Source organism: Bifidobacterium vansinderenii, assembly GCF_002234915.1.
In the GTDB taxonomy this organism is placed as follows: Bacteria; Actinomycetota; Actinomycetes; order Actinomycetales; family Bifidobacteriaceae; genus Galliscardovia; species Galliscardovia vansinderenii.
In genome coordinates this window covers 1-47,430 of record NZ_NEWD01000024.1, presented here as the reverse complement: position 1 = coordinate 47,430, position 47,430 = coordinate 1, and the positions used below count along the sequence as shown (strand labels likewise).

General features: G+C 63.3%; 35 protein-coding genes, 3 tRNA genes, 1 other RNA gene and 1 pseudogene. 35 read left to right on the top strand and 5 right to left on the bottom strand.

From position 1 onward, the window contains the following. A partial coding sequence (locus tag Tam10B_RS08805; RefSeq protein ID WP_143248613.1) for a transglycosylase domain-containing protein occupies positions 1-1,611 on the bottom strand: 1,611 nt, incomplete at its 3' end. Positions 1,612-1,864: 253 nt separating this feature from the next. Here Tam10B_RS08805 and Tam10B_RS08800 point away from each other — a divergent pair. The 13 genes and pseudogenes from Tam10B_RS08800 to Tam10B_RS08755 all read left to right on the top strand — a co-directional run bounded on the left by Tam10B_RS08800 (position 1,865) and on the right by Tam10B_RS08755 (position 17,718). Continuing rightward, entirely contained in the window at positions 1,865-4,090 is a 2,226-nt protein-coding gene (locus Tam10B_RS08800) for an LTA synthase family protein (protein ID WP_233133669.1), read from the top strand. A gap of 271 nt (positions 4,091-4,361) precedes the next feature. Next, positions 4,362-4,520: pseudogene (locus Tam10B_RS13845) on the top strand (double zinc ribbon domain-containing protein); the annotation flags it as partial. 102 nt (positions 4,521-4,622) lie between these two features. Then, positions 4,623-6,053, top strand: a complete 1,431-nt coding sequence (locus Tam10B_RS08795) for a prolipoprotein diacylglyceryl transferase (protein WP_233133668.1) — start codon at positions 4,623-4,625, stop codon at positions 6,051-6,053. A 66-nt stretch (positions 6,054-6,119) separates the two neighbouring features. Next, complete coding sequence (locus Tam10B_RS08790; protein WP_093960871.1) at positions 6,120-7,493, top strand: SPFH domain-containing protein; 1,374 nt, start codon at positions 6,120-6,122, stop codon at positions 7,491-7,493. A 64-nt stretch (positions 7,494-7,557) separates the two neighbouring features. After that, complete coding sequence (locus tag Tam10B_RS08785; protein WP_093960870.1) at positions 7,558-8,274, top strand: hypothetical protein; 717 nt, start codon at positions 7,558-7,560, stop codon at positions 8,272-8,274. Between the two features lie 13 nt (positions 8,275-8,287). Next, a complete protein-coding gene (locus tag Tam10B_RS13735) occupies positions 8,288-8,410 on the top strand; it encodes a hypothetical protein (protein ID WP_269843590.1) in 123 nt (40 codons plus the stop codon). A gap of 90 nt (positions 8,411-8,500) precedes the next feature. Then, positions 8,501-9,940 carry a hypothetical protein gene (locus Tam10B_RS08780; RefSeq protein WP_093960869.1) on the top strand — a complete coding sequence of 480 codons (1,440 nt, stop codon included), beginning with the start codon at positions 8,501-8,503 and terminating at the stop codon, positions 9,938-9,940. Positions 9,941-10,040: 100 nt separating this feature from the next. Further along, the gene (locus Tam10B_RS08775) at positions 10,041-11,783 is read left to right on the top strand and encodes a hypothetical protein (RefSeq protein ID WP_093960868.1); all 1,743 of its coding nucleotides are present in this window, start codon (positions 10,041-10,043) and stop codon (positions 11,781-11,783) included. Between the two features lie 15 nt (positions 11,784-11,798). Continuing rightward, the gene (locus Tam10B_RS08770; RefSeq protein WP_093960867.1) at positions 11,799-13,400 is read left to right on the top strand and encodes a hypothetical protein; all 1,602 of its coding nucleotides are present in this window, start codon (positions 11,799-11,801) and stop codon (positions 13,398-13,400) included. 81 nt (positions 13,401-13,481) lie between these two features. Then, complete coding sequence (locus Tam10B_RS13280; protein ID WP_158214182.1) at positions 13,482-13,655, top strand: hypothetical protein; 174 nt, start codon at positions 13,482-13,484, stop codon at positions 13,653-13,655. After that, positions 13,652-14,356 carry a hypothetical protein gene (locus Tam10B_RS08765; RefSeq protein ID WP_093960866.1) on the top strand — a complete coding sequence of 235 codons (705 nt, stop codon included), beginning with the start codon at positions 13,652-13,654 and terminating at the stop codon, positions 14,354-14,356. Before Tam10B_RS13280 ends, Tam10B_RS08765 begins: the two co-directional genes overlap by 4 nt. Next, positions 14,353-15,942 (top strand): AAA family ATPase, encoded by a 1,590-nt coding sequence (locus Tam10B_RS08760; protein WP_093960865.1) that lies wholly within the window; start codon positions 14,353-14,355, stop codon positions 15,940-15,942. The genes Tam10B_RS08765 and Tam10B_RS08760 overlap by 4 nt, the downstream gene beginning before the upstream one ends. Before the next feature lie 54 nt (positions 15,943-15,996). Next, entirely contained in the window at positions 15,997-17,718 is a 1,722-nt protein-coding gene (locus tag Tam10B_RS08755) for a hypothetical protein (protein WP_093960864.1), read from the top strand. Positions 17,719-17,890: 172 nt separating this feature from the next. Here the strand turns inward: Tam10B_RS08755 and glf are convergent, their stop codons facing one another. Beyond that, positions 17,891-19,072 (bottom strand): UDP-galactopyranose mutase, encoded by a 1,182-nt coding sequence (gene glf / locus Tam10B_RS08750; protein WP_093960863.1) that lies wholly within the window; start codon positions 19,070-19,072, stop codon positions 17,891-17,893. A gap of 230 nt (positions 19,073-19,302) precedes the next feature. Between glf and ffs the strand changes: the two genes are divergently transcribed. The 4 genes from ffs (at position 19,303) to Tam10B_RS08730 (ending at position 21,663) form a co-directional block, all read left to right on the top strand. Next, an RNA gene (gene ffs / locus Tam10B_RS08745) (signal recognition particle sRNA small type) lies at positions 19,303-19,397 on the top strand. A 337-nt stretch (positions 19,398-19,734) separates the two neighbouring features. Then, a complete protein-coding gene (uriH, locus tag Tam10B_RS08740) occupies positions 19,735-20,685 on the top strand; it encodes a uridine-preferring nucleoside hydrolase UriH (protein WP_093960862.1) in 951 nt (316 codons plus the stop codon). 240 nt (positions 20,686-20,925) lie between these two features. Continuing rightward, positions 20,926-20,999: transfer RNA gene (locus Tam10B_RS08735), tRNA-Arg, on the top strand. 238 nt (positions 21,000-21,237) lie between these two features. After that, positions 21,238-21,663 (top strand): nucleoside 2-deoxyribosyltransferase, encoded by a 426-nt coding sequence (locus Tam10B_RS08730; RefSeq protein ID WP_093960875.1) that lies wholly within the window; start codon positions 21,238-21,240, stop codon positions 21,661-21,663. 340 nt (positions 21,664-22,003) lie between these two features. On the opposite strand, the gene lpdD is transcribed toward Tam10B_RS08730, so the two are convergent. After that, positions 22,004-22,486 carry a prenylated flavin chaperone LpdD gene (gene lpdD / locus Tam10B_RS08725; RefSeq protein ID WP_093960861.1) on the bottom strand — a complete coding sequence of 161 codons (483 nt, stop codon included), beginning with the start codon at positions 22,484-22,486 and terminating at the stop codon, positions 22,004-22,006. 130 nt (positions 22,487-22,616) lie between these two features. Here lpdD and Tam10B_RS08720 point away from each other — a divergent pair, with 130 nt between their 5' ends. From Tam10B_RS08720 to amrS, 16 genes are all read left to right on the top strand, one after another. Further along, positions 22,617-24,098, top strand: a complete 1,482-nt coding sequence (locus Tam10B_RS08720; protein WP_093960860.1) for a UbiD family decarboxylase — start codon at positions 22,617-22,619, stop codon at positions 24,096-24,098. Further along, on the top strand, positions 24,091-24,672 hold the full coding sequence (locus tag Tam10B_RS08715; RefSeq protein ID WP_093960859.1) for a UbiX family flavin prenyltransferase: 582 nt from the start codon (positions 24,091-24,093) through the stop codon (positions 24,670-24,672). The genes Tam10B_RS08720 and Tam10B_RS08715 overlap by 8 nt, the downstream gene beginning before the upstream one ends. A gap of 119 nt (positions 24,673-24,791) precedes the next feature. Beyond that, positions 24,792-26,078 carry a phosphatase PAP2 family protein gene (locus Tam10B_RS08710; protein ID WP_093960858.1) on the top strand — a complete coding sequence of 429 codons (1,287 nt, stop codon included), beginning with the start codon at positions 24,792-24,794 and terminating at the stop codon, positions 26,076-26,078. Between the two features lie 107 nt (positions 26,079-26,185). Continuing rightward, positions 26,186-29,140, top strand: coding sequence for a type I DNA topoisomerase (topA, locus tag Tam10B_RS08705; protein WP_093960857.1), 2,955 nt, complete (start codon positions 26,186-26,188; stop codon positions 29,138-29,140). 220 nt (positions 29,141-29,360) lie between these two features. Continuing rightward, on the top strand, positions 29,361-30,017 hold the full coding sequence (gene tmk, locus Tam10B_RS08700) for a dTMP kinase (protein WP_093960856.1): 657 nt from the start codon (positions 29,361-29,363) through the stop codon (positions 30,015-30,017). Continuing rightward, complete coding sequence (locus Tam10B_RS08695; protein ID WP_093960855.1) at positions 30,014-31,228, top strand: DNA polymerase III subunit delta'; 1,215 nt, start codon at positions 30,014-30,016, stop codon at positions 31,226-31,228. Before tmk ends, Tam10B_RS08695 begins: the two co-directional genes overlap by 4 nt. A 55-nt stretch (positions 31,229-31,283) precedes the next feature. Beyond that, positions 31,284-32,306, top strand: coding sequence for a LacI family DNA-binding transcriptional regulator (locus Tam10B_RS08690; RefSeq protein ID WP_158214181.1), 1,023 nt, complete (start codon positions 31,284-31,286; stop codon positions 32,304-32,306). Positions 32,307-32,588: 282 nt separating this feature from the next. Next, positions 32,589-33,149 carry a YbhB/YbcL family Raf kinase inhibitor-like protein gene (locus tag Tam10B_RS08685; protein ID WP_093960853.1) on the top strand — a complete coding sequence of 187 codons (561 nt, stop codon included), beginning with the start codon at positions 32,589-32,591 and terminating at the stop codon, positions 33,147-33,149. 180 nt (positions 33,150-33,329) lie between these two features. Next, positions 33,330-34,925, top strand: coding sequence for a C69 family dipeptidase (locus Tam10B_RS08680; RefSeq protein ID WP_093960852.1), 1,596 nt, complete (start codon positions 33,330-33,332; stop codon positions 34,923-34,925). A gap of 204 nt (positions 34,926-35,129) precedes the next feature. Beyond that, positions 35,130-36,647: a formate--tetrahydrofolate ligase gene (locus Tam10B_RS08675; protein WP_093960851.1), complete on the top strand. Its 1,518-nt coding sequence runs from the start codon at positions 35,130-35,132 to the stop codon at positions 36,645-36,647. 318 nt (positions 36,648-36,965) lie between these two features. Further along, a tRNA-Lys gene (locus Tam10B_RS08670) sits at positions 36,966-37,039 on the top strand. A 46-nt stretch (positions 37,040-37,085) separates the two neighbouring features. After that, positions 37,086-37,161, top strand: a tRNA-Asn gene (locus Tam10B_RS08665). Between the two features lie 199 nt (positions 37,162-37,360). Beyond that, positions 37,361-38,359 carry an NAD(P)H-dependent glycerol-3-phosphate dehydrogenase gene (locus Tam10B_RS08660; protein ID WP_093960850.1) on the top strand — a complete coding sequence of 333 codons (999 nt, stop codon included), beginning with the start codon at positions 37,361-37,363 and terminating at the stop codon, positions 38,357-38,359. Positions 38,360-38,425: 66 nt separating this feature from the next. Continuing rightward, entirely contained in the window at positions 38,426-39,562 is a 1,137-nt protein-coding gene (locus tag Tam10B_RS08655; protein ID WP_093960849.1) for a D-alanine--D-alanine ligase family protein, read from the top strand. A gap of 143 nt (positions 39,563-39,705) precedes the next feature. Then, a complete protein-coding gene (gene amrB / locus Tam10B_RS08650; protein ID WP_093960848.1) occupies positions 39,706-41,439 on the top strand; it encodes an AmmeMemoRadiSam system protein B in 1,734 nt (577 codons plus the stop codon). A gap of 6 nt (positions 41,440-41,445) precedes the next feature. After that, on the top strand, positions 41,446-42,543 hold the full coding sequence (gene amrS / locus Tam10B_RS08645; RefSeq protein WP_093960847.1) for an AmmeMemoRadiSam system radical SAM enzyme: 1,098 nt from the start codon (positions 41,446-41,448) through the stop codon (positions 42,541-42,543). Between the two features lie 161 nt (positions 42,544-42,704). Here amrS and Tam10B_RS08640 read toward each other — a convergent pair whose 3' ends face one another. Both Tam10B_RS08640 and Tam10B_RS08635 read right to left on the bottom strand, forming a co-directional pair. Beyond that, positions 42,705-43,229: a GNAT family N-acetyltransferase gene (locus tag Tam10B_RS08640; RefSeq protein ID WP_093960846.1), complete on the bottom strand. Its 525-nt coding sequence runs from the start codon at positions 43,227-43,229 to the stop codon at positions 42,705-42,707. 61 nt (positions 43,230-43,290) lie between these two features. Next, positions 43,291-44,085, bottom strand: a complete 795-nt coding sequence (locus Tam10B_RS08635) for a mechanosensitive ion channel family protein (protein ID WP_408606652.1) — start codon at positions 44,083-44,085, stop codon at positions 43,291-43,293. A gap of 268 nt (positions 44,086-44,353) precedes the next feature. Here Tam10B_RS08635 and Tam10B_RS08630 point away from each other — a divergent pair, with 268 nt between their 5' ends. Both Tam10B_RS08630 and Tam10B_RS08625 read left to right on the top strand, forming a co-directional pair. Continuing rightward, entirely contained in the window at positions 44,354-45,964 is a 1,611-nt protein-coding gene (locus tag Tam10B_RS08630; protein ID WP_093960873.1) for an amidohydrolase, read from the top strand. A gap of 228 nt (positions 45,965-46,192) precedes the next feature. Then, on the top strand, positions 46,193-46,735 hold the full coding sequence (locus Tam10B_RS08625) for a nitroreductase family protein (RefSeq protein WP_158214180.1): 543 nt from the start codon (positions 46,193-46,195) through the stop codon (positions 46,733-46,735). The last annotated feature ends 695 nt before the right edge of the window (positions 46,736-47,430 follow it).

Here is a 47,430-nt window from a genome sequence, read left to right as displayed (position 1 = left end):
AGCCATGGAGCCGTAGGGGATGTTCACGCAGGAGTAGAGAATGCCCCAGACGATGTACGTGACGTACATGTACGCGATCTTGACGCCCATCGAGGAGTTGATGGCGAAGGTCTGATACATCAGGAACGAGAAGATGGTGACCGGAGCGGCCATGCGCATCATGATGACGCGGTACTTGATGCCGGCGGTCTTGGCCGTGTCGATGATGGTCTGCGAGCCGAGATGCTGCGCCAGATCCATGTACACGGTGTTCACCGAGTTCGCGGTGGCCTTGTACAGATCAATGTAGCCGTAGCTCACGCCGCCGGCGTTGTTCATGGCCTGGGTGAGGCCGGGGAACGAACGCGGCGAGTTGCCGTTGAACGTGGTGCTCAGGTTCACGCCCTTCTGCACGGTGGCGAGCAGCGCGAACGGCTTCATGGTGGAGCCGATCTCGAACGTGGACTGCGTCACGTTGTTCAGACTGTGCGTGAGGTAGTCCTCGCCCGCGTACAGCGAGATGATCGAACCGTCTTTCGGGTTCACGCTCAGTGCGCCCGCCTCGAGGCCCTCCGGCACGGTCGACGCGTTGGCCGTGGGGCTGACCACGTTGTACATCTCGTCCTGACGGGTCTTGTCGATCGTCGTGATGATCTTGTATCCGCCGGTGTCGATGTCGGTCTCGGTGAACGCCTTGGATGCCACGAGCTCGTCACGCACCATCTTGAGCAGATAGCCCTTGGTGCCCTGATAGATGTTGTCGGTGGACTGCTGCACGGTGTCGGGCAGCTGCGCCTCGCTCTTCTCCTTGGCGGAGATGTAGCCGTCCTCCTTCATGATGTTGAGCACGCGGTTGAATCGTTGCTTCGCCATCTTCGGGTTCACGGCCGGATCCCAGTTGTTTGGCGACGGGATGATGCCGGCGATCGTGGCGGCCTCGGACAGCGTCAGATCCTTCGCGTCCTTGCCGAAGTACGCCTGCGCGGCGGCCTGGATGCCGTACGCGTTGCGTCCCAGATAGATGGTGTTCATGTAGTTGCACAGCACCGTGTCCTTATCCTGGGTCTGTGCGATCTTCAGGGCCAGGAACGCTTCCTTGACCTTGCCCTTGTACGTGGTGGTTTCGCCCAGATAGTAGCGTTCCGCGTACTGCTGGGTGATCGTCGAGCCGCCCTGACGCGTGCCCTTGGTTACGTTGTTGATGAGCGCTCGGCTGATGCCCTTGAGATCGATGCCCTTGTCCGTCCAGAACGTGCGGTTCTCGGAGGCGACGATCGCATTGCCCACATAGTCGGGCAGCACGGAGCAGTCGATGATGTCTCGGTTCTGCTCGGCGAACGTGCCGATCTCGGTGGTGCCGTCGGAATAGTAGACGCGCGTCTTCTCCGCAAGCGCCACGTCTTCCGGGTTGGGCACCTTGGTGGTGGCGTACATGAATGCGAATGCGCCGATTCCCGCCACAATGCACGCGGCGATGAAGATGAGGAATCCCTTGAGAATACGATGCTTCTTCTGCTTCTTCGGCGGACGATGCGAACGATGTCGCTTGGTGGGGCGAACGGTCGATGCCGCTTCGCCGGTCGCGCCCGAAGAGGAGGCGGATCGTATGGATCGAGGAGTCTGAGAAGCCATAAGGGTCAGGCTACCCCCGAAATCTTGCGATTTCATGGCGTATTTTGGGAATGTTCATAGGATTCGTACGTTTTTCGGGCGTTTCCGCGGCGTGTTTTGTCCGATGCCCTTGAGGGGACGGCTGTGGAAGTTCTTGGGGTATTGGCCGTTCCATCGTGGAAACTGACCACTCGGTGGGCTAACGTTGGTGTGTTTAAATTGCCGATTGACTTTGACGTCAACCCGACGACCGCGATTGTAAGGAGTGCCGCGAGTGACTGAGGTGCGCGAACCAGCCGAGATGGAGGAAACCACCGGGGAATCCGCTGCCGATGGCGTGATCGACTCGGCCGACGTGGATATCGCCGACCTCGATCCGCGGACGAAGCATACGAAGCCGTTCGGCTGGCGGTTCTATCTCATCTCGTTCCTCATGGTGGACGTCGTGGCCGTGGGCCTGCTGCAGTGGAGCGTGTGGACGGTCGAGCCGTTGCGCGGATTCGGCGGATTCATCTCCAAGATGTGGACGAGCAACGACTACCAGTTCCTGCTCAACATGCTGATCCTCGCCGTGGCGTATCTGATCCTCGTCGTGCTGATCAACCGGTTCTGGATAGCGTCGGCGGTGTTTCTGTCGATCGTCGGATTCTGTGCCGTGGCCGACCGGTTCAAGGTGATGGTCCGCTACGAGACGATCAAGCCGTCCGATCTGAGTTTCCTGAAAAGCGACGCCGGCAGCATGGTCGGGTTCATTCCCACGGGGTCGTCGCGCGTGTTCATGGACGCGGCCATCTTCTTCCTCGCCATGGTGGTGATCTGCTATTCGCTGCATCAGCGTGACGGCCGGCGTAAGTTCATCGATCTGCACAGTCATGCGAAGAACGCGGCCGTGCGACTGCTGTTCATCGTGTTCCCGGGACTGTTCCTCGGTCTGTTCACCGCGGGTCTCGCCACCACCGGATCGTGGTCGTACAACTTCGCGCAGGCGCTCGGCGATTCGCCGAAGCTGTGGGACTCCGTCACCGATGCGCAGGCCAACGGCACGCTCATCGGATTCCAGCGGTTCGTCAATCCGAAGGTCATGGACGAACCGGCGAACTATTCGGAAAAGACGATGGCGAAGATCGCCAAGCGATACTCGCAGGCGGCCGACGAGATCAATCAGACCCGCGAAAGCAATCTCGAGGACAGCACGGTGATCATGGTGCTGTCGGAATCGTTCTCCGATCCGACGCGCGTGCCCGGTCTGGCGCTCAACAAGGATCCGATGCCGAACATCCGCGCCATCAAATCGCAGACCACATCCGGTCTGATGCTGTCCGCAGGCTACGGCGGCGGCACGGCGAACATGGAGTTCATGGCGCTGACCGGCCTGTCGATGGCGAACTTCGACGCATCGCTCAGCTCGCCCTACCAGCAGCTGATCCCCAAGCTCAGCTGGACGCCCACGTTCAACCAGCTGTGGAACGACGGCAAGGATTCGCAGGCGTTCCACCCGTACGAGTCGTCGATGTACTCGCGTTCGTCGAACTACAAGAAGTTCAAGTTCAGGCATTTCTGGACGCTGAACGAACCCGACGTGATCGCCCACCAGTCGAGGATCGACTCGTCGCCGTACGTGAGGGATTCCGACGCCTACCAGAGCCTGCTGGAGAAGATCGACACGAGCAAGAGCCAGTTCCTGTCCGTGCTCACCATGCAGAACCACATGAGCTACGACGACTGGTATTCGGACAACGAGTTCCAGGCCACGAGCACCACCGACGAGCCGCTGGGCCTCGACGAGACCACGCAGATCCAGACGTATGCGAAGGGCGTGGAATACACGGACGAGGCCACCAAGGCGTTCCTCGACCAGCTTGACAACATCGACAAGCCGATCACCGTGATCTTCTACGGCGACCACCTGCCCGGCGCGTACGCGTCCGCGTCCGACAACACCGACAATTCGGTGGCGCTGCACGAGACCGACTACTTCATCTGGTCGAACAAGGCGTCCGGCTCGCACGGCACCAAGCTGCCCGATTCGACGACCGCGTTCACCTCGCCGAACTATTTCATGGCGCAGACGGCCGAGCACATGAACGCCAAGGTGAGCCCGTACCTGGCATTCCTGACGCGACTACACGACAAGGTGCCCGCGCTCGAACCGCCGGTGGTCAACAAGATCCAGAGCTGGTCGCGCATTCCCGACGGTCAGGCGCTCTACCTCGACAAGGAGGGCAACCGCATCGACATCACGCAGGCGGACAAGGCCACGCAGCAGCTGCTTGAGGACTACAAGCTCATCCAGTACGACATCACCGCCGGCAAGGGGTATCTCAAGGATCTTGACTTCATGGAGCTGCCCAAGACCGAGGCGCTGGAGGAGGCCGAGGAGGCTGCGAAGCTGCCGATGGGCACCAAGAATGCGGGCGAGGTGCCGATGGTGAACGGCAAGCTCGCCGCCGCGGCCGCCAGCCAGCAGGAGGGGCAGGGCGCTCAGTCCGCCGCGCAGTGAGCGTGTTGTATGCGGACTACTGAATTAATTCAGTAATTTGCATGCCACGATTCAGTAGTCCGAACGCGACAATGTGTCCGCTCACATCGCGGAAAACCGTCTCGTTCGGACTACTGAATTGATTTACCGAATGACGTGTGCAGATTCAGTAGTCCGCACGGGACATGGGCGCGATCGACTACCAACCTGATGGCGCGTCTGGGCCTACCATGGGAACAGTGCATGTGGCGCCGCGTTCCGATGCGGTGCCGGAGGGCGAGAGAAAGGTCTCATGGTGGCGAATTGCGTGCGTTGTAATTGGGCACTGGGCCCGAACGACAAGTTCTGCCGACGCTGCGGCACTCCGGTGGCGCCTGCGCCATTCGTCGCGCCGCCCGCCGTCCAACGTGTTTGCCCGTCGTGCGGGGCCCCGGCGAAGGGCAGGTTCTGCGGCAAGTGCGGCACGCGCATCCCCGACGTCATTCAGGCACCCGCTTCGGTGCAGGCGGCTCCCGTTCCTGCGGAGCGCCACTGCTCGAGGTGCGGTGCGGTCGTGCGTGGCAGGTTCTGTGGCAAGTGCGGCACCCCGGTGCCCGATATGACGGCTCCCGCGCCGAATATGCTCGCGGTGCCGTCGCCCATGTCGGGGCGGTCGACTCCGGTGCAGACGGCTCCGATGTCGCCGAGTCCGGTTGGCAAGCCGATCACTCCGGCCCCGTCGGTGAATAAGGTACCGATTGCCGAGCCGCAGCTCGAGCCTTCCAATACCGCGACCGAGCCTGCGATTCCCGCGCCCGGGCCTCAGACTGAATCGCATAAGAAGCTGACCGGTGACGAACTGAATATCGATGCATTGGCGGCAGCGATCGAGGAATTGAATGGTGGGCCGCTGTTCGATGTCTCGAATACGGTGGAAACCGATGCGGATGTGAATGATCGTCGTGCGAAGATCGACGACGGTGAGATCACCGACAACAAGATCGTCGTCGGATCTGTATCGGGATCCAAGGCAGACGATCCTGAGCAGGTCTCCACGGATTCCGAGCCGAAGACCAAGGAATCGCAGTCCGAATCTGAGACGGCGGTTATGACGAAGAATGATGCGGCTGAAACTGAGGCAGTGGCCGAACCGGTACTGGCGGACGAACCTGTGCTGGTACTCGAGGCCAAGGCGGAAGACACCGCGACCAAGACCGAATCAGAAATCGATGCGGCGGCGGAGTCGGCGAGTGGTCGGGAATCGACGCCCGAGGAGTCGGCGACTGAGCCTGAACTCACGAGCGACGACGAATCCGAACCGGGTACGGCGGTTGTTGCGGAACCGGAAGTTCCAACTCGTGAAGCCAAGCTTTCCGAATCTATCGAGCCGGAAACGGACACGCAGGTTGCATCCGGCTCGTCGGCAAGTAAGAAGCTCTCTGAGCCTGAGCCTGAGCCTGAGCCTGAGCCTGAGCCTGAGCCTGAGCCTGAGCCTGAGCCTGAGCCTGAGCCTGCTGTCTCGGAAGTGCATCAGACGCTGCCCGAATCCGCTCCCGCCGTGGTGGCACCCGCCGCATCCTCTCCCATGGAACAGGACGCGGCGAACCAATCTGCGCCGAACCAGCCGATGCCCCAGCAGGTACCGGCTCCGGCTCCTGCACCGGCACCCATGCCGCAGAATCCCAATCCCGGCCAGCCCATGGTGCTTACCGGCCAGGTGCAGACCGAGGGCATCGCCCCCGACCCGCTTACCCCGGAGGATTTCAAGGAACTCGGCGAAGACGAGCAGTCGCAGAGCTTCAAGATCGTAAACATTGTGCTCGCCGTGCTGGCCGGTCTTTCGGTCGTGGCCGCCGGCGTGCTGATCTGGCTGTCGATCGCCCACCCCACGCCGGGCGCCGAGGCCGCGTTCGACACGTTCAATACGGATATGGCAACGATTGAATCCGTGCAATTCGAGCCGTCGGAGACGCCGATTCAGGCATCGTCGAGCGTCATCTTATGATGCTATGTTGAAGCCGTACCGAGACGGGGAGTCTACGTCGATTCCCGGGAAGAGCGAGGAATAGCAATGGCCATTGCCAATGTCATCCAGTTTGAAGGCGATCCGGACGCGCTGGTCTGGAAAAGCCCGATCGAGGATTTCAATACTGCATCCCAGTTGATCGTCGACCCCACCCATGAGGCGATCGTAATCATCGAAGGCCATCCCGAGGTGTACGGCGAGGGCCGCCACACCATCGAGACGCAGAACTACTTCGGTCTCAACGCGATCCAGCGCATGGCCACCGGCGGCGAGACGCCGTTCCCGTGCCAGGTGTACTTCGTGAACAAGGTGCACGCCATGGACATGAAGTGGGGCACCCGCGAGAAGATCGTGGTCCCCGACGTCACATACGGCATCATGCTCAACCTCGGCATCCGCGGCAGCCTGAGCTTCGTGGTCACCGATTCAAGGAAGTTCGTGGAGAAGTTCACCGGATACCGGCGTGAATTCCGCCCCGAAGAGGTGACCGAAAAATTCCGTGGCATCATCTCCACCGAGGTGAAGACCTCCGTCGCGCAGATGATGATCGGCGCGAACATCGACTACGTGCATCTGGCCATGTATCTCAAGGAAATCGGCCAGATCCTGATGCAGCCGCTGTCCCAGTACTTCGAGGACTACGGCATCAAGCTCGTCTTCTTCAACATGGAGACGATCCGCTCCGACGAGGACGACGTCGCCGAGATCAAGGCCGCCCTGTCGGAGGCCTCCGCCATGCGAATCAAGGCGAAGGGTGCCGCGGACTCCCGTGCCATCCAGGGCTACGACTGGGCCTCCGAGAAGAAGGCGGACATCCTCAAGGCGCTTGCCACCAATCAGACCAACACCGTCATCGGCGGCGGTACTGGCGACATCCTCAACGGATTCGTTGGCTTGGTCAACAACGGCATGGGCGTTGGCGTCGCCATGAACGGAGGCAATCCCGCGGCCCCCGCCAATCCGGCGGCCCCCGGTGTCCCGACTCTTGGCGTTCCGGCATCCGCCGCTGCTGGATCCCCGCTGGCCAACATGTTCGGCGCCCAGCCTGGCATGCCCACCCAGCAGCAGCCCGTGCCGACCACTCCCGCCGCCGGCCACGTCTGCCCCAACCCGAACTGCGGCCAGCCCGTGCAGGACGGCTGGAAGGTCTGCCCGGCGTGCGGCACGTCACTGAGCAAGCCGAAGTGCCCGAACTGTGGTCAGGGCGTTCAGGATGGCTGGAAGGTCTGCCCGGCGTGCGGTACGCCGTTGAACAAGCCGGCGACCTGCCCGAACTGCAACCAGCCCGTGCAGGATGGTTGGAAGGTCTGCCCGGCATGCGGCACCGCGTTGAACCAGCCGAAGCCGACGTGCCCGAACTGCAGTCAGGAGGTGCAGCCCGGCTGGGCTGCCTGCCCGAACTGCGGCACCAAGCTGTGACGGCCGGTCCTGCCTTCCACACGCATTCTTTTCCGTATTCCGTAACCCAATCCGAGGTGACATTGTGAAGAACATCGGCGGTAAAACCAACAACATCATCTGCATCATCGGCTTCCTGCTGTTCATCGTGTACGCGGTGGCCATCTATCTGTTCTCCGGGCTGTACACGCCCGGCGCGGTGGTCTCGCTCGTGTTCGCGGTGATCGCGTTCCTGCTTACATTCCTCATGCCGCGCTTCGCGGTGGAACGCCCCGACATCGAGGCCGTGTTCTTCGGCATCCCGATGATCGGCTTCGCCGTGTACTACTTCTTCGCCGAGATCTTCGTGAGCGTGGTGTGCATCTGGCTGCAGAACGTCATCCCGTTCAAGATCTCGCTGTTCATTCAGCTCGTGCTGCTCGTGCTGTTTCTGATCATCACGATCGTGAGCTTCGCCGCCCAGCGCGCCTCCGCGTCGGCCAGCGCCGAACGCCACCAGACCGCCATGACGTGGGCCGTGCAGACCGTTGACATCCAGTCGCTGATCGACGAGAACCGCATGCGCGGCGCCGACCCGAATCTACTGCGTGCGCTCGAGCATCTCAACGAGACCGTGAAGTACTCCGACGCCTTCGGTCGCAACAATCCGGCCATCATGGAGGTCGAGCAGCGCATCGGCGGCAAGATGGGCGAACTGCGTGACGCGTCCAACCGTGGCGACATCGTGACCATGTCCCGTGCGATCCAGGAGCTCGAAAACCTGTACATGGAACGTCGCCGCAAGCTGATGCTCATCAAGTAGGGAGGATGACGACATGACATCCGATTCCAACGTCAGCCGGCAAGAGTGCGAGACCTGCGGCGGTCCGCTGCAGGCCGACAAGACCGGCAGCGGATACGTCTGCGTCTACTGCGGCAATCATTACCAGCGCCAGTAGCGGTGTACACGGCGATCGATGACGGCGATTCGTACGACAAGAGCGGTACGCATGGAGTCCGTGGTCGTTTCCAAGTAGAGAGAGTGACGAATGGCATCCAGTTTCAGCTACAAACAGCGCGAGTGCGAGACCTGCGGTGGGCCGTTGCAGTTCGATAAGACCAACAACGAGTACATCTGCACCTACTGCGGCAACCACTACGAGCGGCAGGAGGAGTACGACGGTGTCTACGAGATCCGTCATACGGCCACCGAGACGCTGTCGTTGCTGGTGGAGCGCGACATGGGTCAGGCGGAGGACGGTCTTGTCAAGTGCCGTTCGATCGACCCGACCTATCCCGGTTCGATCGTGGCGCAGCTTGCCCTGCACGTGATCACCGCGTCGCGCACGCTCGACCAAAACGAGAAGCGCAACGCGCTGTCACAGGCCATCGAGGCCTACAAGAAGCTATCCATCCCGTTCGACCCGCAGTCGGCGGACGTGGAGGCCGATTTCTACGACAACATCGAATCGGCCGACATCCGTTCGCTGCTCATCACCGTGTTCCGCACATTCAAGGACACCGCACGCGTCAACTACCTCAACAAGTCGTTCGACGTGACAAACATCCACTCCGAAAAGGCCGCAAACGGCCTGATCGCGCAGGCGTTCGCAGGCGGCGACTATGCAAAGGTGGACGCGCTGCTCAAGTCGCCCGCCGGCCTTGACACGGACCGTCTGTACGCGCTCGTGCTGAACCAGTACCCGGACACCCCGCAGAAGGTGGAGAACGTCGCCACCACGATCGGCCGCGGTGTGAACCCGTCTGACGGTCGTGACGCACTGTCCGACTATCTGTCGCGGTCGCAGGATACGCCGGCCACCAAGCTCGCCATCGCCGAACGCAGCACGGCCCGTGGCGTCGTACCCAACGGCCGAGCCATCGCTGCGCTGATCGAGGTCGCCCCCGATGAGACAAGCGTGCTGGGACTGCTCGGCTCGCTCGGCGGGGACAAGCTGAACGACGAGGATCTGGCGGCCACCGTACAGGCGCTGCTCACGGCCACCGATGCCGCCGTGGCGGTCAAAGGACTGAACGCACTGGCCAACGCCGGCTACTATCTCGAGTTCTCGCAGCAGGCGCTGCTTGCCATGCTCGCCCGCACCGATCTGGACGCCGCCTCGCGATTGGCGATCTTCGACGCTGCCAAGGCGATCGGCATGAACGACCGTCGCGTGCAGAGCGTGCTGTCCGGATTTGTGTCGGCGCGCGTGTCGGTGGACGACAAGCTGGCCATACTGCCCGGACTGCTTGCGGCCATTCCGTCGCTCAACCCGATGTCGGTGGAGGAATATCTGATGAATTCCACCGTGGACGGTGATAACAAGCCCAAGGTGCTGCGCGTGTTGCTCGACCATCTGCAGGCGCGCGAATCGCTGCGTATGGCCGTGCGACGCTATCCCGCATCCACGCAGGACGCGCCGCAGGTGCGCGATCGGATCGTCTCCATCCTGATTCAGGAGCGTCTGCTCGACCCGAGCGGCGTGTGACGGATGCGACGGATGTCTCGATATGGTGACGAAACAACATCGATGGATTGCATGTGGGTCGATAATGGGTTTGATAACGGGGAAGGGAGAGTGATGTCCCATGGCGAGCGATGACGCCGCGGAACGTGCACGACTGCTGGCCGAGATCCGCAGTCTGGAACAGCGTATCTACACCGCGCAACTGGAACAGGCGCATCTGGAGGAGGAACTCGAGTATCTGGTCGAGACCATCCCGGTGCTCACCAGTGCCGCGCAAAGCATGTCGGAAGAGGTGACTTCCGACGTGAGCGTGCTCGCCAAGCACATCGAGGGACGCAGCATCGACGCGCGTGACCTGCTCCAGCTGCTGCGCGACGTGTCGGAGAAGTACTTCACGTACAAGAACCTCTCCACCGCCACCAAGAACCTCACCCGGTTCACCGACGAGTACTACACCAAGTTCCAGTTCTTCCACGAACTGCGCCGCATTTCGCTCGGTTGCGTGATGGCCGTGGACGGGAACCTGATCTCGCAGGAGACCACGCGCACCAAGGTGGAGAAGGTGTATCTGGCGAACACCGGCTACTGGCTCGCCTACGCGGCCAGTGCCGTCATGCTGTGGTGGGCCAACGAGCCGGAGGGCGCCGACCGTGCCATGCGCCGCGCGCTGCTCATCTCCGAACGCAAGAGCGCGCTGTTCTTCCTGTTCTGCAATCTCAAGTTCGGCCGTCGTGACACCGCCATGCGCTGGTATGCCTACTATCTGGGCTGCATTCGCGCCAACGACGTGGGTGAGGAGTTCCAGTATCTGCTCGAGGCACGACTGTCCGGCGCGCTCGGTGGCGACCATGGACTCGAGATCCGCGTGGCGGCCAAGGTGAGCGACATGCTCGACGAAATCGCCGTCTACGACATCAACTTCGACGCCAAGGTCGCGGAGGACGCCAGACGGTTCATGGCCACCAAGGCGCATACCACCGATTTCGATTTCTTCTACCTGCCCGAATACTGCAAGGAGGGCTTCCCCTCCATGAAGCAGCTGCTGTCGGATGCGGAGAAGAACGAGATCGTGGCACGCGACTATCAGAAGCTGTATCAGGAGGACGCCGACAATGAGGGCGTGAAGGAACGCCTTGAGGACTCCATCTACAACCTCATCGAATCCATGGACCCCGAAGAGGAGAAGCTCTACCGCCGCATCCGCTACAACGAGCTGATCGTGGCCGCCAAGGGCGACATCCACACCGCCGATCAGGCGTTCGAGGAACGCTACCCGGAAAAGAAGCCGGTCGGATTCGCCGACCTTCTGCGCAAATGGGCGTTCACCGAGGACGATGTGAACATTCTGCCGCAGACTCGGCGCTTCGCCATCGAAAAGCTCGCGCCCAGCATTCAGAACGGCACCCGCAAGTTCGCCGAAGATTATCGCGCCACGGAACAGGAGCGCTATCCGATCGCCGTGGACGGCTGGTCCATGTCCTGCAACGAGAACGAGCTGCCGCTCGCCAAGAAGAGCTTCCTCGAGTTCTATCGCAAGCACAGTCTGACCAACTATCTCAAGGACAAGTTCGTCCTCATCTGGCTGGGCATGATCGCCATCGGTATCGTCGGACTCGTGGTGGCCGGCGTGTGGGTACGCCAGCCCGCGCTCATCGTGATCTCCATGCTGCTCGTGCTCGTCGGCGCGTTCTGCCTGTGGAGGCAACTCGACAGTGTGCGCATGAACCTGCTCAGACGCAAGAAAAAGGATCTGGAGATCATCACCAGAACACTCGAGGAAATGGGCCGGTGGCGCAAGGAGTATCGCGCCGCCGACAAGGGAACCGAAGCATTGCAGCAGGCCCTCGGCCTGTTCGCCAACTAAGAGAGGACCGGACTCATGGACAGCGAATACGCGGTACAGGAACTCAACTCCACCATCAGTGGCTTCCGTTCCTCCATCGACACGCAGATGAACCAGATCGATGCGACGACCAACCGCATCCAGGAGACGACGAACGAGATCTACCAGAGCGTCTCCGATTTCAAGAAGAACATGATCAAAAGCGAGGAGGTGCAGCTCGCCCACGAGAACCTGATCCGTCTCGACCAGGTGCTCAAGGAGCAGTACGGCGACTACGAGCGCATCCGCAAGACGGTCATCGGCGTGGTGCGTGACTTCGACATCAACCTGGTGCGCGACAAAACCATCCAAGAGCTTTCCGAGGAACTATGGCTCACCAGCTCCCGCTACTGGCTCTCCTACGCGCTCATCGCCGTCACCGCATGGGTGAACGACTACCCGGAGGTGGCCGCCAACGCCGTGGCCGAGGGCACACGCCGTGACCGTATCAAGGCCACGCTGTTCTTCACGCTGCTCAACCTGCGATTCGGCCGCAACGAGACCGCCCGCCGCTGGTTCACCGAATATCTGAAGACGCTTGACCCCAAGTGCATGCAGAACGAGGCCGCCGTGATGCTGCAGGCGTACCTGTCCGGCGTGTTCGGCACCGACAAGGCTCTGCAGGCCAAGGTGAACGCCACCATCGAAAAGTGGATCGGCATCATCAACGAAGACGCGGAGATCTGCCGCGAACTGGTGGGCGACTACGCCAAGTACATTGCCAACATGCAGGCTCCCGCGCAGTTCGACTTCGTGTCCATCCGCCAGTTCTGTAAGAACGCGCAGCAGATCGAAGGCGTGTACCGCGACGTATCGAAGTTCGCCACATTGCAGGCGATCGTCGATAGCCTTGACGTGCCCGAGATCGAGCAGCGTCCAGACAACTACAAGGCGCGTGTGGACGCCGTGCTCACCGACCTGATCAGCAACTACGATCAGGAGGAGGACGAGGTGCGCACCCAGCAGCAGTACTTCAATCTCGTCATCAAGAACAACGGCGTGGTGGAAGACGCGCAGAAGCAGTATGACGAGATGCTGCGTCTCAAGGGTGAAGGATTCAACGTGGGTCGTCAGCTGATCGGCTGGGTGGTGTACGACGATCAGCAGAACACCGACGTGCACGTGCGCAAGTTCGCGCTCAGTCAGACCAAGTCGTGGCTGATCGACGCCATGAACGCCTACTCCGACAACATCAAGCAGCGCACGCCCACCGGCTATCAGCTGGCTATCGATGGATGGGAGGGCGTGTCGAACGGCAATGACCAGACCGCCATGGAGAAGAGCCTCAAGGAGTACTTCGACACCCACAAGCTCACCATGGTGTATCTGACCATTCCAAACGTGGTGGCCGCCGTGCTCGCCGTGCTGTGCGCGGGACTCGCGTTCGTGTCGTTGTATTTCCTGATCGGATTGGGCCTTGGCCTGATCTTCCTGGGTGTGAGCATCTGGCGCAACCTCACCGCGTTCCCCGCGCGAGTGAAGGCCGCACTGCAGAACCTCGCCAACACCATGCAGGAGATAGGCGCGTTCCAGCACAGCTGCGCGGAGGGACATAGCATCTGCGCAGCCACCATAGAGAAACTCAACTTCAACTTTTGACCGACTTCTGACCGACGACCGTTTATGCGCGGATGCCGAACAATCCGGCATCCGACGACACCTGCGAAAGAAAGGACCATCATGGCAGCAAACCAGCCTGACACCAATTCCGACGACCTGCTCGCCTCCCTGAACGCCAACTTCGGCGACGACCATCAGGACGCCGTGCGCCAGTCCAAGAAGAACAGCCTTGCTGAAATGACCAAGTCACTGCCCGACTGGAGCCTCGAACCCCCGGAGACCTTCCTGTCGTGACTCTCCGCCGCGTCCCCGCCGGCCCTTCTCGTCTGCTGCGTCTGCTCGGTCTGACATGGCTGATCGGCCTGCTGCGCCGGCTCTTCCGGCGACGGGAAACGCAGGAGAGGGACGATGCTGCCTCCGCGCTCCCGGAACAGGGCTACTTCCTTCCGTGCTCCCTCCCGGGGAGGGAGCTGACCGCCAACGGCGGACTGAGGGAGGGCTCCGACCTCGTTCCGCAGCCGCCCCGCAACTACGGCGACTGGCGGCATCTCCTCGAGGAATCTGACCGCTGTTCCACCGACCTCGCCCAGGCCCTGCGCTACGGCGAGATCCCCACAGGCGCGGTCCCACAGGTCTTCGAACTGATCCGTTGCTTCTGCGAGCGCTCGATCAACCACGAAGGCCGGCGACTCTCCCAAGGCCTTGAGGAGATCACGGGCAACGATACGGACGGCATCATCATGCTGTGCACCCGCTACTCGCACGCGTGCGCGCGACTGCTGTTCTTCGCCGCCGTGCAGGGCATGCCGCAGCACGAAGGCGGCCAGCTCGCCACGCAGATCCGCGAGCATGTGGTCGGCGTATTGCACGGTGTGGCGGCAGGCATCGGCAATGGAGGCGGCAACGGGGAGGGGACGGCAGGCGGCGCCTCTCCGGAGGCCGACGACACGGCATACGCCATCACCCGATTGGAAAGGAGCTGGATGCGCGCATGAGCAACTATCAGCAGATGAAACGCACGCTTGACGGCTACATTCGCGCCGGCGTGCCGTTGGTGCTCATCCGCACCATCGAACGGCATCGCGTGGAGCAGGCGCTGCGAGAGCTCGCCGCGGAGCATTCGCTGAACGCCTACTGTTACACCGACGCCAAGCAGGTGCAGCACTTCGGCGCATCGGGCGCGTCTGCCACTGCGTCCAAGGACGTGGACTTCGACCCGATGGCGTTCATCCGCGAGCGCTTCCGCCACGGTCGTCATATGGTGTTCGCGCTCGCCGATACCCGTCGCATCGGCCAGGACGGCATCTACGTGCGTGAGCTGCTTGCCGCCGCCTACCTCGCCCGCGATACCGGCAATACGCTGATCGTGGTCGCCGCGGAGGACGTGTGGCCGCGCCTGTCGCGCTTCGGCCTGTTCATCGATCTTGATTTTCCCGACTTCGGCGAGCGCCGCGATCTCATCGTCGACTTCGCGCACCAGTTCGCGGATGACGGTTCGGCCGGCGTGCCGCTTCGGCCCGGCCCCGCGTCGACCTCTACCATGTCAACCCCCGTCGTGCGCTGGTCTGATCGGGACATCGATCAGCTGGCCACGCTGCTTCGTGGCATGAGCGAGATCCAGATCGTCAACCTGCTGAGGTCGTCGCTCGTCGCGTCCAACGGACTCGGCCACGACGACATTCCGCGGCTCGCGTCCAGCAAGGAGCATCTGTTCACGCCGGTGAGCAACGTGACCGCCGTATCGTATCCGCAGAGGCTTGAAGTGGCCGGTCTCAACAATCTCAAGGCATGGCTGGACCGCAAGCGTGACGTGTTCTTCGCGCCGTCCGATGTGCTCGACGAATACTGTTTGCAGCCGCCGCGCGGTATCCTGCTCGCCGGCGTGCCCGGCTGCGGCAAGTCGTTCTCCGCGAAGATGATCGCCGCCCGGTGGGAGCTGCCGCTGTTCCGGTTCGACATCGGGTCCGTCTACAACAAATACGTGGGCGAGACCGAACGACGCATGCAGGAGGCGCTTGACTACATCGACAACGTGGCGCCGTGCGTGCTGTGGATCGACGAGATCGAGAAGGCGCTGTCCAGCACGTCAGGCGAAAGCGATGTGGCCAACCGCGTGCTCGGCCAGTTCCTGTTCTGGCTGCAGGAATCGCACGCCAAGGTGTTCATGGTGGCCACGGCAAACGACATCACCCATCTGCCGCCCGAACTGTTCCGCAAGGGCCGTTTCTCGGAAACGTTCTTCATCGATCTGCCGAACGCGGCCGAACGCGCAGAAACGATCCGACTGTATTCGCGGCTGTGCCTGCACGTGGATTTCTCCGACGACGAGATCGCGCGGTTGGTCGAGAGATGCGACGGATTCTCATACTCCGACATCGAGCAGACCATCAAGGACCTGGCCGAACAGATCGTATTCGGCAGTGATCGGGGGAATGACCCGGGGAATGTGGGCGCCCAACGGGAGAGCCATCCCACGGCGGAGGCTCTGGCCGAGCACTTCGCATCCACCATTCCCATCGCGCCGGATCGCATCGCGTTCATCCGCGAGTGGGGCAGTACTCACGCCCAACCGGCATCGTGACGGACTTATGACGGACATCATCAACGTGACACAGGCATCGTATAGGAGGAAGACATGGCAAACGGAGACCTGAGGGCCGAGATCGCCGCACTGGAGTCGGAGCTGAGCACTATCAAGGCAGAGAACCAGCGTCTGCGCAGCGAAATCGGCACGGCGGTGGGCGCCATCAACGGTGCCCGGAATTCGTTGAACGATACAACAAACCAGATCCGCCACACGCTGAGCGCGTCCGACGGATCGCTGCAGCGCTCGCACCAGCGTGTGGTCGATGCCTATGAGATTCAGAAGGACATGGATAAGCTTTACGCCCGGCTCAAGCAGATGGAGCTGGCGAATAAGCGCATCCGCGAGTGCAACAACACGAAGTACTACGACTTCGCCGTGTACCGCACGGTGCGCAAGATCGTGCAGGGCATCATGGACAACCTCGACTTCTCCATGGTCACCGAGGAGGTGATCGAGAAGGCCGTGGAACGCAAGCAGCTGGAGGAGCCCGACTACTGGCTCACCTGCACGCTCATGGCCGTGGTGGCGTGGCGCGCCGACCAGCGAGAACGCGCCCAGCGCGCACTCGAACGTGCCATGCAGCTCGATGACCGCCGCACTGCGTCGTTCCTGCTCGTGTTCTACCTGCGTCTGCGTCGTGAGGACGTGGCGCTCAAATGGTTCGCATACCTGACCGCCAAGCCGCTGTCGGGTTCGGAGAAGCCCATGGTGCTGCTGTTCTTCTCCATGCTGTCCAAGACCGTGGAGGACAAGCTGTCCGACGCCACGCGCACCAAGGTGAACAACTACATTCGCTCGCTGGTGAACGAGGCGATCACCGATTCCGGCAACCTGCGCGATTCGGCCATCGACGAGATCGCCGAACGGTACGGTACGTTCGTCAACGACCGTTCCTTCCCCTACGATCAGATCGCTGCACTCGTGCCCACGTACGGCGGGCTGCAGCAGGCGCTGGCGCTGGCGCGCAACAATGCAAATGTGGTCGACTTCATCAACGCCGTCATGAACGTAGACGACGATACGCGCAACGAGTTCCTCAAGGCGTACATCGACAAGATCGTAGCCGATCCGTGTGCCGTTGAACAGAAGGTGTACGACGAGATCGAACGCAACGAAATGATCATCCGCCTGCAGGGCGACGTGGCCGCGGCGAACGAGGCATACCAGCTGCACAAGCAGCACGATGCGGCCGAGTTCGACATCGTGCACGAGATGATGGCTTGGCTGTTCACTCCCGGCGGCAACGGCGAGGCCAATGCGCAGATGCGTCGCAACATGCTGCTCATGACTCGTGAACTGCAGCAGGAGGCCGGCGACCGTTACATCGCCAACTACCAGCGCATGTTCCAGCCGGTGCAGGCGGTGAAGATCGACGACTTCGAGGCAGGTCAGGTGGATCTGAGTCAGCCGCAGGGCGTGTTCGGCCAGGTGGAGGAGTTCTACCATGGCAAGGCCACGGCCGAGAAGGCGCAGATCAAGGACATCATGCCGATCGTGCTCATGGTGCTGGGCGTGGCCGGCGGCGTGGCGACGGCGTTCGTTTCGCCCGCACTGATCGCCGTCGGCGCGATCGTGGCCGTGGGCGGACTCGGCATGCTCCTGCTCAACATGAACAAGCGCAAGCGCATCGATCTCGCCTACGAGCAGCGCATCGCCTCGGTCAAGGAACGATTGACGGCGCTGGGCGCGCAGTTCGCCAAGCTCGCCGAGGACTTCCACGAGCAGGATCTGCTCTCCGCCAAGCTGTGCGACACCCTCAACGCGCTGTGAGGGTGTCGCGTGCGGATTGCGGACTACTGAATTAATTCAGTAATTTGCACGCCACGATTCAGTAGTCCGAACGTGACAATGTGTCCGCTCACATCGCGGAAAACCGTCTCGTTTGGACTACTGAATTGATTTACCGAATGGCGTGCGCGGATTTAGTAGTCCGCACGCCGCCTCACCACCGATTGAGCAGCGGGGCGACCTGCTCCACGTATGCGGTCAGCGCCGTGTCGATCACCTGATGCATGTCGTAGTACTGGTACGTGCCGAGCCGCCCGCCGAACACCGTGTTCGGCTCCAGCTGCGCCTTGGTGCGGTACTGGTCGTAGATGCTCTTGTCCTCGGCGGTGTTGATGGGGTAGTAGGGTTCGTCGCCGCGGCGCGCGAAGCGCGAATACTCCTCCCACACCACCGTCTTGCCGGGCGCATACGACTCGGCGCGCTCCGGATTGAAGTTCTTGAACTCGATCGCGCGCGTGTACGGCACGTCCGCGTCGGAATAGTTCATGACCGGGCAGCCGAAGTGATCGTCCTCGTCGTAACGACGCTCCTTGAAGTCCACGGTTCGCCACTTGAGCTCGCCCAGCTCGTAGTCGAAATACCGGTCGATCGGGCCGGTGTACACCACGGGCACGCCCGCCTCGGCCAGCGTGCGCCTGTTGAGCGGCTGCGACTCGTCGAAGAAGTCCACGCCGAGCTTCACCTCGATGCGCGGATCGGCGATCATCCTCTCGAACCACGCGGTGTAGCCGTTCTTCGGCAGGCCCTCCCACGTGTCCTTGAAATAGCGGTTGTCGTAGTTGAACCGCACGGGCAGACGACGGATGATGCTCGCCGGCAGTTCGGCGGGGTCGGTCTGCCACTGCTTGGCCGTGTAGTTCTTGATGAACGCCTCGTACAGCGGCTGTCCGATGAGCTTCTTGCCCTGCTCATCGAGATTGCGCGCGATGCCGTGCGCGTGCTCGCCGGCCTGACGTTCCACCAGTTCGCGAGCCTCGGCGGGCGTGTAGTGCGCGTGGAAGAACTGATTGATCGTGCCCAGATTGATCGGCAGCGGGTAGACCTCGCCGTCATGCGTGGCGTACACGCGGTGCACGTAGTCCGTGAATTCGGTGAATCGATTGACATACTCCCACACGCGACGGTTCGACGTGTGGAACAGGTGGGCGCCGTACTTGTGGATCTCGATGCCGGTCTCCTTGTCGAAGTACGAGTAGGCGTTGCCGCCGATGTGGTCTCGCACGTCGATGATGAGCACGCGCACGCCGGCGTGTTCGGCCGCCTGCTGTGCGATGGTCAGGCCGAACAGGCCCGCGCCCACGATGACGAGGTCGGCATTTGCGGGATTGATGTTCATGGATTCCTCGGCTTCTCTTTCTCTTCTTTCGCGGTTGTGGTTGCGGTCGCGTCCCGATCCGGTCTGATGCCGTCCGTCGGCGTGTTCCACGCATTATGTCCGCCGTACCATCGTACCGGGTATGCGTCTTACCGGTCTTCGTAGTGTGATCGCACCAAGGTTTACGGGTTCGGCACGGGGTGCCGCCACGTCGGGGTGGCGTTGTCGCACGGTGTGCGCTATAGTGTGAATTCGGCTCCTACGCGGCGTCATGCCGCCCAACTCCCCCAGGGCAGGAATGCAGCAAGGGTAAGTGGTCTCTGTCGGGTGCGTAGGGGTCTTTTCCTTTTCTTCTTATATTTCTTTTTATCTGCCTTCCTCTTTTTTCGGCTTTGATTTCTCGCCGTTACGCTCCTATGCCATATTCGCAGCGCGAAACACCCGTCGTAAAGGATGATTGGCGGGTGTTTGGCGCTGTGAATACCGGGAAACGGATGTTTTGCGCTGTGAATCGGATGGTGCGTCATCGCGCTGAGATAGGTGATGCGTGGACTTGCGGCGGGTGCGCCCGCATGTCGTATACACTGTGGTGTAACGTTTTAGCAGGCGGATTTTCAACGAACGAATAATGGTGTGAATCCGCGGTATCTGACACAGTACGTGCGATTCGTGAAGGAGCGAATATGGCAGAGAACCCGACGAAGATCATTCTTGATTCCGATCCCGGCCACGACGATGCGATGGCGATTCTGCTGGCGTTGGGCAATCCGAAGATCGAGCTGCTCGGCGTCACCACGGTCGGCGGCAACCAGAGTCTTGACAAGGTCACCTACAACGCGCGCGCCGTGCTCGAGGCCGCGCACGCCACCGATATTCCCGTGCATGCCGGAGCCGACCGTCCGCTCGTCCGTCCGCTCAAGGTGGCCGCCGCCGTGCACGGCGACACCGGCCTCGACGGCGTGGAGCTGCCCGAGCCCGCCCGTCCGCTCGACCCGGGTCACGCGGTCAACTGGATCATCGACACGATCATGAACGCCGAACCGAAGACCATCACGCTCGTGCCCACCGGCCCGCTCACCAACATCGCGCTGGCCGTACGCATGGAGCCGCGCATCGTCGACCGCGTCAAGGAGGTCGTGCTCATGGGCGGCGGCTACCACGTGGGTAACTGCTCGCCGGTCGCCGAATTCAACGTGGCCACCGACCCCGAGGCCGCGCACATCGTGTTCAACGAATCCTGGCCGATCACCATGGTGGGGCTCGACCTGACGCATCAGGCACTGTGCACGCCCGAGGTGCAGTCGCGCATCGACGCCATCGGCACGGACCTGTCCAAGTTCGCCAGCGGGCTCATGGACTTCTTCCGCGAGGCATACAAGAACAACCAGGACTTCGTCGACCCGCCGGTGCACGATCCCTGCACCGTCGCCTACCTGATCGATCACGCGGTGGTGGCCACCCGTCGCTGCCCGGTCGACGTGGAGATCCACGGCGCGCTGACCACGGGCATGACCGTGGCCGATCTGCGTGGCCCTGAGCCCAGCGCCGAGGAATGCCACACCCAGGTGGCCGTGAAGCTCGACTTCGATGGATTCTGGAACCTCATCATCGACGCCATCAAGACCATCGGCTGATTGCCGGTTCCGGCTCCCCTCTCTGAGGGGAGCCGTCGGCGCAGCCGACTGAGGGGAGTATCTGCACCGCCTATACGGACTGCTGCATCTCTCGCATCACCTATGATTGTGACCGCTCTCACCGCCAAACCCTTGCAATCATTGGCGACACTCCGTACGTAACATCGAATTTGCATAAAATTCATCTGCGGCTTATTGTATTCAAGTTGCTTCACGAAGGCGACTTCGGAAAGACAACATGCGCCAGTAGCCCAGCGGATTAGAGCATCTGACTACGGATCAGAAGGTCGCAGGTTCGAATCCTGTCTGGCGCACATGAGGCCTCGGAAACATTAGTGTCCGAGGCCTTTCCAATTTTCAAGGGTTTGCGTCTGCGACTTCGGCGTCGCTTCCGCTCATTTCCCTGATTTCAGCTTGGAACCGTATCGATTCCGCTTTCTGACAGATAGCCCCAGCCGCCGGTTCCGTGGCATCATCTCTCCCATAGTTTCTCCTGCATGGTTCGTCGCGTCGTTAACGGCCTGCAGACTCCGCGCTCCTACAATGATGCGCATGACCAATACTGATTACGATTTCTACGCAGCCGGTCCGTTCTTCAACCCCGCCGAGGTGTCCAGCATGGAACGCCTCGAGGCCGCGCTCGAATCCCATGGCAAGAAGCTGTTCAAGCCGCGCTTCGAATCCGATCTGGCGGCCATCGGCGCCAAGGCGTGCTTCGAGGCCGACGTCGAAGGCATTCGCAGCTCCAAGGCCGTGATCGCCAACCTGATCGACGACGATCCGGGCACGATGTTCGAGATCGGTTACGCGCACGGCATCGGCAAGCCCGTGTACGCCTACCTTGACGGCCTCAAGGACGGCGACGCCGTGAACATCATGATCTCCCAGTCCGTGGATGCGATCTTCACCTCCCCGGAGGATCTGGCCCGCTTCCTCGAGACCGGCGAGCACACGAACCCCGTGCTCAAGGATTTCTGATCGCTGGCGTGAGACCGTCCATAAAAGCCGATCCGCCGGGCTATCTGCCGATTTGGAGGTTCATTTCGGGTCGTGCACGGACCTAACCTTTGATTTGGAGGTCCCTCGTCAAGTAGACCTTGGCAACTGCGTGACGTGATTGCAACGATCCTGCGGCACGAGGTGGCTATTTCCCGCCGCTCGGAGTGAAATCCGCGATTTCAAGGACCTCCAAATCGAAGGTTATCGCTTTGCAACAGCGGCCAAGGACCTCCATATGCGGAGATAGGTCTGATCTGACCCTGCCGGGCGGTCGGACCGGCGCTCTTACCGGTGTTTTCGGGCCCTGCTTTTGCCGGACTCACTTGGAGGCCGCCCTATCGGGGAGCGATGCGAACACCTCTTCCGGAGCGCCGATCGGATGCCGTTCCAGCCAGTCGGCCGCACGCGTGCCAAGGCGCTCGCACATGCGGAACACGGCCCGCATCTGCTCCGGCGTGATGGCGTTGACATGCACGCCGGAAACCACCATGACGTTCCCCGCAGCAAGAGGGGAATCGTCTGCACCTTCCGCACCTTCTTTACGTTTTTCATTGGCACCCGCCGTCAGCAGCGCCGCGTGCAGCCTCCGCGCGAGAGGCTCCGCGATCGCCGTCTCCTGATGCACATGCCCCGGCCGGCTGGGCAGCGCGATGCCGCGAACCTCGCCTGCGCGATCCACCGTGACGACCACACCGTAATGCGGCACATCCCCGCCGACAAGCTGCACAAGCACATCGGCGCCCTGCCGTTCAATCACCGCCCGCACCCGCACACCGCATTCCGCTTCCTGAAATTCCATCATGTCTTCCATTGTCCGCCTCCCGAGAGGCGCTAAGGTGGATGCGTCAACGGTGCGACGACGCACGGAACAACAACAGAGAACACGAACAACAGTGAGCACTCGGAACACAGAGCAACAAAGGAGCAGCCGCATGAGCGAGGCGAATGAGGTGAACAGTCTGCGATCGGCGCTGGATCTGCTGCGATCCATGCCCGGTCAACTGATCGAAACGGACGTGGAAGTGGACCCGGCCGCCGAACTGGCCGGCGTGTACCGCTACGTGGGCGCCGGCGGCACGGTGCAGCGCCCCACGCGCGAAGGCCCGGCCATGATCTTCAATACGGTGAAGGGCCATCCGGGCGCCCGCGTGGCGATCGGCCTGCTGGCGAGCCGCCGCCGCGTGGGCGCGCTGCTCGGCTGCGATCCCAAGGATCTTGGCAAGCTGCTGTGGCGGTCGGTCGACAACCCCATCCAGCCCGTGGTGGTCGACGGCCCCGCCCCCTGCCAAGAGGTGGTGTACCGAGCCAGCGACCCCGACTTCGACCTGTACAAGCTCGTGCCCGCGCCCACGAACACCCCCGACGACGCAGGCCCGTACATCACGCTCGGCATGTGCTACGCCACGCACCCCGACACGGGCGTGCACGACGTGACCATCCACCGCTTGTGCATCCAGAGCCGCGACGAACTCTCGATCTTCTTCACCCCCGGCGCCCGCCACATCGGCGCCATGGCCGAACGCGCCGAACAGCTGGGCCAGCGTCTGCCGATCTCGGTGAGCATCGGCGTGGACCCGGCCATCGAGATCGGCTCCTGCTTCGAGCCGCCGACCACGCCGCTCGGCTACGACGAACTGTCCGTGGCCGGTGCCCTGCGCGGCCACCCGGTCGAGCTTACGCAGTGCCTCACCATCGACCAGTGCGCCATCGCCAACGCCGAATACGTGATCGAGGGAGAGGTGATCCCCGGCGAGCGCGTGGTGGAGGATCAGAACAGCCACACCGGCTACGCGATGCCCGAGTTCCCCGGCTACACCGGTCCGGCGTCGGACCAGTGCTGGAAGATCAAGGTGAAGGCGGTCACCACCCGTCGGAATCCGATCATGCAGACGTGCATCGGCCCGAGCGAGGAGCACGTGTCGATGGCCGGCATCCCTACGGAGGCAAGCATCTACGGCATGATCGAGAAGGCCATGCCGGGCCGTCTGCAGAACGTGTACTGTGCGAGTGCGGGCGGCGGCAAGTTCATGGCGGTGTTGCAGTTCGTCAAGCGCGTGCCGTCGGACGAGGGCCGTCAGCGTCAGGCCGCGCTGCTGGCGTTCAGCGCGTTCAGCGAACTCAAGCACATCTTCCTGGTGGACGAGGATGTGGACTGCTTCGACATGAGCGACGTGCTGTGGGCGATGAACACGCGTTTCCAGGGCGATGTGGACGTGGTTACGATTCCGGGCGTGCGCTGCCATCCGCTGGATCCGTCGAACGATCCGACGTGCGATCCGTCGATCCGCGATCATGGCATTGCGTGCAAGACGATCTTCGACTGCACGGTGCCGTTCGATCAGAAGGCGCGGTTCCACAGGGCCCGGTTCATGGAGCTTGACCCCACGCATTGGGTGCCGGATCTGTATGAGTGACGAACAGCGCATCGTGGTGGGCGCCACGGGGGCGAGCGGTCTGCCGCTGCTCGTGCAGTGTCTGCGGATCATCCGTGAAGCGGACGGTTTCCGTTCCTGCCTGATCATGAGCCATGGCGCCCGCACCACGCTCGCCTGGGAGACCGGTCTGGGCGTGGACGAGGTTCGCGCGTTGGCCGACGAATGGTATGAGCCGGAGGAGATCGGCGCCGGTCCGGCGAGCGGATCGTACCGGACGGCCGGCATGATCGTGGTGCCCTGCTCCATGAAGACGCTGGCCGGCATTCACAGCGGATATGCGGATACGCTGCTGTTGCGCGCCGCCGACGTGACGATCAAGGAGCAGCGTCCGCTGGTGCTGTGTGCGCGGGAGAGTCCGCTCAGCCCGATTCATCTGCGCAACATGCAGGAACTGTCGATGATTCCCGGGGTACGTATATCCCCGCCGATGCTGACGTTCTACGGCAACGCGTCCACGATCGAGGACATGACCTACGACGTGGCCGCGCGGCTGCTTATGCCCTTCGGCATCGAGGCGCCGCGCTACCACCGCTGGGAGGGCCTCGGCGAATAACCTCCCTCCTCCGGCTCCCCTCTTTGAGGGGAGCTGTCGGCGTAGCCGACTGAGGGGAGCGGTGCGCCCGAATTCCGAATTACTCGGGTTTGGGCCCCGTCGGCTCTAAAGTCGTGACTATGAGTGACAAGAAGCCATCGAACCTGTATTTCGAGCCGTTGGACCCCGAGCCCGCCGACTCGTCCGCCACGCAGCCGATCTCCCCGCAGCCGATTCCACCGGCGACGTCCGGGGGAACGCCGGACCGTTCCGGTGGCCTGTCCCCGCTTGAGGCCGTGTCCTTGGGTCTGGAAGGGGAGCCGTCGGGCGCGCTGGCGTCCCTCGCCCAGGTCGCCGATGATGCCGACGATGACTCCTCCCGGCCTCGCCGTGGAGGGAACGGCAAGAACCGTGGCCGTTCTGCCCGCAACGCATCCGAGCCCGCTGTGGATCCGCGCATGCCGCGCGATCGTTCCGACGACCCGCTCACCGACCGTCCCCGCCCCTCCAGCGTGATCCTGTGCGCCGTGTTCGGCATCGCGCTGCTCGCCATCGCCGCCGCCGTGTACCTGGTGGGTGTTGGCACCGTGGGCGGTCAGGAGTACGACAACCTCGCCGTCGACGGATTCGCCGACGCGCTGCCCGGCTGGCTTGCTGCCTTGTGCTCGCCGCTCGCCGCGTCCGTGACGCTCGGCCCGCTGACGGTCCCGGTCATGGCGTTCACCGACGTCGCGTTCGGCGTGGTGGCGGTCATCATAGCCGTCTCCCGCAAGCGCTGGCGCGCGATCGTGCAGCTCGTGTCATTCGCCGTCGTCGCGTTCGCCGCGGCCGAACTGCTCAAGCATCTGCTGCCGCGCAAGGTCTACGACGTGTCAATGATCAAGACCGACGGCAACACCGCCCCCTCCGGGCACATGACCATGGTCGTCGTGGCCGCACTCGCCCTGCTGTGCGTCGTGCCGCGCGTATGGCGTGCCCTGGTCGCCGTAGTCGCCGCCGCATACGCGGCGCTGTCCGGCATGGCATTGCTCGTCGGCGGCTGGCACCGCCCATGCGACGTGATCATGGCGACCGCGCTGGCGGCCGGACTGGCGTTCCTGACGTTGGCGTTCACCCGTTCGTCGGGCATGGACGAGCCGGGCACACGCGTATCATCCGCCAGCATCCAGATCGTGGGCACGGTGATGATCGTCGGTGGCATCATGGCCGTCGCATACGGACTCTACGTGGTCTGGCAGCTGGCTCCCGGCCTGCAGTACAGCGCCAAGTGGGCGTCGTCCGCCGCGCACGGATCGGCCGGCGTGCTCATCTGCGCGTCCGTGATGCTCACGTTCGGTCTTGTGCTCGCCATGCGTCACATCACCGCCGCACCATTGTCTAAGATCGGTCTGGTGGGGGCTCCTCCCGCCCCGCCGCGCAAGCGCTGACGCCACGCGCGAACCCGCCATGCCGATGCCGTGCCGAACGCCCGATTCGTCAAACCGGGCGCGGTCATGGTTATTATGCACTGTAGTTGACCAAGAAGGAGAGGACCATGACTGACGGCACCAAGCTCGTTATCGTCGAGTCGCCTACCAAGGCAAAGAAGATCGGCGGTTACCTGGGCAAGGGGTATGAGGTGATGGCGTCGGTGGGCCATATCCGCGATCTGGCCCAGCCCTCGCAGGTTCCGCCCAGCCGCAAGGAGAAGTTCGGCAAGTTCGGCGTCGACGTGAACGACGGGTTCGAGCCGTACTACATCGTCAACGATAACAAGAAGTCCACGGTGGCCGAACTCAAGTCCGCGCTGAAGAACGCCGACGAACTCTATCTCGCGACCGATGAGGATCGCGAGGGCGAGGCCATCGCATGGCATCTGGTGCAGACGCTCAAGCCCAAGGTGCCGGTCAAGCGCATGGTGTTCCACGAGATCACGCCCGAGGCGATCAGGCGTTCCCTCACCGCCACGCGCGACGTGGACGGGCACATGGTCGACGCGCAGGAGACCCGTCGCGTGCTCGACCGACTCTACGGCTACGAACTGTCCCCTGTGCTGTGGCGCAAGGTGGGACCGGGCCTGTCCGCCGGCCGCGTGCAGTCCGTCGCCACCCGACTGATCGTCGAACGTGAGCGCGAGCGCATGGCGTTTGTCCGCGCATCGTATTGGGACGTGGTGGCCACGCTGGTGGCCGCCGACGGTGACGTCGACGCCGGGTTTGACTCCCGACTGGTCGCGCTCGGTGGCCGTCGCCTCGCCGTGTCCAAGGACTTCGGTGCCGACGGGCAGCTGACCGACGCCGCGCGCAAGGACGAGCCGGTCGTGATGGACGAGACGCTCGCCCACGCCATCGCCGACGCCGTGCGCGACGTGCCGTTCGTCGTGCGTTCGCTGGAGACCAAGCCGTACCGTCGTCGCCCGCAGCCGCCGTTCACCACGTCCACGCTGCAGCAGACCGCAGGCAACCGTCTCGGATTCAGCTCCCGCGCCACCATGCGCGCCGCACAGGGCCTGTACGAGAACGGCTACATCACGTATATGCGTACCGATTCGGTCACGCTCTCCCAGGAGGCCATTGCCGCTGCCCGCGCCGAGGTGGGCAAGCGCTACGGCGAACGATTCCTGTCCGACAGCCCCAAACAGTATGTGACCAAGACCGCCGGCGCGCAGGAGGCGCACGAATGTATTCGTCCGGCCGGCTCCTCGTTCCGTTCCCCGGAGGAACTGGCGAATCGCGTGCCGCCGGACCAGCTCAAGCTGTACACGCTGATCTGGCGTCGTACGCTCGCCTCGCAGATGGCCGACGCCACCGGTTCCACCGCCACCGTCCGTTTGGGCGCTGACTCCGGTGCGCACGGCGAGGCGTTGTTCCAGGCGTCCGGCACCGTGATCGAATTCCCCGGCTTCATGGAGGTGTATGGGGGAGCGCGTTCCGCGTCCGGCGCGAGCAAGGCGGAGTCCGGCAAGACCGATGCGGCCAAGTCCGGCGCGAAGGACACCGAAAACGTGTCGCTGCCGCCGATGAGCGTGGGCGACTCGCTCACCGCCGTGGACGTGGAGTCCAACGGCCACGAGACGCAGCCGCCGGCACGCTACACCGAGGCGTCGCTCGTCAAAACGTTGGAGGCCAAGGAGATCGGCCGCCCGTCCACGTATGCGAGCATCATCTCCACGATCATCGACCGCGGCTACGTGTACGAGAAGGGTCGTGCACTCATTCCGTCGTGGCTGGCGTTCTCCGTGGTCAAACTGCTCGAAACGAATTTCCCGCAGTACGTGGACTACCAGTTCACCGCGCAGATGGAGAACGGTCTCGACCAGATCGCCCGCGGTCATGAGAGCGGCCGCGACTGGCTGACGCGATTCTACTTCGGCACCGGCGAAGGCACGGTTGATTCGCCCGAGGCCGCGCACAAGGGCCTGCAGCAGCAGGTGGCACAGCTCGGCGACATCGACGCGCGTGAGATCAACACGATCGACATCGGCGACGGACTGCACGTGCGCGTGGGCCGCTACGGCCCGTACCTCGAGGATATGAAGAACCTCGACGCCGACGGCAATCCGAAGCATGCGTCGATTCCCGATACGCTGGCGCCCGACGAGCTCACCCCGGAGGTGGGCCACGAGCTCATCGCCACGAATTCCGGCGGTCCGCGCGTGCTGGGCACCGATCCGGCCACCGGCGGAACCGTGGAGCTTCGCAAGGGCCGCTTCGGCCCGTACGTGGCGCTGATCACCCCGGAGATGCAGGCGCAGCTCGAGGCCGAGAAGGCCGCGGAGAAGGAAGCCGAGGAGAAGGCGCGCAAGGCTGCCGAAGAGGCTGCGGCCAAGGGCGAGCCGGCTCCGAAGCGCCGCGCCACACGCAAGAAGTCCACGGCCCCCAAGCCGAAGATGGCCTCCCTGTTCAAGACCATGGACCCCGAGGCGCTATCGCTGGACGACGCGTTGAAGCTGCTCAGCCTGCCACGCGTCGTAGGCACGCTGGATGAGACCAACGCCGAGACCGGTGAGACCGTCAAGGCCACGGTGGAAGCCAACAACGGCCGCTACGGTCCGTACCTGACCAAGACCGTGGAGGGCGGCAAGCCGGAGACCCGCTCGCTGGGCAGCGAGGACGAGATCTTCACCGTGGACCTTGCCAAGGCGAAGGAACTGTTCGACCAGCCCAAGTACGGTCGCGGACGTGGGCGCGCAGCCGCCAAGCCGCCGCTGCGCGAGCTTGGTCCGGATCCGGACACCGCCAAGCCGGTGACGATCAAGGACGGCCGATTCGGCCCATACATTACCGACGGTGAGACGAACCGTACGCTGCCGCGTCAGTTCACGCCCGAGTCGATCTCCCCGGAGGAGGCGTTCCGCCTGCTCGCCGAGAAGCGTGCCGCCGGTCCGACCAAGCGCAGGACCACACGCAAGTCGACCACGAAGAAGTCGACCACGGCCAAGAAGACCGCTGCGAAGAAGACTTCGACCGCGAAGAAGTCGACTTCGAAGACCAAGAAGACGGCCGAGTAAGGCGACCTCTCGGGTTGCGTTCCCTCCCTCTGTCACGACGTTCGTCGTGACATCTCCCTCCCATGGAGGGAGAACGCCGGGCCTTTCCCTTGGTGCTCCCTCCGTGGGAGGGAGCTGGCCGCCGCAGGCGGACTGAGGGAGGGATTCAACTCCGACCAGCCCCGATCTCCTCCTGCCACCACCCGCCGAAAAGTTGGCCCACGCCGATACGGTAGGGTGCATGGCTGGACTGTTTATCTCCTTTGAAGGCGTCGATGGCGTGGGCAAGACCACGCAGGTGGAGCGACTGCGTCAGTATCTCGAATCCCGCGGGCGCACGGTGATCGTGACTCGCGAGCCGGGCGGTACGCCGCTGGGCGCCACGCTGCGCCAGCTCCTGCTGCACAACGTGTCTGCCGCCACGGATGGCGTGCCCGCGGCCGACATCGCCCCGCGCGCGGAGGCGCTGATCTTCGCCGCCGATCGAGCCCAGCACGTGGCCGAACTCATCCGCCCGGCATTGGCCCGCGACGAAGTGGTGATCACCGACCGATATCTCGACTCCTCACTGGCATATCAGGCCGGCGGTCGCGAACTCACGCCCGCTGAGATCCGCGATCTGAGCCTGTGGGCCACGAACAATCTGCTGCCCGTGCGCACGTATCTGCTCGACATGGATCCGGCCGTCTCCCATACGCGACTGCAGCATGAGGCCGATCGCATGGAGTCCGCCGGCGACGACTTCCAGAACCGTACCCGACGCGCGTTCCTCGATCTGGCGGCCGCCGAACCGGACCGGTTCCGTGTGATCGACGCCGCGCAGACCATCGAACAGGTCTGGTCCGCGATTCGGACCGACATCGATACTCTGCTCGCCGACTCGGAGGCCACCCGATGACCGCCGCCGATTCCGCCGCTGCTCCCGGCGTCGCCGCACCCGCCATCCCCGCCGTCTGGTCCACCATCGTCGGCCAGCGCCCGACCGTGGAACTCCTGTCCCGCACGGCCGCCACCACGGCCGACATCGCCCAGTCCTGGCTGATCTGCGGCCCCGCCGGCTCCGGCCGCTCCAACGTGGCACGCGCGTTCGCCGCCGCGCTCGAATGCCCGAACCACGGCTGCGGCGAATGCTCCACCTGCCGGCATATCCTCGCCGGCACGCATCCGGACGTCACCGTGCTTGCCACCGACAAGGTGACCATCGGCATCGATGCGGTGCGTGGGCTCATCGAGAAATCCGAGCAGATGCCCAGCACCGCGCCGTGGCGTATCATCATCATCGAAGACGTGGACCGTATGCTCGAACGCACCACAAACGTGCTGCTCAAGGAGATCGAGGAACCGGCCGCGCACACGATCTGGCTGCTGTGTGCGCCGAGCGCCCAGGACGTGCTTCCCACCATCCGTTCGCGCACCCGCGTGGTGAATCTCGCCATCCCCGGCGACCGTGCGGTTGCGGAATTCCTCATGAAAACCGTGAACCCCACCCTGCCGGACGACAAACGCTTTACCGAGCACGTGGCGGCCCGTGCCGCTCGTCTGGCAGAGGGGCACATCGGTATCGCACGTCTGTACGCCACGAACGAGCGTGTGATGAGCGACCGTGACACGCTCGTGGTCGGCGTGCTGAACCTGGCCAAGGCGTCTGACGCCGTGCTGCTCGCCGATCATCTGATCTCCGACGCCAAGGCGCAGGCCGAGGCCGAGATCGACGTGCAGGTCGCGCGGGAGCAGGCCGATTTCCGCCGCGTGAACGGACTGGGAGAGAAGGACCGCATCCCGCCGAAGATCCGCGGCGTCTACAATGCGATCGGCAAGAAGGAGGACGTGCGCCGCCGCGTGACCCGCCGCAGCCGAGACGTGCTCGACCGTGCGCTCAACTCCATCGCCAGCGTGTATCGCGACGTCGCCGTGCTGCAGAACGACGCCGAGGATTCCGTCGGCATCGTCAACAAGGAGAACCGCACGGCCATCGCCGACCTCGCCTCGCGCCTGAGCCGAGAGGCCGCCATCGCGCGTCTGGAGCACGTGGCCGAGGCCCGCCGCCGCCTCGCCGGCAATGGCAACCCCCTCCTCGTCTTCGAGGCCCTTTTCTGCGCCCTGATCTGACCCGTCCCCGACCTCCTCGCCGCCCGCATCATTACGCATCATTACGATGGTGCACATGAGTGATTCGGAGAAGGGACGCCCGCCGGACCGGGTGCGGCTCAAGGACGTGGCCGAGGCGGCCGGACTGTCGCTGACCACGGTGTCGCGCGCGTTTTCGCGTCCCGGTCGAGTGAGCGAGCGCACGGTGCGGTACGTGCATCAGGTGGCGAACGAGCTCGGATACATCCCCGATCCGATCGCGCCGGTGGAGGAGAAGCGGCAGTTGCGTTCCGTGATCGCCGTGCTGGTGGCGAACCTCGACAATCCCGTGTTCGTCGACATGATCCATGGCATGGATACGCGTCTCGCCGAATACGGGTTCGTGACGAACGTCGTCGATTTCCAGGAGGACCCCGTTCGTGAGATCGAGGTCGCCGAGCGTCTGGCGCCGTTCGTGGATGCGGTCGTGTTCGCCTCGCCGCGCACGTCGAGCACGTCGATCCGCAAGATCGCGCAGGTGGTGCCCACGGTGGTGGTTGATCGTGTGGTGCGTGGCGTGCCGTCGATCGTCGTCGACGATCGTGCCGCCACGGCCGACGCGATGCGGCATCTTTCCCGGCTTGGCCATGGCAAGGTGACGTATCTGGCCGGTCCGGACGGCTCATGGCAGGACGGATACCGTTGGAATTCCCTGCATCTAGCGGGTCGCAGAATCGGTATGGCGACGCGTCGCGTGGCGGGCGAATCGTTCCTGCGCGAGGGCGGCCGCCGTGCGGTCGGCGAGTTCCTGCGCAATCCGACTACGGCGGTGATCGCCTATGACGATCTGATGGCGATCGGATTCATGGAGGGCCTGTCCTCGCGCGGATATGCGATTCCCGACCGTTGTTCGGTGATCGGATTCGACGGCATCGTGCAGGGTGCGGAATATACGCCGCAGCTGTCCACCATTGCCATCGACTATCGTGATCTCGGCAATGTGGCGGCCCGCTGTCTGATCTCACGACTGCTGCACATCGGCGAATCCGCCGGCCCGGTCGTGCGTATGCCCGCCGAATTCATCACCCGCGCCAGCACCGCGCCCGTGTCGCACCGGTAATCACGGTTATCCGAACGTCTGTCGTCGTACGCCGGCCGCATGCCGCCCGTTCTTCCGTTACGTTCCGTGGCATATTCTCAACGAAACGTAACCGTACCGTCCCCTTCAAGTACGTTCCGTTGTGCGTTCGACACAAACCGTATTCGAACCATGGTCTGCGATTACGTTTTGTCTGATAATGCAATCCGAACGTAACCGTACCGTCCTGTTCGGTTACGGTTCGTTGCATGACCGCAACCGAACGTAACCGGCTGCCCCCGTTCGCCCACCTATACTGAAACCATGAAGATTTCAGCCGATTTCACCGTGATTCCCGATGTGTTCGCCAAGGCCGCCGAACCGGAGTACATCAACGCCGGCGTGCCCGTCGTGTCGTTCCCGTTCTACGTGGACGACGTCAATCCCGACGCCCAGTACCTGCACTGGACGTTCACCGACCCCGATTCGATTCCCGTGTGCGGTTTCGAATGGATCCACTGGACGGTCGCCAACCTGCCGATCGCCGCGCTCATGTACGACTTCAACGATTCGCATGCGCTGCAGATTCCGCCGGACTTCTCCCGTCAGATGGTGGCCATGATCCCCGAGGCGCTGCAGGGCCGCACCTCGCAGGCGTCCCGCTTCGTCGGCGGCACCGACCCGGCCGCGACCATGCGGTACAACGGACCGCAGCCGCCGGACAAGGACCACGACTACTACCTGCACGTGTACGCCACCAAGAAGCCGCTCAAGGGACTGAACGGCGGCTTCTGGATGAACGAGATGATCCACGCCCTGCGCGACTCCGCCGCCAACGGCGACCCCGCCGACCAGGACGCCATCTTCCTCACCGGCAAGGCCTGATTCATCAACTATCCTTCCCCTTGAGGGGAAGGTGGCACGCGAGATACCCCGTTCTTTATCCTTCCCCTTGAGGGGAAGGTGGCACGCGCAGCGTGACGGATGAGGTGACCGCAGGCCACAGTCCATCCCCGCACCTTCCCTCAAACCCACTCATTCACCAAAGGAGAACCCAAACCCACCATGGCATGCACCACGATTCTGGTCGGCAAAAACGCCAGCTACGACGGATCCACGATCATCGCCCGCAACGAGGACTCGCAGCAGGGCGAATTCACGTCGAAGAAATTCATCGTCGTCAAGCCCGAGGATCAGCCCCGCCACTACCGTTCCGTCATCAGCCACGTCGAGATCGACCTGCCGGAAGACCCGATGCAGTACACCTCCGTGCCCGACGCCGTGAACAAGCAGGGCATCTGGGGCGAAGCAGGCGTCAACGAGGCGAACGTGGCCATGAGCGCCACCGAGACCCTCACCACCAACGAACGCGTGATCGGCGCAGACCCGTTCGTCGAGCTCACCCCCGCGCGCGGAACCGAAGGCGAGCCCGGCTACGAGCCCGAGGTGCCCGGCGGCATCGGCGAGGAGGACATGCTCACCATTGTGCTGCCGTACATCCGCTCCGCCCGCGAAGGCGTGGAACGACTCGGCGCGCTGCTCGAGGAATACGGCACCTACGAGATGAACGGCATCGCCTTCTCCGACGTCAACGAGATCTGGTGGATGGAGACCGTCGGCGGCCATCACTGGATCGCCAAGCGCGTGCCCGACGACGCCTACGTGACCATGCCGAACCAGCTGGGCATCGACGAGTTCGATCTCGACGACGCGCTCGGCGATCAGGAGGAGCACATGTGCTCCGCCGACCTGCGCGAGTTCATCGACGACAACCATCTCGACCTCGCCGTCGAACCGGTCAGCCCGCTCAACCCGCGCGACATGTTCGGCTCGCACTCCGATCGCGACCACGTGTACAACACGCCGCGCGCCTGGTACATGCAGCGCTTCCTCAACCCGTACGACGAGGTGTGGGACGGACCCGACGCCGCCCACCGCCCCGACAGCGACGACATCCCGTGGGCCCGCCAGCCCGAACGCAAGATCACGATCGAGGACGTGAAGTACGTGCTCAGCTCGCACTATCAGGGCACGCCGTACGATCCGTACGGAACGCTCGGCGACGAACACACGCGCGGCAGCCTGCGTCCGATCGGTATCAACCGTCAGAGCCAGCTCGCCGTCATGCAGATCCGTCCGTACCGTCCCGAATCCTGCCGCTCCATCCAGTGGATGGCGTTCGGATCCAACGCGTTCAACACGCTCGTGCCGTTCTACGCGAACGTCGACACCACGCCCGCCTACCTTGCCGACACCACCGACCACGTGGACTCCGGCAACTTCTACTGGGCGAACCGACTGATCGCCGCGCTCGCCGACGCGCATTTCGCCGCCACGTCGCCGCTGATCGACCGCTACTGCGAGAAGACCGGCGGCCTCGGCCACCGTATGCTCGCCGCGGCCGACGAGCAGGTGGTCCGTCTCGACACGAACCCGGTGGATCTGGACGATCTGGCGGACGAGGAGGAGGCCGTCGACGACGTGCGTGACGCCGATGCGATCATCGCGTCCACGCGCAATCCGGAGGTGCGTGGCATTCTCGCCGCCGCCAACCAGACGATCGCCGACCAGGTGAAGACGGAGACCGACGCGCTGCTCAGCGACGTGCTGTACGCCGCCAGCATGAATATGCACAACGATTTCCACCTCTCCGACAACTGATCTCCCCGCCCATCTCTGACATCTCCCCTCCCGGGGAGGGGAGATGTCAGCTCCGCTGACAGAGGGGAGGGCTCACCCCTGCAGTCTCCAACCCTCCCACCTCTCGCCATGGAACGCCGCCCACGCCCGCAACAATCGGTGTTGTACCCTTGAAGACATTGCAATCGCAAGCAATCACCAGTAATCAATCGCAAGAGGAGAAACATGGCCATCTTCGATGATTTCGTCAGCCAGTACGGCATCGTGAAGAAGATCGACGCGTTCGGGTACCTCGACTACCTGAAGAACAACCCCGACGCCCCGCGCAAGCACGGCAAGGTGGTGCTCGTCACCGCCGACACCCCGCTCAAGGCCAGCCGCGGCGAGGGCAAGACCACCACCACGATCGCGCTGATCGACGCCCTGCGCAAGCGCGGCATCGACGCCACCGCCGTGCTGCGCCAGCCGAGCATGGGCATCACCGCGGCCGGTTCCAAGGGCGGTGCGTCCGGCGGCGGCAAGGCCTCCCTGACTCACCCGGAGATCATCGACTGGGGTCTGTGCGGCGAGATGGGCGCCATCGAGGCGGCTCAGAACCTGCTCGTCTCCTTCGCCGAGAAGGCCGTGGACGAGGGCAAGCTCGACACCGTTCTCGTGCCGCGCGTCTCCGAAGTGCCGTCCCGCTCCCTGCGTTCCATCGCCGTGGACTACGGCAAGGGCAACGTGGCGGAGAAGATGGTGCTTACGCCCACCTGCGAGCTCATGCAGATTGTCGTGTTCTCCCGCTCCATGGACGAGATCGCCGAGCGTGTGGGCAAGATGATCGCCGGTACGCTCGAGGGCAAGCCGGTCACGTTCGCCGATCTGACCGACATGTGGCGCATCACGAACATCCTCACCGACGCCGTCAAGCCTGCGCTCACCGAGACCGTGAACGGCTCCCCGGTGTACGTGCACGGCGGCCCGTTCGCGAACGTGTCCGTTGGCATCCCGACGCTCGTGTCCGTGGAGATGGCCTGCGCCCGCCACGACGTGGTGATCGTGGAGGCCGGTTACGGTGCCGACGCCGGCGCCCAGAAGTGGCTCGACATCGCATCCCGTGAGTACGGCGCCCAGTGGCCGTCCGCCGCGCTTGTGGTGACGCGTGCCACCACCTGGCGTGACGATCCCGATCGTCAGTGGCGTTACCCGTTCCACGTGAACCGTCTGGAGAAGCTTGGCATCCCCACGTTCCCGCTGATCAACCTGTGGGAGGGCGAGGACGATCAGGTTCCGGCCCTGCGCGAGACCGCCGCCGAGCTGAACTTCCGCAGCCCGATCATCGGCAACCTGTTCCGTGACGGCGGTGACGGCCTGACCGACCAGCTCGACGATTTCGTCACCGCGCTGGAGTCCTCCGGCGTGCCGGGCGCTCAGGCCAGCCACAAGGGCGAGGATGTGGTCGACACCGTGCGTTGGATCGCCGCGAATGCGTACGGCGTGCCCGCCGAGCGCGTGGTGTTCAAGCCCGGCTTCGAGGAGTCGCTGGCCGAGGCCCGCGAGCTCGTTGCCGGTGTTGGCCGTGACCTCAACGACTTCGCCGTGTGCGCGGTGAAGTCCCCGGCCACCATGACCGACGACGACACCGCTCCCGCCGACGAGCGCACTGTGACCCTGAAGAAGGTCGAGGTGCGTGCCGGCTCCGGTGTGGTGCAGGTGAACCTCACCAAGTCCCTCACCACCCCCATGCCCAAGATCGTCTGATTCCGATCCTGAAGATCGCATGGCATGACGTGCGCGTGCGTGCATAGGTGTGCACGCTGACACGCTCTAGAGGTCGCAACCCACCCGGTTGCGGCCTCTTCTTATTCTCGGCTCCCTTCTTGCCGCCTCCGCGACACGCCGATACCTCCCCTCCGTCCACTCAAAATCCCACCTAATTCACCTCCAAACCGCCCTCACGCCCAAAATCCCGCATCTCCAAAATCGTTGCAATTACTTGCGACACGCCGTAACTTGCATCGCGCCGAGATCCGAGTATATTTATCACTCGTTGCAAGGAACACAGACAACAACAGCAACGCCCCTTTAGCTCAGTTGGTTAGAGCAGCGGACTCTTAATCCGCGTGTCCAGGGTTCGAGTCCCTGAGGGGGCACGGAAATAAACCTCATCTTTGGATGAGGTTTTTTCTGACTGAACATTCCTGCGTAGCTCAGTTGGCAGAGCATCCGACTGTTAATCGGACGGTCACTGGTTCAAGCCCAGTCGCAGGAGCCAACAAGCCTCGGTTTCATCCGGGGCTTTTTTGTTATCCGCTTCACCCATCCCCGTGCAAGGCGCCGCAAACACGGCAGGAGATCACCGCGGGTCACTAGTATGGTCTGAGTGCATGGGCGGCATCGCGTCGATGCGATTGCCGCAGGAGTCGTGGAAGCCCGCAGACAGCCGGGCATCCGATCTCGTAAGGAGCAGACATATGACCAACGTAACGGTATTGGGTTCGGGCGCATGGGGCACCACCTTCGGCCAGGTGCTCGCCGACGCGGGCAACACGGTGACGATGTGGGCCATCGAGCCGGAGATCGTCGCCGACATTCGCGACAACCAGCGCAACTCGTACCGTCTGCCCAGCATCGATCGTCTGCCCGACAACATCACCGCCACCGGCGACCGCGCGGAAGCCGTCAAGGATGCGGAGATCATCGTCGTCGCCATCGCAGCACAGGCCGCCCGCAAGGCCCTCGTCGAATTCAAGGGACTCATCCCGCACGAGGCGATCGTCGTTTCCCTCATGAAGGGCATCGAACGCGGCACCGGCAAGCGTATGGACGAGGTCGTACGCGAAACGCTCGGCCTGCCCGAAAACCGTTTCGTGGCCGTTTCCGGACCGAATCTGAGCAAGGAGATCGCCGCCCGCGAGCCCAGCGCCACCGTGGTCGCCTCCGTGAACCCGTATGCCGCCGCTCGTGTGGCACAGGCCTGCTCCACCCACTACTTCCACCCGTTCACCTCCACCGACGTGATCGGCCTCGAACTGTGCGGATCGCTGAAGAACGTGGTCGCGCTCGCCGTGGGCATGGCTCGTGGTGCCGGCTACGGCGAGAACACCGCCGCCATGATCGAGACCCGCGGCCTCGCCGAACTCACCGCTCTTGGCAAGGCGTGTGGCGCCGACCCGAAGACCTTCTCCGGTCTGGCCGGCGTGGGCGATCTCATCGCCACCTGCGGATCCCCGCTGTCCCGCAACTACACGTTCGGTTCGAACCTGGGCAAGGGCATGAGCGTCGAGGAGGCCACCGCAGCCAGCGACGGCGTGGCCGAAGGCGTGCCCACCACTGCGGTGGTCGTCGAGCTTGGCGACCGCTATGGCGTGCCCACCCCACTTGCCGCCGCCATGGCCCATGTGCTCGAGAACGGCATCTCCTGCGCTCAGATGCTTGCGGAGCTGTTCGGCACTGAAATCACCGGCGAGTAAGACCCCGCCGCGGAGTACGCTATCTACCGTTATCGACGGTCCGAGTTTCGGAGGATAAAAGGGACTATGAGTAAGAAGCGCATCGTTGTGCTGTACGGCGGCAAGGCCGACGAACATCCGATTTCCTGCATTTCCGCGGCGAGCGTGCTCAACGCGATCGATACCGAGCGTTTCGAGCCGATTCCGGTGGGCATCACCAAGGACGGCTCCTGGATCGTCGACGGCGAGGACCCGCGCGGCTGGAACCTCAGCAACGGCACGCTGCCCGAGGTCAAGGCCGTGGAAGGCTCCCGCGAGGTCGTACTCGACATCGCCCTCGGCCAGGATGGCTTCTTTGCCAAGACCGGTGATTCGCTGGAATCCTTCGGCCATGTGGACGCCGTGTTCCCCGTGCTGCACGGACCGTTCGGCGAGGACGGCACCGTTCAGGGCCTGCTCGAGATGATGAACGTGCCGTACGTGGGCTGCGGCGTACTCGCATCTGCCGCCTGCATGGACAAGCACTACACCAAGGTGCTGCTGGCCGCCGCCGGCATCCCCGTGGCCCCTGGCATCACGCTCGACGCCCGCTCCTATGACAAGGCTTCTGAGTTCGCGGCGAACGGCGCCGACATCCTCGCCCAGGTGCAGGCCGCCGGTCTGCAGTACCCGCTGTTCGTCAAGCCGTCCCGCGCCGGTTCCAGTTTCGGCGTGACCAAGGTGGAGCACAAGGGTGATGCCGCAGAGCTGGCCGCCGCCGTGTTCGAGGCGTCCAAGCACGACTGGCGCGTGCTGATCGAGCAGGGCATCGACGGCCGTGAGATCGAATGCGCCGTGCTGGCCCCCAAGGCCGGCGAACAGCCGCGCGTGAGCTGGCCCGGCGAGATCGTGCTCGACTCCCGCGCCACCGACGAGGACTCCTTCTACGACTTCGACAGCAAGTACATGGATTCCAGCGCCTCCCACGTGGAAGTGCCGGCCAACCTGCCCAAGGAGACGCTTGAACGCGTGCGCCAGACCGCCGCCAAGGCGTTCGTGGCCGTGGACGGCATGGGCCTGAGCCGCGTCGATTCGTTCGTGACCCCGGACGGCAACGTGATGGTCAACGAGATCAACACCATGCCCGGCTTCACCTCCATCTCCATGTACCCCAAGGCATGGGAGGCCACCGGCGTGGGCTACTCCGCCCTCATCACCGAGCTCATCGAAGGCATCCTCCGCTAAGCCTCAATATTCCGGCTCCCCTCCTAGGGAGGGGAGCTGTCCGCCACATGGCGGACTGAGGGGAGGGCTTCAATCCTCACCGCTTCCGCCCGCCCTTACAATTCCCTTCCACCCGACTACGATGACGTACAGAGGTGGTAATCATGACAAACTCCACTGAACGTATCCGTCACGCCGCAGTCGCCGGCGCGTTCTACCCCGCCGATCCGCACGAGCTGCGCACGATGATCGACCATCAGCTCGACTATGCGCGTACGCTGCTCAAATCCGTTCCCGCACACGCCCTGCCGCAGGGTGCTCCCAAGGCCGTGATCGTGCCGCACGCCGGCTACATCTACTCGGGCACCACGGCGGCACTCGCTTACGCATTGCTGGAGCGCGGCCGTGGCACGATTAAGCGGGCCGTGATCATCGGCCCCACGCATCGTGTGGCGGTTCGTGGCGTGGCCATGTGCCGCGCCACCGCATTCTCCACGCCGTTCGGTGCAGTGCCGATCGATGTGAAATCCGAAGCCCGAGCGCTCGGATTGCCGCTGACGGAAACCGATCCGTCCGAATGGCGCAACAATATGCGCGCCGACGACGACGCGCCTGCCCCGGCGCTCTTGGTCAACGATCCCACGCACGCGCGCGAGCACGCCGTGGAGGTGCAGATCCCGTTCCTGCAGACCGTGCTCGGCTCTGACCTGCAGATCGTGCCGCTCAACGCCGGCGATGCGAGTCCCGCCGAAGTGGGCGACGTGCTGCGCGCCCTGTGGGGAGGCCCGGAGACGGTGATCGTAATCAGCTCCGATCTGTCGCATTATCATCCCAACGAGGTCGCCCGTGCGTTCGATGATCGAACAATCGCACGTATCGCGGCGCTCGACGGTCCGATTCACCCGAACTATGCGTGCGGCGCCTATCCGGTCAACGGACTGCTCGACGTGTGCCGTCGCGGAGTGCATGCGGCGGCCGACCGGTCCGCCGCGTCGTCGGAATCATTGGAATCGTCCGATCTTGATCTGCGTTTCCTCGGCTGCTGCACGTCGGGTGACGATAGGGAAGTGACGTTGTCCCACACGCTGCTGGATCCGTCCGATACCGGAGTGCTCGCCCATCGTCCGATTCCGCTCAACCCGGATGAACCGGTGGTCGGCTACGCGTCGTTCGCCGTCTGGCAGACCGCATCCGGCACTGATTCGGCGTCAGCCGCATCGTCGTCATCGCATTCGTTGAATCAATCAACAAATTCTGCGACGGTGAACGCGCATAACGAGTCCGTCGCACATGACGCTGATTCCACCCACAATATGGAGGCTGCGCAAACCGAGGAACGCGCCCGTATCGCCATCGCGCTCGCCCGGCTGTCCCTGCGCCGCTACCTCGGCATCGAAGACCCCGACGACGTCGATCCGCAGACCATCGTCGACGAACATGACTGGCTGCGGGAGTCAGGCGCCAGCTTCGTCACGCTCACGGAAGGCGGACGCTTACGCGGATGCATCGGCACATTGGAGGCGTACCGCCCGCTCGGCCGTGACATCGCCGGCCACGCCATCGACGCCGCCAGCCGCGATCCGCGCTTCCACCCGGTCACGCCGTCCGAATATCCGCTGCTCGACGTGGAGGTGTCGGTGCTCGGCAAACCCGAGCCGATGCGTGCCGCCAGCCGTGACGAGCTGGAGGCCGAACTGCGCCCGGGCAAGGACGGCCTGATCATCGATGACGGCCGCGGTCATCGTGCAACGTTCCTGCCGCAGGTATGGGACGACCTGCCCGACCCGCACGAATTCGTCTCCCACCTGCTCGCCAAGTCCGGCCTGCCGTCCACCGCCACGTGGACCGGCTCCCGCATCCGGTGCCACCGCTACTCCGTCACCGCCTACAAGGAGTGACCGATCATGATCGACCAGACAGCAATCGCTTTCGATCGGACCGGCACCGGATATGACGCTGCGCCGCGATGGCAGCATGCGTTGCCGGACGGCCGGGTGCAGTGTGATCTGTGCCCGCGCGGATGTCGTCTGGCCGACGGGCAGCGCGGATTCTGCTTCGTGCGGTCGAATCATGGCGGACGCATCGTATGCGATACGTACGGCCGCAGTTCCGGCTTCGCGATCGACCCGGTGGAGAAGAAGCCTCTCAATCATTTCCTGCCCGGTTCTCGTGTGCTGAGCTTCGGCACCGCCGGCTGCAACTCCGGCTGCAGGTTTTGCCAGAACTGGGACATCTCCAAGGCACGCGACTGGGATCGACTGGGTGTGGAGGCTTCGCCCGACAGGATCGCCGCCGTGGCCGACGACTACGGCGTGGAATCCGTGGCGTTCACATACAACGATCCGATCGTGTTCGCCGAATACGCGATCGACACGGCCCGCACCTGCCGTGCGCGCGGCATCCACCCGATCGCCGTGACCGCCGGATACATGAGCGCCTGCGCGCGACCGGAATTCTACGGTGCGATGGACGCGGCGAACATCGATCTCAAGGGCTTCACGGAGGACTTCTACCGCAAGGTCACCGGCACGCACCTGCAGGACGTGCTCGATACGATCGACTATGCGGTCAACGAGGCGCGCACGCCGTCCGGTGATCACGTGTGGGTCGAGCTGACTACGCTGCTCATTCCCGGACTCAACGACGACGATGCGCAGCTGCACGCCGAATGCGCGTGGATACGTGAGCATTGCGGGCCGGACGTGCCGCTGCACTTCTCCGCGTTCCACCCGGCGTGGCGCATGCTCGACGTGCCGCCCACGCCGCCGGAGACGCTGACCCGCGCTCGCCGCATCGCGATGGGGGAGGGGCTGCACTACGTGTACACCGGCAATGTGCACGACATTGAGGGCGACACCACGCTGTGCCCGAATCCCGAATGCCGTGCCGCTCTCATACGGCGCGACTGGTATCGCATCCTTGAGAACCGCATACGCGTCGACGCCGACGGCACCGGCCGCTGCCCCGACTGCAACACCCCCATCGCCGGTCTCTGGCAGTAATCCCCCGCTTCAGCATCCAGACCAATCCACTTTGGTAGTCCAATCCGCTTTGGTAGTCCAAACGCGACAACGTGAGCCCTCACACGCGAAAAAAGTGTCGCGTTTCGACTACCAAGTTCGTTCGGACTCCCAAATCCGTTCGCATGGACTACCAAGTCCACCTACAGGATCGTCTCCATACCCACCTTCTGCGGCTTGAGTCCGCAGTGTTCATAGAACGCCATCGCGCTCGGATTGCAGCTCCACACGTTGAGCGTCACGTTGTAGCAGCCCTGCTCGCGCGCGAAATCGAGCACATGCCGGTACAGCGCGCTGCCCACGTGTTTGCCGCGCGCGTTCTCGTCCACGCACAGATCGTCGATATACAACGTGACGATGTCGGTGAGCACGTGACTGCCCGGATGACGCTGGAACACACAGAACGCATAGCCGATCACGCGGCCGCCGTTATCGTCTACGCGACCGTCCGCGTCTCCGTTCGCATCGCTGCCATCCGCATCGTCCTCGTACACGAAGATCGGCCGCTCGTCATCCGCGATGATCGCCGTCAGCTCCTCGTCCGAATACTTCTTCGCATTCGGCTTGAACAGATCCGGCCTGCCCTCGTGATGCACGGCCGCCACCTGAAACAGCAGCCGATCCAGATCCGGAATATCCGCGACCGCGGCCCTGCGAATCCTACCCATATGTTCTCCTTTGCTGGCTCTATTACGGTTTCGCTATTGGCATCGATGCCGTTACGCCGCTCTACTCTTCGACCGGCGCCGCGTTCTGCACCAGGAATCCCTCGCCGGCCAGCGCCCGCGTGGCACGATCCTGCATGGTCGACAGCAGCACGTCGGGCTTGGTGAACAGCAGCACCTTGCCTTCGATGCCGTACGGGGTAAAACCGTTGAACTTTACGATCGGCGGGTTGCCGGGCAGTGCGATGTCACCGGTGGCGGCCTCGACGGCGTTCACGATGCGCTGCGCCATGGCGGTGGTGTCCACGCCCTCCTCGCCGCGTGCGGTGAACGCGATCGTGGTCATGCCTTCGGTCGATTCGGTCATCTTTTCGAGTGCGGCCGTGTTGAGCACGGAGTTGGGGATCCACATGGTGTTGCCGGACCGTTCCTTGACCACGGTGTGACGCCAGGTCACGTCCTCCACGAGTCCGGTGATGCCATTGATGGTGACCAGATCGCCGGGCTGCACGACCTTGCTGAGCATGAGGCCGAATCCGCCGATCACGTTGGCGATGGTGTCCTTGAGACCGAAGGAGATGGCGATACCGCCGACGCCTAGCGCGGTCATCAGCGTGGTGGGGTTGATGCCGAACACGGGTTGCAGAACGAAGCTGGCCGCGGCCACCCAGATGACCACGCGTACGATGTTCACGAAGATCGATGCGCTGGGGATTTCGGTCTTGTCAAGCGCGATGCGCATGGCCTTGGATATCGCCTTGTCCGCCACGGTCGCGACGATCAGTACGATGACGAGCAGGAAGATCTTTCCTGAGTTCGCCCGCAGCCAGATCATGGGGTCGTCGATCAGTTCCTGCACTATGCCTCCTGTGTCGTTGTGCCCGTGCCATGTGCCCAGGCGCCGTATTGCCGGTGTGATCACACTACGACCGCAGCGGGATTGCAATACTTGCCGAGATATTCTGAGGATTCGTTGGTGTGATCACGCTACGTGGTTGATGATCGTTACCCATCGTACGGACAGAATCTGTGCGCCCCGTGAAGACCTCTCTTTTTCCTTCCCCTCCCTATCTGCATACCGGCCACTTCCACCCGCATACCCCGTCATGCGTGTCATCATGATGACCATGACCACGCTCAGCAATCCCGGCACGCCGTCGGCACAGTCGAACCCGAACAGCACTCCCGTCATCCGCATCGAAAACGCCCGTCTCGTCGAGAACGATCGGCCCGTTGACGTGACCGTTGCCAATGGCGTCGTCGCCGACGTCAGTCCGGTCGCCGATCGCGAGATCCGTTCGTCGTACTCCGATCTTCCCGTTCCCGACGAGGTCGTCAACGCCGACGGCCGTTGGATCATCCCCGGCCTGTGGGACGGTCACACGCATTTCACGCAGTGGTCGGCCACGTTCGGCCGTCTCGATCTGCTCTCCGCCACGAGCGCCAGCGAGGCGATGGTCATGCTGCGCGACTATCTTGACGCCCGTCGCAAGTCCCCGGAGGGCTTGGATTCCGACGCGTTCGTGGTCGGCATGCGGTTCCGACACTCGCTGTGGTCGGATTTCGAGCAGCCTACGCTCGCCGCCATCGATGCGGTTTCCGGCGACCAGCCCGTGGCCCTGTCCAGCGCCGACATGCACTGCGGCTGGGTGAACTCCGCAGCCGCCCGCAGGCTCGGCGTGCACGTGGGGGAGAGCGGTCTGGTCGGTGAGCTCGAATGGTTCGACGCCTACTGCCGTCTTGACGACGCGAACGGCGCCGAACAGTTGCGCATGATCCGCGCCGCCGAACAGGACGCCGCCAGTAAGGGCGTCGTCGGCATCTGCGACTACGAAATGGCCGACACGATCAGCCAGTGGACGGCACGATTCGCCGCCGGACTCGACCTGCTGCGTGTGCGTGCCGGCGTCTATCCCGAACGCATCGAACAGGCCGTGGCCGACGGATGGCGCGGCGGCAGTGAGATTCCCGGCAGCCATGGCCTGGCGCACGCCACCACGTTGAAGCTCATCTCCGACGGCTCGCTGAACACACGGTCCGCCTACTGCAGCCAGCCGTATTCAAACATCACGCCCGAAACGCACGGCGTGCTCAGCTACAGTCCCGAACAGATCGAGCACTACATGACCGTCGCGAAGAACAACGGTTTCGACGTGGCCTGCCACGCGATCGGCGACGCCGCCAACGCCGTGGTTCTTGACGCGTTCGCCCGTACCGGCGCGCACGGTGCCGTCGAACACGCGCAGCAGCTGCGGCCGAACGACGTTGAACGGTTCGTGGCGCTTGGCCTGACGGCGAGCGTGCAGCCGCAGCATGCCGTTGACGACCGTGACGTCGTGTCCCGATACTGGGCGGGCATGAGCGCCATCCCGTTCCCGTATCGCACGCTGCACGACACTGGCGTGCCGCTGCGCTTCGGCTCCGACGCGCCCGTCGCCGTGCTCGACCCGTGGGTGGCCATGTCCGCCGCCGTGTACCGCACCGACGATGATCGCGACGCGTACCAGCCCGAACAGCGGCTTGACGTACGTACCGCGCTCGCCTCGTCCACGTTCGGTCACGGCATCGCCCCGCAGACGGGCGCCCCCGCCGATCTGGTCCTCCTCGACCGCAACCCTCTCGCCGCGGATTCCGCTGTCGATTCCGCAACGTCGGCATCCGAAGCCGCCGCCACACTCCGCGCCATGCCCGTTGCCGCCACTCTCTGCGCCTCCCGCTGGACCCACACCACCCTCTAACCCCACACTCTGGCTTCGGCTCCCCTCCCAGGGGCTGTCTGCCAAAGGCGGACTGGTTCTTTCTCTGGCTCCCCTCCCAGGGAGGGGAGCTGTCCGCCGTATGGCGGACTGAGGGGAGGGGACAACTCCGATCACCCTCCGCCAACCCTCCCCAAAATCCCGCCCGTCCCTCCTACAATGGGACGCAGGCGACGATGCTGTCGCAGGACTGTCCCGTCAAGGAGGCAAATGATGAACATCATGCAGACGATCCACACACGCAAGACTTGCCGCGAATTCACCGACGAACCGGTGACCCGCGAACAGATCCAGACCATTCTCGAAGCCGCCAACGCCGCCCCGATCGGCATGCACGACTACGAGGCCGTCGAATTCTCCGTCATCACCGACCGCAGCGTTATCGACAAGATCGACGCGCTCGCCGGCCCCAACGCCGGTCGCATGGGCACAGGCCCGACCTACAAGGCCCCGGTGCTGATCCTCATCTCCGGCGAGGAGGGTGGCCTTGAGCGCGGCACCGCCTACTGCAACGCGGCCGGCATCATCGAGAACATGGCGCTCGCCGCCACCGATCTGGGTCTGGGCAGCGGCTACATTCTGGGCGTGGTCAAGGCACTGCAGTCGCATCCCGAACTGTTCGCCGAACTCGGCGTGGACGAGGGCTACATCCCCGTCTCCGCCATGACGCTCGGCCACGCCGCCGACCCCGCTATCGTCACCGAGCAGCGCGAGCCCACCGTCAGCAACTTCATCACCCATTTCGTCGAGTAGTCGCCGATCGCCGGCCGGTCGTTGATCGGTCCGCCCGGCCCACTACCGATTCACGGCCTCCTCCGAGTACGTTCCGTTCCGCTTACACAACGCAACGTACCCGAAGGAGGCCGTTTGCGTACGTTCTGATCATTGCCGATACCGAACCGTACACGAACCGGCGCATTCGGTTACGTTCGGTTCGCGATCCGCAACGGAGCGTAACCGAGAAGGTCCGTTCGCGTACGTTTCGTCGTCAGCCCGCGACGGAACGTAATCCAAGCGGTTCGTCTGAGTACGTTTCGTATCGAGATCGCAACGGAACGTACTTGAACAAGTTGGATGATGTCGACGAAAGCAGAGCCATCGGAATTTGCGAAACTTGAGCCGTTGTGACTCAACTTTTTCACTGTGAGTAAACATCGCTTGCATCCGGCACGAACCCGTCTATACCAGAAGATGCAAGGCAAAAGGTGGGAGCCCGGGAAGGGTTCCGGAAACGGCCAACGAAAACAGTCCATGTGGACTGAAGCCAAGGCCGCTTTTCCTCCGTGATGTTAGGAGTACCGATTATGGCAATGTTTCCGGCTTTGATGAATGACATGATGTTCTCCGATCTGTTCGATGATCCGTTCTTCGCTTCGTGGCGCGGCGATCGCAACGCTCGTCTGTCCGGCTCTGACATGACGCCGATGGGTGGCATGAACGGCATGATG

Bases quoted from the DNA above. Each gene is read 5' to 3' on its own strand.
- Tam10B_RS08790 (WP_093960871.1), top strand. From the start codon at position 6,120: ATGGCCATTGCCAATGTCATCCAGTTTGAAGGCGATCCGGACGCGCTG.
- Tam10B_RS13735 (WP_269843590.1), top strand. From the start codon at position 8,288: ATGACATCCGATTCCAACGTCAGCCGGCAAGAGTGCGAGACCTGCGGC.
- Tam10B_RS08780 (WP_093960869.1), top strand. From the start codon at position 8,501: ATGGCATCCAGTTTCAGCTACAAACAGCGCGAGTGCGAGACCTGCGGT.
- Tam10B_RS08775 (WP_093960868.1), top strand. From the start codon at position 10,041: ATGGCGAGCGATGACGCCGCGGAACGTGCACGACTGCTGGCCGAGATC.
- Tam10B_RS08770 (WP_093960867.1), top strand. From the start codon at position 11,799: ATGGACAGCGAATACGCGGTACAGGAACTCAACTCCACCATCAGTGGC.
- Tam10B_RS13280 (WP_158214182.1), top strand. From the start codon at position 13,482: ATGGCAGCAAACCAGCCTGACACCAATTCCGACGACCTGCTCGCCTCC.
- Tam10B_RS08760 (WP_093960865.1), top strand. From the start codon at position 14,353: ATGAGCAACTATCAGCAGATGAAACGCACGCTTGACGGCTACATTCGC.
- Tam10B_RS08755 (WP_093960864.1), top strand. From the start codon at position 15,997: ATGGCAAACGGAGACCTGAGGGCCGAGATCGCCGCACTGGAGTCGGAG.
- glf (WP_093960863.1), bottom strand. From the start codon at position 19,072: ATGAACATCAATCCCGCAAATGCCGACCTCGTCATCGTGGGCGCGGGC.
- uriH (WP_093960862.1), top strand. From the start codon at position 19,735: ATGGCAGAGAACCCGACGAAGATCATTCTTGATTCCGATCCCGGCCAC.
- Tam10B_RS08730 (WP_093960875.1), top strand. From the start codon at position 21,238: ATGACCAATACTGATTACGATTTCTACGCAGCCGGTCCGTTCTTCAAC.
- lpdD (WP_093960861.1), bottom strand. From the start codon at position 22,486: ATGATGGAATTTCAGGAAGCGGAATGCGGTGTGCGGGTGCGGGCGGTG.
- Tam10B_RS08720 (WP_093960860.1), top strand. From the start codon at position 22,617: ATGAGCGAGGCGAATGAGGTGAACAGTCTGCGATCGGCGCTGGATCTG.
- Tam10B_RS08715 (WP_093960859.1), top strand. From the start codon at position 24,091: ATGAGTGACGAACAGCGCATCGTGGTGGGCGCCACGGGGGCGAGCGGT.
- Tam10B_RS08710 (WP_093960858.1), top strand. From the start codon at position 24,792: ATGAGTGACAAGAAGCCATCGAACCTGTATTTCGAGCCGTTGGACCCC.
- topA (WP_093960857.1), top strand. From the start codon at position 26,186: ATGACTGACGGCACCAAGCTCGTTATCGTCGAGTCGCCTACCAAGGCA.
- tmk (WP_093960856.1), top strand. From the start codon at position 29,361: ATGGCTGGACTGTTTATCTCCTTTGAAGGCGTCGATGGCGTGGGCAAG.
- Tam10B_RS08695 (WP_093960855.1), top strand. From the start codon at position 30,014: ATGACCGCCGCCGATTCCGCCGCTGCTCCCGGCGTCGCCGCACCCGCC.
- Tam10B_RS08690 (WP_158214181.1), top strand. From the start codon at position 31,284: ATGAGTGATTCGGAGAAGGGACGCCCGCCGGACCGGGTGCGGCTCAAG.
- Tam10B_RS08685 (WP_093960853.1), top strand. From the start codon at position 32,589: ATGAAGATTTCAGCCGATTTCACCGTGATTCCCGATGTGTTCGCCAAG.
- Tam10B_RS08680 (WP_093960852.1), top strand. From the start codon at position 33,330: ATGGCATGCACCACGATTCTGGTCGGCAAAAACGCCAGCTACGACGGA.
- Tam10B_RS08675 (WP_093960851.1), top strand. From the start codon at position 35,130: ATGGCCATCTTCGATGATTTCGTCAGCCAGTACGGCATCGTGAAGAAG.
- Tam10B_RS08660 (WP_093960850.1), top strand. From the start codon at position 37,361: ATGACCAACGTAACGGTATTGGGTTCGGGCGCATGGGGCACCACCTTC.
- Tam10B_RS08655 (WP_093960849.1), top strand. From the start codon at position 38,426: ATGAGTAAGAAGCGCATCGTTGTGCTGTACGGCGGCAAGGCCGACGAA.
- amrB (WP_093960848.1), top strand. From the start codon at position 39,706: ATGACAAACTCCACTGAACGTATCCGTCACGCCGCAGTCGCCGGCGCG.
- amrS (WP_093960847.1), top strand. From the start codon at position 41,446: ATGATCGACCAGACAGCAATCGCTTTCGATCGGACCGGCACCGGATAT.
- Tam10B_RS08640 (WP_093960846.1), bottom strand. From the start codon at position 43,229: ATGGGTAGGATTCGCAGGGCCGCGGTCGCGGATATTCCGGATCTGGAT.
- Tam10B_RS08630 (WP_093960873.1), top strand. From the start codon at position 44,354: ATGACCACGCTCAGCAATCCCGGCACGCCGTCGGCACAGTCGAACCCG.
- Tam10B_RS08625 (WP_158214180.1), top strand. From the start codon at position 46,193: ATGATGAACATCATGCAGACGATCCACACACGCAAGACTTGCCGCGAA.